This window comes from Streptomyces sp. NPDC051133 (assembly GCF_040682635.1).
Lineage (GTDB): Bacteria > Actinomycetota > Actinomycetes > Streptomycetales > Streptomycetaceae > Streptomyces.
In genome coordinates this window covers 111720-168393 of the sequence record NZ_JBFBBK010000018.1, presented here as the reverse complement: position 1 = coordinate 168393, position 56674 = coordinate 111720, and the positions used below count along the sequence as shown (strand labels likewise).

General features: G+C 72.6%; 54 protein-coding genes, 1 tRNA gene and 1 pseudogene (2 of these 56 only partly in view). 40 read left to right on the top strand and 16 right to left on the bottom strand.

Going from position 1 to position 56674, the window contains the following annotated elements:
* Together AB0N17_RS20495 and AB0N17_RS20490 are read left to right on the top strand one after the other, a co-directional pair.
* Nucleotides 1–879, top strand: the 3' portion of a protein-coding gene (locus AB0N17_RS20495; RefSeq protein WP_366012803.1) for a hypothetical protein. Its footprint begins 444 nt before the window's first position; 879 of the gene's 1323 nt are visible here — the last part of the coding sequence; its start codon lies beyond the left edge, outside the window; its stop codon occupies nucleotides 877–879.
* A complete protein-coding gene (locus AB0N17_RS20490; RefSeq protein WP_366012802.1) occupies nucleotides 876–1478 on the top strand; it encodes a hypothetical protein in 603 nt (200 codons plus the stop codon). The genes AB0N17_RS20495 and AB0N17_RS20490 overlap by 4 nt, the downstream gene beginning before the upstream one ends.
* A 121-nt stretch (nucleotides 1479–1599) precedes the next feature.
* Here the strand turns inward: AB0N17_RS20490 and AB0N17_RS20485 are convergent, their stop codons facing one another.
* Complete coding sequence (locus tag AB0N17_RS20485) at nucleotides 1600–2136, bottom strand: HNH endonuclease (RefSeq protein ID WP_366012801.1); 537 nt, start codon at nucleotides 2134–2136, stop codon at nucleotides 1600–1602.
* 326 nt (nucleotides 2137–2462) lie between these two features.
* On the opposite strand from AB0N17_RS20485, the gene AB0N17_RS20480 reads away from it, so the two are divergent.
* From AB0N17_RS20480 to AB0N17_RS20415, 14 genes are all read left to right on the top strand, one after another.
* On the top strand, nucleotides 2463–3575 hold the full coding sequence (locus tag AB0N17_RS20480) for a mechanosensitive ion channel family protein (RefSeq protein ID WP_366012800.1): 1113 nt from the start codon (nucleotides 2463–2465) through the stop codon (nucleotides 3573–3575).
* A 236-nt stretch (nucleotides 3576–3811) separates the two neighbouring features.
* Nucleotides 3812–5023 carry an ROK family transcriptional regulator gene (locus tag AB0N17_RS20475; RefSeq protein WP_366012799.1) on the top strand — a complete coding sequence of 404 codons (1212 nt, stop codon included), beginning with the start codon at nucleotides 3812–3814 and terminating at the stop codon, nucleotides 5021–5023.
* Nucleotides 5024–5069: 46 nt separating this feature from the next.
* Nucleotides 5070–6413: an ABC transporter substrate-binding protein gene (locus tag AB0N17_RS20470; protein ID WP_366012798.1), complete on the top strand. Its 1344-nt coding sequence runs from the start codon at nucleotides 5070–5072 to the stop codon at nucleotides 6411–6413.
* On the top strand, nucleotides 6413–7354 hold the full coding sequence (locus AB0N17_RS20465) for a sugar ABC transporter permease (RefSeq protein ID WP_366012797.1): 942 nt from the start codon (nucleotides 6413–6415) through the stop codon (nucleotides 7352–7354). Before AB0N17_RS20470 ends, AB0N17_RS20465 begins: the two co-directional genes overlap by 1 nt.
* Nucleotides 7355–7356: 2 nt before the next feature.
* A complete protein-coding gene (locus tag AB0N17_RS20460; RefSeq protein ID WP_366012796.1) occupies nucleotides 7357–8253 on the top strand; it encodes a carbohydrate ABC transporter permease in 897 nt (298 codons plus the stop codon).
* 7 nt (nucleotides 8254–8260) lie between these two features.
* Nucleotides 8261–9526: a 6-phospho-beta-glucosidase gene (locus tag AB0N17_RS20455; protein ID WP_366012795.1), complete on the top strand. Its 1266-nt coding sequence runs from the start codon at nucleotides 8261–8263 to the stop codon at nucleotides 9524–9526.
* Entirely contained in the window at nucleotides 9517–10494 is a 978-nt protein-coding gene (locus AB0N17_RS20450) for a BadF/BadG/BcrA/BcrD ATPase family protein (RefSeq protein WP_366012794.1), read from the top strand. Before AB0N17_RS20455 ends, AB0N17_RS20450 begins: the two co-directional genes overlap by 10 nt.
* Nucleotides 10495–10752: 258 nt before the next feature.
* Complete coding sequence (locus AB0N17_RS20445; RefSeq protein WP_366012793.1) at nucleotides 10753–12186, top strand: hypothetical protein; 1434 nt, start codon at nucleotides 10753–10755, stop codon at nucleotides 12184–12186.
* Nucleotides 12187–12200: 14 nt separating this feature from the next.
* Nucleotides 12201–13232 (top strand): glutamate ABC transporter substrate-binding protein, encoded by a 1032-nt coding sequence (locus AB0N17_RS20440; protein WP_366012791.1) that lies wholly within the window; start codon nucleotides 12201–12203, stop codon nucleotides 13230–13232.
* Between the two features lie 41 nt (nucleotides 13233–13273).
* The gene (locus AB0N17_RS20435) at nucleotides 13274–14548 is read left to right on the top strand and encodes a hypothetical protein (protein ID WP_366012790.1); all 1275 of its coding nucleotides are present in this window, start codon (nucleotides 13274–13276) and stop codon (nucleotides 14546–14548) included.
* The gene (locus AB0N17_RS20430; RefSeq protein ID WP_366012789.1) at nucleotides 14545–17094 is read left to right on the top strand and encodes a tetratricopeptide repeat protein; all 2550 of its coding nucleotides are present in this window, start codon (nucleotides 14545–14547) and stop codon (nucleotides 17092–17094) included. Before AB0N17_RS20435 ends, AB0N17_RS20430 begins: the two co-directional genes overlap by 4 nt.
* 3 nt (nucleotides 17095–17097) lie before the next feature.
* On the top strand, nucleotides 17098–18420 hold the full coding sequence (locus tag AB0N17_RS20425) for a PP2C family serine/threonine-protein phosphatase (protein WP_366012788.1): 1323 nt from the start codon (nucleotides 17098–17100) through the stop codon (nucleotides 18418–18420).
* A gap of 100 nt (nucleotides 18421–18520) precedes the next feature.
* A complete protein-coding gene (locus AB0N17_RS20420) occupies nucleotides 18521–19861 on the top strand; it encodes a VWA domain-containing protein (RefSeq protein WP_366012787.1) in 1341 nt (446 codons plus the stop codon).
* A 36-nt stretch (nucleotides 19862–19897) separates the two neighbouring features.
* Nucleotides 19898–21577 carry an FHA domain-containing protein gene (locus AB0N17_RS20415; protein ID WP_366012786.1) on the top strand — a complete coding sequence of 560 codons (1680 nt, stop codon included), beginning with the start codon at nucleotides 19898–19900 and terminating at the stop codon, nucleotides 21575–21577.
* A 52-nt stretch (nucleotides 21578–21629) separates the two neighbouring features.
* Here AB0N17_RS20415 and AB0N17_RS20410 read toward each other — a convergent pair whose 3' ends face one another.
* On the bottom strand, nucleotides 21630–22607 hold the full coding sequence (locus AB0N17_RS20410) for a methyltransferase domain-containing protein (protein ID WP_366012785.1): 978 nt from the start codon (nucleotides 22605–22607) through the stop codon (nucleotides 21630–21632).
* Nucleotides 22608–22706: 99 nt separating this feature from the next.
* Here AB0N17_RS20410 and AB0N17_RS20405 point away from each other — a divergent pair, with 99 nt between their 5' ends.
* From AB0N17_RS20405 to AB0N17_RS20390, 4 genes are all read left to right on the top strand, one after another.
* The gene (locus tag AB0N17_RS20405; protein ID WP_366012784.1) at nucleotides 22707–23111 is read left to right on the top strand and encodes a globin; all 405 of its coding nucleotides are present in this window, start codon (nucleotides 22707–22709) and stop codon (nucleotides 23109–23111) included.
* A gap of 242 nt (nucleotides 23112–23353) precedes the next feature.
* Nucleotides 23354–26710 carry an FtsX-like permease family protein gene (locus tag AB0N17_RS20400; RefSeq protein WP_366012783.1) on the top strand — a complete coding sequence of 1119 codons (3357 nt, stop codon included), beginning with the start codon at nucleotides 23354–23356 and terminating at the stop codon, nucleotides 26708–26710.
* A gap of 1 nt (nucleotide 26711) precedes the next feature.
* The gene (locus tag AB0N17_RS20395; protein WP_366012782.1) at nucleotides 26712–29435 is read left to right on the top strand and encodes an FtsX-like permease family protein; all 2724 of its coding nucleotides are present in this window, start codon (nucleotides 26712–26714) and stop codon (nucleotides 29433–29435) included.
* A 73-nt stretch (nucleotides 29436–29508) separates the two neighbouring features.
* On the top strand, nucleotides 29509–30474 hold the full coding sequence (locus tag AB0N17_RS20390; protein ID WP_366012781.1) for an ABC transporter ATP-binding protein: 966 nt from the start codon (nucleotides 29509–29511) through the stop codon (nucleotides 30472–30474).
* A gap of 130 nt (nucleotides 30475–30604) precedes the next feature.
* Here the strand turns inward: AB0N17_RS20390 and AB0N17_RS20385 are convergent, their stop codons facing one another.
* The 5 genes and pseudogenes from AB0N17_RS20385 to AB0N17_RS20365 all read right to left on the bottom strand — a co-directional run.
* A complete protein-coding gene (locus AB0N17_RS20385) occupies nucleotides 30605–31282 on the bottom strand; it encodes a hypothetical protein (protein ID WP_366012780.1) in 678 nt (225 codons plus the stop codon).
* The gene (locus AB0N17_RS20380) at nucleotides 31279–31692 is read right to left on the bottom strand and encodes a thioesterase family protein (RefSeq protein WP_366012779.1); all 414 of its coding nucleotides are present in this window, start codon (nucleotides 31690–31692) and stop codon (nucleotides 31279–31281) included. The genes AB0N17_RS20385 and AB0N17_RS20380 overlap by 4 nt, the downstream gene beginning before the upstream one ends.
* 6 nt (nucleotides 31693–31698) lie before the next feature.
* On the bottom strand, nucleotides 31699–33363 hold the full coding sequence (gene ettA, locus AB0N17_RS20375) for an energy-dependent translational throttle protein EttA (protein WP_366012778.1): 1665 nt from the start codon (nucleotides 33361–33363) through the stop codon (nucleotides 31699–31701).
* Between the two features lie 350 nt (nucleotides 33364–33713).
* Nucleotides 33714–34169, bottom strand: coding sequence for an SRPBCC family protein (locus AB0N17_RS20370; RefSeq protein WP_366012777.1), 456 nt, complete (start codon nucleotides 34167–34169; stop codon nucleotides 33714–33716).
* Nucleotides 34170–34244: 75 nt separating this feature from the next.
* Nucleotides 34245–34532 (bottom strand): annotated as a pseudogene (locus AB0N17_RS20365) (UTRA domain-containing protein); the annotation flags it as partial.
* A 317-nt stretch (nucleotides 34533–34849) separates the two neighbouring features.
* Between AB0N17_RS20365 and AB0N17_RS20360 the strand changes: the two are divergent.
* Both AB0N17_RS20360 and AB0N17_RS20355 read left to right on the top strand, forming a co-directional pair.
* The gene (locus AB0N17_RS20360; RefSeq protein ID WP_366012776.1) at nucleotides 34850–35050 is read left to right on the top strand and encodes a hypothetical protein; all 201 of its coding nucleotides are present in this window, start codon (nucleotides 34850–34852) and stop codon (nucleotides 35048–35050) included.
* Between the two features lie 266 nt (nucleotides 35051–35316).
* Nucleotides 35317–36072, top strand: a complete 756-nt coding sequence (locus AB0N17_RS20355) for a hypothetical protein (RefSeq protein WP_366012775.1) — start codon at nucleotides 35317–35319, stop codon at nucleotides 36070–36072.
* A 202-nt stretch (nucleotides 36073–36274) separates the two neighbouring features.
* Here AB0N17_RS20355 and AB0N17_RS20350 read toward each other — a convergent pair whose 3' ends face one another.
* Nucleotides 36275–36565, bottom strand: a complete 291-nt coding sequence (locus tag AB0N17_RS20350) for a hypothetical protein (protein WP_366012774.1) — start codon at nucleotides 36563–36565, stop codon at nucleotides 36275–36277.
* A gap of 170 nt (nucleotides 36566–36735) precedes the next feature.
* Here AB0N17_RS20350 and AB0N17_RS20345 point away from each other — a divergent pair, with 170 nt between their 5' ends.
* On the top strand, nucleotides 36736–37002 hold the full coding sequence (locus tag AB0N17_RS20345; protein ID WP_366012773.1) for a hypothetical protein: 267 nt from the start codon (nucleotides 36736–36738) through the stop codon (nucleotides 37000–37002).
* Nucleotides 37003–37084: 82 nt separating this feature from the next.
* Here the strand turns inward: AB0N17_RS20345 and arr are convergent, their stop codons facing one another.
* Complete coding sequence (gene arr, locus AB0N17_RS20340; protein ID WP_366012772.1) at nucleotides 37085–37495, bottom strand: NAD(+)--rifampin ADP-ribosyltransferase; 411 nt, start codon at nucleotides 37493–37495, stop codon at nucleotides 37085–37087.
* A gap of 198 nt (nucleotides 37496–37693) precedes the next feature.
* A complete protein-coding gene (locus AB0N17_RS20335; protein ID WP_366012771.1) occupies nucleotides 37694–38596 on the bottom strand; it encodes a DUF2867 domain-containing protein in 903 nt (300 codons plus the stop codon).
* Nucleotides 38597–38647: 51 nt separating this feature from the next.
* Here AB0N17_RS20335 and AB0N17_RS20330 point away from each other — a divergent pair, with 51 nt between their 5' ends.
* Complete coding sequence (locus AB0N17_RS20330) at nucleotides 38648–39301, top strand: TetR/AcrR family transcriptional regulator (RefSeq protein WP_366012770.1); 654 nt, start codon at nucleotides 38648–38650, stop codon at nucleotides 39299–39301.
* A 63-nt stretch (nucleotides 39302–39364) separates the two neighbouring features.
* Here AB0N17_RS20330 and AB0N17_RS20325 read toward each other — a convergent pair whose 3' ends face one another.
* The 5 genes from AB0N17_RS20325 to AB0N17_RS20305 form a co-directional block, all read right to left on the bottom strand.
* The gene (locus AB0N17_RS20325; protein WP_366012769.1) at nucleotides 39365–39592 is read right to left on the bottom strand and encodes a hypothetical protein; all 228 of its coding nucleotides are present in this window, start codon (nucleotides 39590–39592) and stop codon (nucleotides 39365–39367) included.
* A 75-nt stretch (nucleotides 39593–39667) separates the two neighbouring features.
* Nucleotides 39668–41023 carry a Cys-Gln thioester bond-forming surface protein gene (locus AB0N17_RS20320; RefSeq protein ID WP_366012816.1) on the bottom strand — a complete coding sequence of 452 codons (1356 nt, stop codon included), beginning with the start codon at nucleotides 41021–41023 and terminating at the stop codon, nucleotides 39668–39670.
* A 284-nt stretch (nucleotides 41024–41307) separates the two neighbouring features.
* On the bottom strand, nucleotides 41308–41796 hold the full coding sequence (locus AB0N17_RS20315) for a single-stranded DNA-binding protein (protein WP_366012768.1): 489 nt from the start codon (nucleotides 41794–41796) through the stop codon (nucleotides 41308–41310).
* A gap of 437 nt (nucleotides 41797–42233) precedes the next feature.
* Complete coding sequence (locus AB0N17_RS20310; RefSeq protein WP_366012767.1) at nucleotides 42234–44558, bottom strand: YfjP family GTPase; 2325 nt, start codon at nucleotides 44556–44558, stop codon at nucleotides 42234–42236.
* Between the two features lie 3 nt (nucleotides 44559–44561).
* A complete protein-coding gene (locus AB0N17_RS20305; protein ID WP_366012766.1) occupies nucleotides 44562–46172 on the bottom strand; it encodes a dynamin family protein in 1611 nt (536 codons plus the stop codon).
* Between the two features lie 273 nt (nucleotides 46173–46445).
* Here AB0N17_RS20305 and AB0N17_RS20300 point away from each other — a divergent pair.
* A tRNA-Arg gene (locus tag AB0N17_RS20300) sits at nucleotides 46446–46518 on the top strand.
* 102 nt (nucleotides 46519–46620) lie between these two features.
* Entirely contained in the window at nucleotides 46621–47610 is a 990-nt protein-coding gene (locus tag AB0N17_RS20295) for a tyrosine-type recombinase/integrase (RefSeq protein WP_366012763.1), read from the top strand.
* Nucleotides 47611–48063: 453 nt separating this feature from the next.
* Here the strand turns inward: AB0N17_RS20295 and AB0N17_RS20290 are convergent, their stop codons facing one another.
* On the bottom strand, nucleotides 48064–48375 hold the full coding sequence (locus tag AB0N17_RS20290; RefSeq protein WP_366012762.1) for a hypothetical protein: 312 nt from the start codon (nucleotides 48373–48375) through the stop codon (nucleotides 48064–48066).
* A gap of 315 nt (nucleotides 48376–48690) precedes the next feature.
* Between AB0N17_RS20290 and AB0N17_RS20285 the strand changes: the two genes are divergently transcribed.
* The 14 genes from AB0N17_RS20285 to AB0N17_RS20220 all read left to right on the top strand — a co-directional run.
* Entirely contained in the window at nucleotides 48691–49065 is a 375-nt protein-coding gene (locus AB0N17_RS20285; protein ID WP_366012761.1) for a helix-turn-helix transcriptional regulator, read from the top strand.
* A gap of 28 nt (nucleotides 49066–49093) precedes the next feature.
* Complete coding sequence (locus AB0N17_RS20280; RefSeq protein WP_366012760.1) at nucleotides 49094–49285, top strand: hypothetical protein; 192 nt, start codon at nucleotides 49094–49096, stop codon at nucleotides 49283–49285.
* Nucleotides 49286–49380: 95 nt separating this feature from the next.
* A complete protein-coding gene (locus AB0N17_RS20275) occupies nucleotides 49381–49740 on the top strand; it encodes a hypothetical protein (RefSeq protein WP_366012759.1) in 360 nt (119 codons plus the stop codon).
* A complete protein-coding gene (locus AB0N17_RS20270) occupies nucleotides 49737–50129 on the top strand; it encodes a hypothetical protein (RefSeq protein ID WP_366012757.1) in 393 nt (130 codons plus the stop codon). The genes AB0N17_RS20275 and AB0N17_RS20270 overlap by 4 nt, the downstream gene beginning before the upstream one ends.
* An 82-nt stretch (nucleotides 50130–50211) precedes the next feature.
* The gene (locus tag AB0N17_RS20265) at nucleotides 50212–50607 is read left to right on the top strand and encodes a hypothetical protein (protein ID WP_366012755.1); all 396 of its coding nucleotides are present in this window, start codon (nucleotides 50212–50214) and stop codon (nucleotides 50605–50607) included.
* Complete coding sequence (locus tag AB0N17_RS20260; RefSeq protein WP_366012753.1) at nucleotides 50604–50873, top strand: hypothetical protein; 270 nt, start codon at nucleotides 50604–50606, stop codon at nucleotides 50871–50873. The genes AB0N17_RS20265 and AB0N17_RS20260 overlap by 4 nt, the downstream gene beginning before the upstream one ends.
* Nucleotides 50870–51118, top strand: coding sequence for a hypothetical protein (locus tag AB0N17_RS20255; RefSeq protein ID WP_366012752.1), 249 nt, complete (start codon nucleotides 50870–50872; stop codon nucleotides 51116–51118). The genes AB0N17_RS20260 and AB0N17_RS20255 overlap by 4 nt, the downstream gene beginning before the upstream one ends.
* The gene (locus AB0N17_RS20250; protein WP_366012751.1) at nucleotides 51115–51945 is read left to right on the top strand and encodes a hypothetical protein; all 831 of its coding nucleotides are present in this window, start codon (nucleotides 51115–51117) and stop codon (nucleotides 51943–51945) included. The genes AB0N17_RS20255 and AB0N17_RS20250 overlap by 4 nt, the downstream gene beginning before the upstream one ends.
* Nucleotides 51946–51963: 18 nt before the next feature.
* The gene (locus AB0N17_RS20245; RefSeq protein ID WP_366012750.1) at nucleotides 51964–53043 is read left to right on the top strand and encodes a hypothetical protein; all 1080 of its coding nucleotides are present in this window, start codon (nucleotides 51964–51966) and stop codon (nucleotides 53041–53043) included.
* Nucleotides 53043–53855 carry an exonuclease domain-containing protein gene (locus AB0N17_RS20240; RefSeq protein WP_366012749.1) on the top strand — a complete coding sequence of 271 codons (813 nt, stop codon included), beginning with the start codon at nucleotides 53043–53045 and terminating at the stop codon, nucleotides 53853–53855. The genes AB0N17_RS20245 and AB0N17_RS20240 overlap by 1 nt, the downstream gene beginning before the upstream one ends.
* Nucleotides 53852–54316, top strand: a complete 465-nt coding sequence (locus AB0N17_RS20235; protein WP_366012748.1) for a phiSA1p31-related protein — start codon at nucleotides 53852–53854, stop codon at nucleotides 54314–54316. The genes AB0N17_RS20240 and AB0N17_RS20235 overlap by 4 nt, the downstream gene beginning before the upstream one ends.
* Nucleotides 54313–54942: a hypothetical protein gene (locus tag AB0N17_RS20230; RefSeq protein WP_366012747.1), complete on the top strand. Its 630-nt coding sequence runs from the start codon at nucleotides 54313–54315 to the stop codon at nucleotides 54940–54942. The genes AB0N17_RS20235 and AB0N17_RS20230 overlap by 4 nt, the downstream gene beginning before the upstream one ends.
* Nucleotides 54939–56507: a DNA cytosine methyltransferase gene (locus tag AB0N17_RS20225; protein ID WP_366012746.1), complete on the top strand. Its 1569-nt coding sequence runs from the start codon at nucleotides 54939–54941 to the stop codon at nucleotides 56505–56507. The genes AB0N17_RS20230 and AB0N17_RS20225 overlap by 4 nt, the downstream gene beginning before the upstream one ends.
* Nucleotides 56504–56674, top strand: partial view of a hypothetical protein gene (locus AB0N17_RS20220; RefSeq protein WP_366012745.1) — the 5' portion only. It continues 108 nt past the right edge of the window; only the first 171 of its 279 coding nucleotides appear in the window; its start codon is at nucleotides 56504–56506; its stop codon lies beyond the right edge, outside the window. Before AB0N17_RS20225 ends, AB0N17_RS20220 begins: the two co-directional genes overlap by 4 nt.

The window sequence follows — 56674 nt, the reverse complement described above, 5'->3', positions numbered from 1 at the left end:
CTGGCGTCGGCCGCGCTGCTCGGCCATGTCGTCGGCCGGGTGCTGCCGACGCGGCTCGCGGCGCCGCTGCTGGCCCTGGCCGGGTACGTGGGGCTCGGGGTGGCGAGGGCCGCCCGCTCGGGCTCCGGCAGCCCGCTCGGCCCCGCGTTCCCGGTCGGTGACGGCCGGCTGCCCGTGTGGTGGCTGATCCCGGCGACGGCCGCGTGGACCGGGGGCCTGGCGCTCGCCGCCGTGCTGGCGTACGCCGCCCGGCGCCGGGCTACGGCCCTGCTGCCGCTGGCCGCCGCGGTGGCCGCGGGTGCGCTGCTGGTGCACACCGGCGACGGGCTGTGGCGCCCCGACCCGCTCGCCGCTCGCCAGGTGTGTGACACCTCGACCACTCCGGCGATCTGCGTGAACGCCCGGTACGCGAACCTGTTGCCGCAGATCGAGACGGCTCTGTCGGGGATCACCGGCAAGCTGGACGGGGTGCGCGACCTGCCGGTGCGCTGGGCGGACCGGCCGGGCGTGCCGCACCGCGACGAGGTCCAGCTGCCGATGCTGACGCCGATCGGCTGGTATGTCGTACGGGGGCGGCTGACGAACCCCAGGCAGTACGCCTGGGAGGCCGCCGTCGCGCTGGGCCACGGCGAGTGCACGAACCCGCGCGTGCGGGAGCTGGACGAGCTGGTCGAGCACTACCTGGCTCCCAGCCCCGCCGAGTCCCGCTTCGACGACCTGGCCGCGCACGGCTCCCGGGCCGACCGGGCCGCTCTGCGCAGGCAGGTGGCCGCCCGGGCGCACCTGGCGTCGATGGGCGAGAAGGAACGCCGGGCATGGCTGTCGGTGTACTTCGCGACGACGGGCGGCTGTGACGTCCGGGGGGTGCCGGCGCTGTGAACGGCCTCCTCCTGCACGCCCGCTCCCGCGCCCTGCCGCTCACGCTGGCCGCGCTCGCCGGTACCACCGCGTTCGCGGTATGGGCCGCCGGCCGGCTGGACGGCTACCTGGACCCCGACCGCCGGGTGCCGATCGTGGCGCTGGCCCCGCTACTGGCCTCGGCCGCGATCGGGACGAGCCTGTACACGGCCTCGGCGGAGCTGGAGGGTACGGCCGTCAGGCCGTGGTGGCCGCGGCGGCTGGCCCAGCTCGCGCTGCTCACCGCGCTGGCGGCGGCCCTGCTGCCGCTGGCGGTCCTCGGTCACGCCCAGACCTTCGGGCCGCCCGCCATGATCCGCAACACCCTGGGCTGTACGGGCGTCACCGCGGCGGCCGCCGTCCTCCTGGGCGCCCGCCTGAGCTGGCTGCCGGCCTTCGCCTACGTCTCCGCCGTGTACATGGGCGGCCACGGCGCCCGGGGCCGCGCGGCGACGGTGTGGGCGTGGCCGGTGCGGCCGGGGGCGGAGACGGGCGCGTGGGCGGCGGCCGTCACCTTGTTCGCGCTGGGGGCGGCTCTGTACTCGGTCAGAGGTGAGCGCCGGGAAGAACCGGCACCCTAGGGGCGCGGGGCCGTGCCGGCGTGCGGCTCCGCCGCGTGGGCGCGACCGGCCACGGACGGCCGGCGGTCACCGGACCACGACCACCACGCCCCCTGGGGCGCAAAAAAGACCGGCCCGGAACTCAGGCGGATATGCCGTCGATCCGGGCCATGGCATCGTCCGCGCCGTACGGCTGCAGATAGGGCAGCCACTGCGGATCGCGATGCCCGGTACCGATGATCCTCCAGGCCAGCCCGCTCGGCGGAGCCGGTTTGTGCCGCAGCCGCCAGCCCAGCTCGACGAGGTGACGGTCGGCCTTGACGTGGTTGCAGCGGCGGCAGGAGGCCACCACGTTGTCCCAGACGTGCTTGCCCCCGCGGCTGCGCGGGATGACGTGGTCGACGCTGGTTGCGACGCCACCGCAGTACATGCACCGGCCCCCGTCCCGGGCGAACAGCGCCCGGCGGGTCAGAGGAACGGGCCCCCGATAGGGAACCCGGACGAATCGCTTGAGCCGGACCACGCTGGGTGCGGGGACTGTGACGGTCGCGCTGTGCATATAGGCGCCGGATTCCTCGAGGGAGACGGCCTTGTTCTCCAGGACGAGGACGAGCGCGCGGCGGAGCGGTACGACGCCGAGCGGCTCGTACGACGCGTTGAGGACCAGGACGTGCGGCACGGGTGCCTCCTTGGGCGTCGGCGGCGCGTGGCTCGCGCCGGGACGATCTGCAGTCAGTCTCCCCTCATGCCTGGTGGAAGCGCCACCATGTCCCGGTAACGGGCTGGGAGTGTTTTCGACCACACCTGATTCATCCCCCGGATCACGGCCTGTTCAAGCGGGGGTGAGCCGCGTCTCTCCTGCGCCCCTCCTTCGCGGATCCGGGCGAGCCACACACAATGCCCCGTTAGTGTGGTGGTCCTGTCCGTCCGGTGACCTTTTCGTGACCTTGAAGACATTGACCGCTCCGCCGTTACGGACCATGCAGCACCTTGGAGGTACCTGCCGTGTCGTCCTTGCCCGCCGTCCTCCTGGCCGCCGGTGCCTCGCCGACCCCGTCCCCCTCCCCCTCGGGCTCCACGGCGCCGGCCGTGCCGTCGCTCCAGGACGCCCAGGAGAGCGCGACGAACGCGGCGAGCTGGGTCGAGCAGAACTGGTCGACGTGGCTCGCGATGGGCCTGCAGATCCTGCTGATCGTGGTCGTGGCGGTGGCGCTGCGGGCGGTGGTGCGGCGGGCGATCAGCAAGCTGATCGACCGGATGGGCCGCACCCCGCAGGCCACGGACGGCGGCTCGCTGGGCGGGCTCCTGGTCAACGCCGAGCGGCGGCGGCAGCGGTCGGCGGCGATCGGTTCGGTGCTCCGCTCGGTGGCGAGTTTCCTGATCCTCGGTACGGCCGCGCTGATGGTGCTGGGCACCTTCAAGATCAATCTGGCGCCGCTGCTGGCGTCGGCCGGTGTGGCCGGTGTGGCGATCGGCTTCGGCGCGCGGAACCTGGTCACGGACTTCCTCTCCGGCGTGTTCATGATCCTGGAGGACCAGTACGGCGTCGGTGACGTCATCGACGCGGGTGTGGCCTCCGGCGAGGTGATCGAGGTCGGGCTGCGGGTGACCAAGCTGCGCGGCGCGGAGGGCGAGATCTGGTACGTGCGCAACGGCGAGGTCAAGCGGATCGGCAACCTCTCGCAGGGCTGGGCGACGGCGGGGATCGACGTGACCGTGAAGGCGAGCGAGGACCTGGACCGGGTCAAGGCCACGCTCGACGACGTCGCCGAGCACATGAGCAAGGAAGAGCCCTGGAACGAGCTGCTCTGGGGCCCCGTCGAGGTGCTCGGCCTGGACTCGGTCCTGATCGACTCCATGGTGGTGCGGATCTCGGCCAGGACGATGCCGGGCAAGGCGCTGACGATCGAGCGGGAGCTGCGCTGGCGCGTCAAGCGGGCCTTCGACGCGGCGAGCATCCGCATCGTGGGCGGGGCGACGGCGGCGGAGGACGCCGAGGACGTCCCGGACCCGACGGCGACGGTGGCGGCCCCCTCGGTGTACGCCAACGCGGACTCCCCGCAGACGGCGGCGACGGCCCCGATCACCGCCCAGCGGTCGACGCCACCGGCGAAGTAGGACGACGGTCCGGGACGCCGGTCCGAGAGCCCCTCACCGCCCCGCCCCCGAGGTAACGAGTCCATCGCCTCGGGGGCGTCGTCTATTGACGCCCCCTTCGTCCTGGGCTTACGTTCCTCCCACCCGAATAGGAAACTTTCCTAACAGTGATCTTCCGTGCGGCCGGTGATCAAGACTGGACGCCTTCCCCGGGTCACTGAGAAGCTGGGCGGCTGGAAAGGCAGGTGTCGACCCCCATGGCAGGAACCGCCGGCACGCCGGGCACCCCTCGCGTCCTGCGCGCCATGAACGACCGCGCCGCCCTGGACCTGCTGCTGGAGCACGGCCCGCTCTCGCGCACCCGCATCGGCAAGCTCACCGGCCTGTCCAAGCCGACCGCCTCGCAGCTGCTGGCCCGCCTGGAGGCGGCCGGGCTGGTCCGGGTCACCGGCACCAGCGAGGGCCGGCCGGGCCCCAACGCCCAGCTGTACGCGGTCGACCCGGGCGCCGCGTACGCCGCGGGCCTCGACGTCACCCCCGACCGCATCCGCGCCGCCGTCGCCGACATCACCGGCCGCACGGTCGGCGAGTTCGCCCTGCCCACCCCCGGCCGGCGACCGGCCCAGCCCGTCGTCCAGCAGGTCACCGACGCCCTCGACGGCGCCGTCAAGGCCGCGGGGCTGGCCCGCGGCGACGTCCACCGCCTGGTCATCGGCACCCCCGGCGCCTTCGATCCCACCACCGGGCGCCTGCGCTACGCCTCCCACCTGCCCGGCTGGCACTCCCCCACGCTGCTCGACGAACTGGCCGCCGCGCTGCCGATGCCGGTCGAGTACGAGAACGACGTCAACCTCGTCGCCCTCGCCGAACAGCGGCTCGGCGCGGCGCGCGGTCACACGGACTTCGTGCTGCTGTGGAACCAGGAGGGCCTCGGTGCCGCCCTGGTCCTCGGCGGCCGGCTGCACCGCGGCTTCACCGGCGGTGCCGGCGAGGTCGGCTTCCTGCCGGTGCCGGGCACGCCCCTGGTGCGCCAGGTGACCAAGGCCAACAGCGGCGGCTACCAGGAGCTGGCCGGCTCCCAGGCGCTGCCGAAGCTGGCCCGCGAACTCGGTGTCGGGGACCTGCCGTCGGGGCCGTACAGCGAGGTCGCCGCCGAGCTCGTCGCCCGGGCCGCCGACCATGCCGGCGGCCCCCACCGGGAGCTGCTGCGGACCTACGCGACCCGGCTGGCCACCGGTCTCGCCTCGCTCGTCTCCGTCCTCGATCCCGAACTCGTCGTCCTCAGCGGCTCCGCCCTGACGTCCGGCGGCGAGGTGCTGCGCGCCCTCGTCCAGGCCGAGCTGGAGGAGCTGGCGGCGGCCCGCCCCCGGCTGGTCGTCGGCGACGTCCGTGAACACCCCGTGCTGCGCGGCGCGTTGGAGTCCGCGCTCGCGACCACCCGCGACGAGGTCTTCGACACCTCGCGCTGAGCGTCTCGCCCCTCCTCACCGACCCCCGTCCCTGGGAGACCTCGCCATGCCCACAGCCATACCCGAAGTCGCCCGAAAAGCGGCTTTCGTCCTGACCGTGTCCGCCGTGCTCCTCACCACCGCCTGTACCGGGCAGTCGAACTCGGGCGCCACGGACGACGCCTCCAAGGACACGACGATCAACTTCTGGCACGCCTGGAGCGCGCCGAACGAGGTCGCGGCGGTCAAGTCCCTGGTCACCGGCTTCGAGAAGGCGCACCCCAACATCCATGTGAACGTCGTCGGCAACATGACCGACGACAAGATCAACCAGGCGCTGCGCTCCGGCGGCGACATGGCGCCGGACGTGATCTCCTCGTTCACCACCAACAACGTGGGCAAGTTCTGCTCCTCGGGCGCGCTGGTCGACCTGAACCCCTTCTTCGAGAAGTCCGGGATCGACGCCGGGAAGACGTTCCCGAAGGCGATGAACGAGTACACCCAGTTCGACGGCGACCGCTGCACGGTCCCGCTGCTCGGTGACGCGTACGGGCTCTACTACAACAAGACGGCGTTCGCGAAGGCCGGTATCGAGAACCCGCCGAAGACCTGGTCCGAGTTCGAGGCGGACGCGAAGAAGCTGACGGTCCCGCAGGGCGACGGCTACCGGCAGCTCGGCTTCATGCCGGACTACCACGGCTGGGAATCGACCACCGAGCACTACTTCGGGCAGTTCTCGCCGACGTACTTCGACAAGAACGGCAAGTCGAACGTGGCCGCGGACCCGGCGTTCGAAAAGGGCTTCACCCTGCAGAGGAAGCTCGTGGACGAGCTCGGCGGATTCCAGAAGCTGGAGAAGTTCCGGGCCACGCTCGGCGACGAGTGGGGCGCCAAGCACCCCTTCCACACCGGTCAGGTCGCCATGCAGCTCGACGGCGAGTGGCGGCTCGGCATGGCCGAGGCCGCGAAACCGAAGTTCGCGATCGGAGTGGCCCCGCTGCCCGTCCCGGACGACCAGGCCGACCAGTACGGCAAGGGCTACATCACCGGCACCATCACGGGCATCGCCGCGAGCAGCCACAAGCAGAACGCGGCCTGGGAGTTCGTCAAGTACATCAGCACGGACACCGATGCCGTGGTCGGTTTCGCCAACGGCATCCACAACGTGCCCTCCACCCTGGCCGCGCTGAAGTCCCCGAAACTGACGTACGACCCCCGCTTCAAGACCTTCCTCGACATCGCCGCCGATCCCCGCTCCACCACCTCCCCCGCCTCCGTCAACGGCGGCCAGTACCTGGTGACGATCCAGCAGCTGGGCTACGACTACGAGAGCGGCAAGGTCACCGATCTGAAGGCCGGCCTGAAGAAGGCGGCCGCCCAGATCGACACGGACATCGCGCAGGCGCGGTGATGAGCGCCGTCACACTCGCGTCGAAACGCCGGCGCTCGGCCCTGCGCACGCTCGCCTTCATGTCGCCGTGGCTCGTCGGCTTCGCGGTCTTCTTCGCCTACCCGCTGACCTCGACGGTCTATTTCTCCTTCATGCACTACGACGGTTTCCGGCCGCCGACGTGGAGCGGCGGGAAGAACTGGGAGTACGTCTTCGAGCACTACCCCCTGTTCTGGCCCGCCCTGCGCAACACGCTGTGGCTGGTGCTGGTGACGGTGACCCTCCGGGTGCTCTTCGGGCTCGGCATCGGCCTGCTCATCACGAAGATCAAGACCGGCACGGGGGTCTTCCGCACCCTGTTCTACCTGCCGTACCTGGCCCCGCCGGTCGCGGCGACCATGGCCTTCGCCTTCCTGCTCAACCCCGGTACGGGGCCGGTCAACTCGATCCTGGACAAGGCCGGCATCCCTGCGCCGGGCTGGTTCAACGACCCCTCCTGGTCCAAGCCGGCCCTGACCCTGCTGGCGCTGTGGGGCATCGGCGACCTGATGGTCATCTTCATGGCCGCGCTGCTCGACGTGCCGACGGAGCAGTACGAGGCCGCCGAACTGGACGGGGCGTCGGCCTGGCAGCGGTTCCGGTTCGTCACGCTGCCGAACATCTCCCCGATCGTGATGTTCGCCGTCGTCACCGGAGTGATCCAGACGATGCAGTACTACACGCAGCCGCTGATCGCCGGGAAGGTCGCCTCGGGTGTGATCCAGGGCGCGGGCACCCAGTTCGAGCCCGGCTATCCGGAGAAGTCCACGCTGACCCTCCCCCAGCTCGTCTACAACCTCGGCTTCCAGCGCTTCGACTACGGATCCGCGTGTGTCGTGGCCCTGGTGCTCTTCGCCCTGTCGATGGCGTTCACCGCTCTGCTGATGCGGCGCCGGGGCGGTCTCATCCAGGCAGGTGACTGACCATGACCCAGGTACTGGACCAGCCGGTCAAACCGGCGCCCCCGCTCGTCTCCGGGGCCGAACGCACGGCCCGGCGCCGGGCCCTGCTGGAGTGGATCGCGGTCCACTCGCTCGGCGTCGCCGCCGCGCTGTTCTTCACCCTGCCCTTCGTGTTCGTCCTCCTGACCTCGCTGATGAGCGACAGCCAGGCGCTCAGCCGGGACCTGATCCCGCACACCTGGGAGTGGGGCAACTACAAGAGCGTGCTCCACACCCCGGGCTTCCTGACCTGGTGGAAGAACACCCTGATCTACGCGGGCCTCGGCACGGCCTTGACCGTGGTGTCGTCCGTGCCCGTGGCGTACGCCCTCGCCAAGTTCCGCTTCCGGGGCCGCAACCTGTCGCTCATGCTGGTGATCTCGATGATGATGCTGCCCCCGCAGGTGATCATCATCCCGATGTACCTGTTCTGGGCGAAGCAGCTGGACCTGTCGGGAACGCTGTGGCCGCTGATGATCCCGATGGCGTTCGGCGACGCGTTCTCCATCTTCCTGCTGCGCCAGTTCCTGATGACGATCCCGAACGAGTACCTGGACGCGGCGAAGGTCGACGGCTGCGGGGACCTCAGGACCCTGCTGCGGGTCGTCCTGCCGATGGCGAAGCCGGGCATCGCCGCCGTGGCGCTCTTCCAGTTCTTCTACGCCTGGAACGACTACTTCGGCCCCCAGATCTACGCGTCCGAGAACCCCGGCGCCTGGACCCTGTCCTACGGCCTGGAGTCCTTCAAGGGCGCCCACCACACCGACTGGAACCTCACGATGGCCGCCACCGTGCTGGTCATGGCGCCCGTGATCGCCGTGTTCTTCTTCGCCCAGAAGGCGTTCGTGGAAGGCGTCACTCTCACCGGAGTAAAGGGTTGATCCTCGTATGAAACTCACCGTGGTCGGCGGAGGCTCGACCTACACCCCCGAACTCATCGACGGCTTCGCCCGCCTGCGCGACACCCTGCCCGTCGAGGAACTCGTCCTCGTGGACCCGGCCGCCGACCGCCTGGACCTGGTCGGCGGCCTGGCCCGCCGCATCTTCGCCCGGCAGGGACACGGCGGCCGGATCGTCACCACCTCCGACCTGGACGCGGGCGTCGACGGCGCCGACGCCGTCCTGCTCCAGCTGCGGGTCGGCGGGCAGGCGGCCCGCGAGCAGGACGAGACCTGGCCGCTGGAGTGCGGCTGCATCGGCCAGGAGACCACGGGCGCGGGCGGCCTGGCCAAGGCGCTGCGCACCGTGCCGGTGGTATTGGACATCGCCGAGCGGGTCCGCCGCGCCAACCCCCGTGCCTGGATCATCGACTTCACCAACCCCGTCGGCATCGTCACCCGCGCCCTGCTCCGGGCCGGGCACCGGGCGGTCGGGCTGTGCAACGTGGCCATCGGCTTCCAGCGGAAGTTCGCGGGCATGCTGGGCGTGAGCCCGGCCGACGTCCACCTCGCCCACGTGGGCCTCAACCACCTCACCTGGGAGACCGGCGTACGCCTGGGCGGCCCGGAGGGCGAGAACGTCCTGCCCAAGCTGCTGGGCGAGCACGGCGAGACGATCGCCGCCGACCTGCGCCTGCCCCGGCACCTGCTGGACCGGCTGGGCGTGGTCCCCTCCTACTACCTGCGCTACTTCTACGCGCACGACGAGGTCGTACGGGAGCTGCGCACCAAGCCCTCCCGGGCGGCCGAAGTGGCCTCGATGGAGCGGGAACTGCTGCGGATGTACGGCGACCCGTCCCTGGACGAGAAGCCGGCACTGCTCGCCAAGCGGGGCGGGGCGTACTACTCGGAGGCCGCGGTGGACCTGGCGGCGGCCCTGCTGGGCGGGGGCGGCAGCCCCTATCAGGTGGTGAACACGCTCAACAGGGGCACGCTCCCCTTCCTGCCCGACGACGCGGTGATCGAGGTCCAGGCGGCGGTCGGCCCGACGGGCCCGGTGCCGCTGCCGGTACCGGAGCTGGACCCGCTCTTCTCCGGGCTGGTCGCCAACGTGACGGCGTACGAGGACCTGGCTCTGGAGGCGGCGCTGCGGGGCGGCAGGGACCGCGTCTTCCGCGCCCTGCTGGCCCACCCGCTCATCGCCCAGTACGACCGTGCCGGCACCCTCACCGACAGCCTGATCGCACACAACCGGGAGCACCTGGCGTGGGCCTGACCTCGACCGTGCTCGCCATCGACGCGGGCAACAGCAAGACCGACGTGGCCGTGGTCACGGTGGCCGGGGAGGTCCTGGCCACGGCCCGCGGCGGCGGGTTCCGCCCGCCGGCCGTGGGCGTGCGGGCGGCGGTGGACGCGCTGGCCGATCCGGTCGCGCGGGCGTTCGCCGACGCGGGCGTCGACAGGGTCTCCCACGTCTCCGCGTGCCTGGCCAACGCCGATCTGCCGGTGGAGGAACAGCAGTTGGCGGCGGCGCTGCACGCGCGCGCGTGGGGCGCCTCGGCCGAGGTCCGCAACGACACCTTCGCGATCCTCCGCGCGGGGGTGGCCGAGCCGCGCGGGGTCGCGGTCGTGTGCGGCGCGGGCATCAACTGCGTCGGCATGCGCCCCGACGGCCGGACCGCCCGCTTCCCCGCGATCGGCCGGATCTCCGGTGACTGGGGGGGCGGTTGGGGCCTGGCGGAGGAGGCGCTGTGGCACGCGGCCCGCGCGGAGGACGGCCGGGGCTCCCCCACCGCCCTGGCCCGCACCCTCCCCGCCCACTTCGATCTGCCGACCATGTACGCGTTGATCGAGGCCCTGCACCTGGAGCGCATCGCCCACGACCGCCGCCACGAACTGACCCCGGTCCTGTTCGCGACGGCCGCCGAGGGCGACCCGGTGGCCCGCTCGATCGTCGTCCGGCTCGCGGAGGAGGTGGCGGTGATGGCCACGGTGGCCCTGACCCGCCTGGACCTCCTCACCGAGGAGACCCCGGTCCTCCTCGGCGGCAGCGTCCTGGCCGCCGGCCACGCCCAACTCGACGACGCCGTCCGCGAGCTGCTCACCACCCGCGCCCCGAAGGCCGACGTCCACGTGGTGACGGCGAGCCCGGTCCTGGGCGCGGCCCTGCTGGGCCTGGACCACCTCGGGGCGACCCCGGCGGCCCGGGACAGGGCACGGACGCACTGGCAGCCGGAGGGCTGACCGCCCGGCGCCCCGCACCGCGCCCGCGCCCCGCACGGCCCGCCGCGGGCGGTGGCCGTCGCCGGACCGGGCGCGGGCCCGCGTGCGGCGTGGAACCGATCCGCCGAAACCGGCGTGTTCATCAGCAGGGGGTGGTGTGTCAGTCGTCGCGCGCCCCTGGGCACACTGCGATCCGATCAAGATCCAGTGAAGCCCGGTGCGGATGTCAGTCCGGGCGGTGATACTTGGCGGCGAACGGATGACCATGGGGGAGGTCGAGTGACACACCCGCCGAAGAGCAGCGCGGCGCCGCCACAAGCGGGCCCCGGCCTGCCCAGCGTCCCCCCGCAGCCGGGCCGCCCGGCGACGCCCGTGCCGCCCGCTCCGGCCGCGCCCACCCGGCGCACCGCCTTCGCCGAGGGGGTCGAGCGGGTGCGGGGCGCCGCGACCACCGAGCCGGGGCGGCTGCGGATCATCGGGGCCGTACTCGCCCTCGTCGTCGTCGCGTTCGGGGCCGTGACCGCCTGGCAGACCAGTGAGCGGTCGGCCGCCGCCGACGACGTGCTGCACCGCAGCCAGCCGCTCAGTTCGGGCGCCGCCGACATCTACCGGTCGCTGGCCGACGCCAACACGGCCGCCTCCAGCGGGTTCCTGGCCGGCGGTCAGGAGAACGCCGCCTCCCGCGACCGGTACGAGAAGGACATCCGCACCGCCGCCGGCGGACTCGTGACCGCCGCCGCCAACGCCGAGCCCGGCTCGGCCTCCGAGACGACCATCGCCCGGCTCAACCGGCTGCTGCCCGAGTACAAGGGCCTCATCGAGCGCGCCCGGACCTACAACCGCCAGGGATACCCCGTCGGCGGCGCGTACCTGCGGTACGCCAACGAGAAGATGCAGAAGGAGATGCTCCCGGCGGCGGAGGACCTCTACACCAAGGAGAACCAGCGGCTGGACGCCGACTACGGCGACGCCACGCCGTATCCGTGGGCCGCCATCGGCCTCGGCGTGCTCGCGCTCGGCGCGCTCGGCTGGACCCAGCACCGGATGTACCGGCGGACGAACCGGGTCCTCAACCACGGCCTGGTCGCCGCCTCCGCCGCCACCACCGTCGCCCTGCTGTGGCTCGTCGTCGGGCACGCGGTGGCCCGGTCGGAGCTGGACGGCTCCTACGACCACGGGATCCGCTCGCTGACCGTGCTGCACGACGCCCGGATCGCCTCCTTGAAGGCCCGGGGCAACGAGAACCTGAGCCTGGTGGCGCGCGGCGCCGAGACCATCACGGTCGACGGCAAGGCGTACGACGCCTACTACTACGACTTCGACAAGGACATGGGCGTGCTCGGCAAGGGCCTGTCTCGGGCCGGGAAACTCGCCGACGACCGGGCGGGCACCACCCCGGTCAAGGCGGCGGCGGGCAACATGGCGGTGTGGAAGCAGCGCCACGCCTCCGCGCGCACCGAGGACGAGAACGGCAACTACCAGCAGGCGCTGGACAAGGTGATCGGCGCGAAGGGCGCCACCGGCGAGTGCTTCGACAGCGTCGACCGCAATCTGGCCCGCGCCATCGGGCACGAGCAGGACGAGTTCCAGCAGGCCGCCGGTGACGGGCTCGACGCGATGACCGGGCTGCCGGTGGGCGTGGCCGTCCTGGCGGTGCTGGCCGCCGCCGGTGGCGTGGCCGGCATCGGGCGCAGGCTTTCGGAGTACCGGTGACAGGGGGCGGGACGATGTACGCGAGCCGTGTACGGGCCTCCCTGCGGGGCTGGGGCGGGGTCGGCGCGATGGCGGTGCTGTGCGCGCTGGCCCTGGCGTTCGCCCTGCTGCTGCCGTGCACCCAGGCGCCGCACCCCCGGACCGCCGTCGGCGGCCAGCGCGTCGCCGGCGCCAGCCAGGTCCGCGCGGACGCCTGCGAGGACTCCGAGGCGCAGAAGCAGACCCTGTCCCCGTCCGGGGCCGACGGGCCGACCATCGACGCCATCAAGGCGCGTACGGGCGCCCGGCGCAAGCTGATCGTCGGCGTCGACCAGAACAGCTACCACTGGGGCTACCGCAACCCCAACACCGAGGGCGCGGAGCTGGAGGGCTTCGACATCGACCTGGCGCACCGGATAGCGCAGGACATACTCGGCGACCCGGACGCGGTGCAGTTCAAGGCGATCCCGACCAGCCAGCGGATCTCCGCGATCCAGGACGGCCGGGTGGACATGGTCGTCCGCACCATGACCATCACCTGCGACCGCCTGTCACAGGTCGCGTTCTCCGCCCCCTACTTCAAGACGGGGCAGCAGGTGCTCGCCCCCAAGTCGTCGCCCGTCACCGGCTACAACGGCACCCTGGCGCACAAGAGGGTGTGCACGGCGGCCGGTTCCACCGCGTACACCAAGCTGGACGCCGACAAGAAGGCCGGCACCCTGCCCGCCTCGACGGACATCTCCACCACCGTCCCGAACCAGCTCGACTGCCTGGTACGGCTCCAACTCGGCGAGGTGGACGCGGTGGTGACGGACGGCGCGCTCGCCGCGAGCCAGGCCGCCCAGGACCCCACCGTCGAGCTGAAGGGCGAGGCGTTCACCACCGAGTACTACGGCGTGGCGATGAAGAAGGACGCCACCGATCTGGTACGCCGGGTCAATCGCATTCTGGTGGGCTACCGCTCGGACGGCTGGCAGGCGTCGTACGACAAGTGGCTGTCGGCGACACTGGGGAAGGACGCGTCGGCGTCCAAGCCGCCCGCGCCGCAGTATCTGCGCACCAGCTGACCCCCACCCGACGGAACACACACAGCAGCGAGAGGTGATCGATGGGCGTCACGGACCCCGCCGGGCCGGTGATGGACCGGGACGAGGTGGACCGTGCGCTGGCGCGGCTCGGCGCCGAGCACGAGGCGATCGAGACCTCGCTGCTGGCCCTGCAGGACCACGCGGGCCGCAGACTCCTCGAAGGTGCCGAGCTGACCGGCGTCACCCGGGAGCGCTGGCAGGCCACGGAGGCGCGGATCACCCTGCTGTGGTCGTACTTCGACGCCTACGCGGCCGCGCTGCACCACGCCCGAGAGATCCGCGCCCGCCGCCGCTGGTCCAGCCGCGAGGACCTGGTGGAGCTGAGCGAACTGCTGCGCGGCGCGTCCGTCACCGTCCCCGGCACCGGGAAGCTCAGCGAGAGCTTCTCGCTGGCCGCGCTGGTGGACCGGATGAACGAGCTGTACGCGACGAGCCTGGACCTGGTCGTCACCGCCGACGCGGTGTGGTCGGCGCTGCCCGCGCGGATCGATTTACTCGCCGCGGAGCTCCAGCGCACCCGGCAGCTCGCGCACTCCGTCGGCGTACGCCCCGGCGAGCACCCGGCCGGGGACGACCTGGAGCGGATCACGCGCACGCTGACCCGGCTCCGGCAGGACGTCGTCTCCGATCCGCTGGCCTTCTGGCTGCCGGCGCAGGGCAGTTCGGCGCCGGGCGGCGGTCGTCCGGACACGACGGTGTACGACCGTGAGGCGCGCGCGCTGGAGGACGTACGGCGCGAGATCGACGCCGTGCTCACCGTCCGCCAGGACGCGGAGGCGCGGCTGATCCGGCTGCGGGACGTGCTCTCCCGCGCCGACCGCACCCTCGCCGAGGCCCGTACGGCGCGCGGGGAGGTGCTGGCGAAGATCGCCGCGACCGAGGTGCCGGTGGTCGGCGGACCGCCGACCGCGCTGCAGGAGCAGCTGGCGACGGCCGCCGAGTACCGCAGGCAGGCGCAGTGGCACCGGCTCTCCCCGCTCCTGGAGTCCCTGGAACAGAAGGCGGAGGAGGAACTGCTGCGGGCCCGCGAGCAGCTGACCGCGGTCACCGCACCGCTCGCGGTCCGCGCGGAGCTGCGCGGCCGGCTCGACGCCTACAAGGCGAAGACCGCGCGGCACGGGCTGGCCGAGGACCCGCTGCTGGTCGAGCGGTACGACGCGGCCCGCCGCATGCTGTGGAGCGCGCCGTGCGACCTGCGCGTGGCCGAACAGGCCGTGCTGCGCTACCAGCAGGCGGCCGCGGAACTGCTCGGCGGCGCGAGCGTGCCCGAGGATCGTAAGGGGGGCCAGTCATGAGTCAGGCGGGGCAGACCTGTCAGCGGCCGGGCTGCGAGGGGACGTACGAGGACGTCGGCGGCGGCGAGCTGTACTGCGACACCTGCGGCCTGGCACCGGTGGTGTCGGCGGGAGGGATGGTCGGCTCGGCGCCCACCGGGGTCACCAGGAGCTCGGCGCAGAGCAGCAGTTCCCGCAGCTCGTCGCGCACGTCGTCGCAGTCGTCGAAGTCGCGCCGGTCGGTGTCCGGGCGGCTCTCCCGGTCCCTGTCGGGCGCGGCCACCGGCCGCTCGGTGTCGGTGCGCAGCTCCGGCTCGTCCTCCGGGTCGTCGGCGCGCGGACGGCTGGGCGCCGGACTGGTGAGCGTCCCGCAGGTCCCGCGGCCCGACCCGCGCGCGATGGTGCTGGACAACCCGGAGGTGCCCGAGCGGAAGCGGTTCTGCTCGCGGTCCGACTGCGGGGCGCCGGTGGGCCGGGCGCGGGGCGAGCGGCCGGGCCGTACGGAGGGCTTCTGCACCAAGTGCGGGCACCCGTACTCCTTCGTGCCGAAGCTGAAGGCCGGGGACGTCGTGCACGGGCAGTACGAGGTCGCCGGGTGCCTCGCGCACGGCGGGCTGGGCTGGATCTACCTCGCCGTGGACCGGGCCGTCTCCGACCGGTGGGTGGTCCTCAAGGGCCTGCTGGACACCGGCGACCAGGACGCGATGGCCGCCGCGATCTCCGAGCGGCGCTTCCTCGCGGAGATCGAGCACGCCAACATCGTGCGGATCTACAACTTCGTGGAGCACCTCGACCAGCGCACCGGCTCCCTCGACGGCTACATCGTCATGGAGTACGTCGGCGGCAAGTCCCTGAAGGAGATCGCCAACGCCCGCCGCACGCCCGACGGCCGCCGCGACCCGCTGCCGGTGGAACAGGCCTGCGCGTACGGCATCGAGGCCCTGGAGGCGCTCGGCCACCTGCACAGCCGGAACCTGCTGTACTGCGACTTCAAGGTCGACAACGCCATCCAGACCGAGGACCAGCTCAAGCTGATCGACATGGGCGCCGTGCGCCGCATGGACGACGACGAGTCGGCGATCTACGGCACGGTCGGCTACCAGGCGCCGGAGGTGGCCGAGGTCGGCCCGTCGGTGGCGAGCGACCTGTACACGGTGGGCCGCACGCTCGCGGTGCTGACCTTCGACTTCCAGGGCTACACGAACGTCTACGCGGACTCCCTCCCGGACCCCGACACCATCGACGTCTTCCGCCGCTACGAGTCCTTCTACCGGCTGCTGGTCCGCGCCACCGACCCCGACCCGGCCCGCCGGTTCGCCTCCGCGCAGGAGATGGCCGAGCAGCTGACGGGCGTGCTGCGCGAGGTCGTCGCGCTGCAGAGCGGCAGGCCGCGGCCCGCGCTGTCGACGCTGTTCGGGCCCGAGGTGAAGGTCACGGACACGGAGCTGTTCCCGCGCCTGGACGGTGACGTGTCCCGGCTGGGCGCCCGCCCGGTCCGCGGCCGGAAGGGCACGGCGGCCGGCGCACCGGGGGCGCCCGGAGCCGGTGTGCCCGCGCCGGGCGTGCCCGCGGCCGCCGTACTCGCCCCGGTCCCCGCTCCGTCCCTCTCCGTCCCGCCCGCCCTCGTCCGGCCCGTCGCCACCCCGGCCGCCGCGCTCGCCCTGCCGGTGCCGCTGGTCGATCCCGGGGACCCCGACGCCGGTTTCCTGGCCGGTCTCATCGCCTCCGCGCCGGCCGAGCTGATCGCCGCGCTGGACGCGGCGCCCACGCGGACCGTCGAGACCCGGCTGCGGCGGATCCGGGCCCTGCTGGAGAGCGGCGACCACCAGTCCGCCCTGATGAGCCTGGCCAAGCTGGACGAGGAACGGCCCGACGACTGGCGGGTGGTCTGGTACCGGGGCGTGGCCGCCCTGGTCACCGGCGACTTCGAAGGCGCCGCGCTCGCCTTCGACGCGATCTACGACGCCTTCCCCGGCGAGGCCGCGCCGAAGCTGGCGCTCGGCCTGTGCGCGGAGGTGCTCGGCCAGTTGGACAACGCGGCCGAGTACTACCGCCTGGTGTGGGCGACCGACCCGAGTTTCGTCAGCGCCGCCTTCGGCCTGGCCCGGGTGCAGCTCGCGGCCGGTGACCGGCCCGGCGCCGTGACGACGCTGGAGTCGGTGCCGGAGTCCTCCATCCACTACACGGCCGCCCGGGTCGCCGCCGTCCGGGCCCGGCTCAGACAGCGCACGGCGAGCGCCGGTGACGTACCGTTCCTGGACGACCTGACGGCCGCCGCCGGGCAGGTCGAGGCGCTGCGGGCGTACGGTCTCGACCCCGCCCGGCGCGAGCAGTTGTCCGTCGAAGTGCTGGGCAGCGCGCTGGACTGGATACTCTCCGGAGGCCAGGGCCCCGCTCAGTCCGCCGTCGGCGGGCGGGTGCTGCTGGGCAGCGGTCTGGACGAGCGGGGCCTCCGCTTCGGCCTGGAGCGCGCCTACCGCACGCTGGCCCGGCTGGCGGCCGGCGGCGAGGAGAGGATCGAACTGGTGGAACGGGCCAACCGTTACCGCCCCCGGACGTGGGTGTAGTTGATGTCGCAGATGCCCCAGCAGGCCGCACCGGCGAAGTGCCCGAGCTGTGCGGAGCCCGTCGAACCGGGTGACCTCTTCTGCGGCGCGTGCGGACACGACCTCTCCGTCGTGCCCGCCCCGCCGCAGGACCATCCGACGCTGACCATGACCGGCTCCGCGGCGCCGGGGGACGGCGTGGAGTGGCCCGCCGCCGATCCGGACGGCTCCGGCGCCCCGCCCGAGGTGCATCTGCCGACCGACCTGCCCGGCACCGACTCGGCCGACACGCCCCTGCCCGGGCATGCCGCCGTCCCCGCGCAGCCGCCCGGCTCCGGGGTGCGCTTCGACCGGCCCGCGGAGCCCGAGGAGTACCCGCTGCAGGCACCCGACCCGCGCGTGGCCGAGGCCCCCGCCGCGGAGGAGGAGCCGGCGCAGGTGTGCGTGGCCTGCCGGTCGGGCCGGGTGGACAGCGACGGCTACTGCGAGAACTGCGGGCACGCCCAGCCCCGCGAACGCGACCACATGGAGCGCGAGTCGGGGCCGGTGGCCGCCGTCAGCGACCGCGGGCTGCGCCACCACCGCAACGAGGACGCCTTCTCCGTCGGCCACACCGCGCTGCCCGACGGCACGCCCGTCACCCTCGCGATCGTCTGCGACGGGGTCTCCTCGGCGACCCGCCCCGACGACGCCTCGCTGGCCGCCTCCCAGGCGGCCGGTGACACCTTGCTCGCCGCCCTGCCGCGCGGCACCCACCCGCAGGCGGCCATGCACGAGGCGATCGTCGCCGCGTCGCAGGCCGTCAACGCGCTCGCCGAGGAACCCGCCACGGCCCGCGAGCACGCCCCGCACCAGAACGCCCCGGCCTGCACGATCGTCGGCGCGGTCGTCGCCTCCGGCCTGCTGATCGTCGGCTGGGTCGGTGACAGCCGCGCCTACTGGGTGCCGGACGACCGCTCGGCGCCGCCGGCCCGGCTGACCGAGGACGACTCCTGGGCCGCGCAGATGGTCGCCGCCGGCCTGATGAGCGAGGCCGAGGCGTACGCCGACGAGCGCGCCCACGCGATCACCGGCTGGCTCGGCGCGGACGCCTACGAACTGGAGCCGCACACCGCGGCGTTCAAGCCGGACCGGCCCGGTGTCGTGGTCGTGTGCACCGACGGCCTGTGGAACTACGCCGAGACGGCCGGCGAGATGGCCGAGGTCGTCCCCGAGGACGCGGCCGCACGTCCGCTGCACAGCGCCCGGGTGCTGGTCGGTCACGCCCTGGACGGCGGGGGCCACGACAACGTAACAGTGGCCGTCGTGCCGTTCCCGGCGCCGCCGCAGGGGGCAGTATCGGCCTGAGGCCGCGGATACGGGGAAGCCTCAAGGGACCGGAGGGGACCGGTCCGACCATACGTACCGCCTCGTCCGGCGGGGTGTTTCGAGGGGGAGTCGAGCAAGCATGGCCAATTTCGCGAAGTCGCACGTGCCGCAGTTCTCGATGGACGTCTACCAGAACGAGTACCTGCCGGAGGGCGGTCGCGAGGTCAACGCGATCGTCACGGTGACGGCGACCGGCGGCGGCACCGTCGGCGGCGCCGTGGCTCCGGTGTACGCGCAGGGGCGGGGCCCCTCGGCCGCCGTGGCCCTCATGGTGGACTGCTCCGGGTCCATGGACTACCCGCCGACGAAGATGCGCAACGCCCGCGACGCCACGGCCGCCGCGATCGACACGCTGCGCGACGGCACGCACTTCGCGGTGATCGGCGGCACGCACGTGGCCAAGGAGGTCTACCCGGGCGGCGGGCGGCTCGCGGTCGCCGACGCCACCACCCGCGAGCAGGCCAAGCAGGCGCTGCGCCGGCTGACCGCGGGCGGCGGTACGGCCATCGGCACCTGGCTGCGGCTCGCGGACCGGCTGCTGAACTCGGTGGACGTCACCATCCGGCACGGCATCCTGCTGACCGACGGCCGCAACGAGCACGAGTCGCCCGAGGACCTCAGGGCCGCCCTGGAGGCCTGTGCCGGACGGTTCACCTGTGACGCGCGGGGCGTGGGCACCGACTGGGAAGTGAAAGAAGTCACAGGGATCGCCTCGGCGCTGCTCGGCACCGCCGACATCGTGGCCGATCCGGGGGGCTTGGCCGCCGACTTCACGCGGATGATGGAGACGGCGATGGGCAAGGAGGTCGCCGACGTCTCCCTCCGGGTGTGGACCCCGGTCGGCACGACCATCCGTTTCGTGAAGCAAGTGGCGCCCACCGTCGAGGACTTGACCGTCCGGCGCACCGAGGCCGGGCCCCGCGCCGGGGACTATCCGACCGGCTCCTGGGGCGACGAGTCCCGTGACTACCACCTGTGCGTCGAGGTGCCCGCGGCCGGTCTCGGCCGGGAGATGCTCGCCGCGCGGGTCTCCCTGGTCGTGCCGCAACCGGACAGATCGGTACAGAACCTCGGCGCGCAGGGGCTCGTACGGGCCGTGTGGACGGACGACATGACGGCCTCCACCTCGATCAATCCTCAAGTAGCCCACTACACCGGACAGGCCGAACTGGCACAAGCCATCCAGCAGGGGCTCGACCTTCGCAAAGTGGGCGATTTCGATGGAGCAACGGCCAAACTTGGTCGCGCCGTTCAGCTCGCGAGCGCCTCGGGGAACGCGGATACTGCGAAACTGCTTGCGAAGGTGGTGGACGTCGTCGACGCCGCGACAGGTACTGTGCGGTTGAAGGCGAAGGTCGCGGAGGCGGATGAAATGACTCTGGAGACCCGGTCCACAAAGACTGTTCGTGTAAAGAAGTGACTCAGCAGGAAGATCCGGAGAAGGGGAAGCACCGACATGCCGACCTGCCCGAACGGACACCAGTCGGGTTCCGACGACTGGTGCGAGGTCTGCGGTCACCGCATGGCCGGTGCCGTACCTCCGCCCCCTCCCCCGCCGCCTCCGGCCGGGGGCGGCTACGGCTTCCCGCCGCCCGCGGGCGGCCCCGGCCTGCCGGGGCGCCCGCCGCTGTCCGAGCCCGAGCCGGAACTGTGCCCGCAGTGCCGCACGCCCCGCGAGGGCGGCGCGCCCTTCTGCGAGGAGTGCCGGTGGAACTTCCTGACCAACACGGCCACCTCCTACACCCCGGCCGCCCCGCGCTCGCCGCAGCCGCGGTTCCAGCCGCCGAGCGCCACGTACGGCGGCGGTGACGGGTACGAGTACCAGGGCTCGCGGCCCTCGCAGGTGAACCGGCCCGCCGAGCCGATCCCGTCCTTCGGCAGCGAGCCGTCGGGCCCGACGCCGTTCGGCGGCGATCGCGGCCCGTCCGGTGGCGACCGCGGCCCGTCCGGCGGCCCGCAGACCTCCCCGGGCCCCTCGGGTCCGGGCGGCTTCGGCGGCAACCAGGGACCCGGTCCGGGCGGCCCGGGCGGTCCCGGCGGCTTCGGCGGTCCGCAGGGTCCGGGTTCCGGCGGCCCCGGCGGCTTCGGCGGCACTCAGGGGCCGGGCCAGGGCCCGGGTTCAGGCGGTCCCGGCGGTCCCGGCGGCTTCGGTGGTCCTCAGGGGCCCGGTGCCGGTGGACCGTCCGGCTTCGGCGGTCCCCAGGGACAGGGCGCCGGACAGGGCCCGGGGCAGGGTCCGGGTGCCGGTGGGCCCTCGGGTCCGCCGCCCTTCGGGGGCGGTGCGCCCTCCGGTCCGCCGCCCTTCGGCCGTGAGCCGTCCGGTCCCGGTGGCCCGACTCCGCCCGGCCCGCCTCAGGTCCCCGGCGCGCCCGGCCCCGCGGGCTTCGGCGGCGACCCCTCGCGTCCGGTCCCGCCGCCGCCCGGTCCGACCCCGCCCGCCGGTCCCGGCGGCGGCCCCCAGTCCTTCCAGGCGGGGCCGGCCGCCCCGCCCGCCTTCCCGCACGAGACCGGCCGGCCCCCGGTCGGCGGTCCGCCCACCGGTGGCCCGTCCGCCGGCGGTCCGTCCTTCGGCGGCGGTGACGACGACTGGGTGCTCTCCCCGCCGTCGTCCGGCGGCCCCTCCGGTGGTCCCGGCGGCGGCCAGGGCGGCGGGTACGGCTACCCGCAGCCCGGCGGTGCGCAGGCCCCGGGCGGCGGCTTCCCGCAGGCGCCCCGGCCGCCGCAGCAGCCGGCCACCTGGACCGCGACCGTCGGCCCGGACCGCGACTACTTCATGGCGATGATGCAGCGCTCGGGGCCGGAGGCCGCCGGGCTCAACCTGCCCGCGTACTCGCCCGAGCAGCAGCGCACGCTCACCGGCAACCAGGTCACCATCGGCCGCCGCCGGCACTCCACCGGCGACACCCCCGACATCGACCTGTCGGTGCCGCCGGAGGACCCGGGCGTCTCGCACCAGCACGCGGTGCTGGTGCAGCAGCCGGACGGCAGCTGGGCGGTAGTCGACCAGAACTCGACCAACGGCACCACGGTCAACGGCGGCGAGGAACCGATCCAGCCGTTCGTGCCGATCCCGCTCCAGGACGGCGACCGGGTGCACGTGGGCGCCTGGACGACGATCACCGTCCGCCGGGGCTAGGAGTCGCCGGGGCCAGGAGTCCCGCCGGGTCCGGGTGTACCACCGGGCGGTGTCACGGGAGGGGCCAGCTGTACGGCCCCTCCGGGGCGTCCAGCCAGGCCCAGGCGTGCTCGCCGGCGACCGTGACGCCGTACCGCTCGCGGGCGGGCCGGTCCTCGCGCTCCCACAGCGCGTACGCCGCCCGCGGGTCGAGGGTGCCCCGGGTCAGCCCGAGCAGGAAGCGGAACAGTTCCTGCTCGCGGGCCCGCTCCGGCAGCCCGGCGAGCGACACGCCCTCCGCCTGCGCCCTGCGCTCGCCGCGCAGCGGCACGAAGTAGGCGGGCGTGGGCAGGAAGCGGCCCTCGGCGTGCCCCGCGTCCCGCACGGTGAGGGCGAGCAGGCCGGTGGCCAGCGGGGTCAGGATGCGGGCGCCGGTGCGGCACTGGGCGACCCAGGCGCGCGGCACCGTCGGCAGCTCGCAGGTGGCGATGATCCGGTCGAAGGGGGCGCGTTCGGGCACCCCGCGCGCTCCGTCGCCCGTGACCACCACCGGATGACGGCCGGCCGCGGCCAGGTGCTGCCGGGCCGACTCGGTGATCTCCGGTTCCAGGTCGATCGTGGTGACCAGGTCGTCGTCGCCGAGCCGGTGGGCGAGCAGGGCCGCGTTGTAGCCGGTGCCCGCGCCCACCTCCAGCACCCGGTCGCCGTCCTCGACGCGCAGCGCGACCAGCATCCGGGCCATGAGGGAGGGCTGGCTGCTGGAGGAGAGCAGCTCGCCGTCGCGCAGCCGGGTGGCCAGCGGCACGTCCTCGTAGGCGCCGCGCACCCAGCGCTCCCGGGCCGCCGGGTCCGTGGCTTCGCCCCAGCGGCGCTCGTAACCGCTCGGCCCGGCGACGTAGTAGTACGGCACGAACAGGTGCCGGGGCACCTCCGCGAAGGCCTCCCGCCAGACGGGATCCCCGGCCCAGGCCCCGTCGGCGTCGATCTCCCGCACCAGCCCGGCCCGCGCGGCGGCGGCCGGACCGCCGGCCCCGGTGTCGTAGGCACCCATGGGCTCCACACTAGGGCCGGGCCCCCGCGGGAAGGCCGAGCCGTTCCGCCGGGTCCTAAGCCTCGAGTCCTGGGTCACCCGGTCTGAGACCATGGACGGGTGAATGAGATTCGGCGCGGCACGCTTCAGGAGCAGACCTTCTACGAGCAGGTCGGCGGGGAGGAGACCTTCCGTCGGCTCGTCCACCGTTTCTACCAGGGAGTCGCCGAGGACCCGTTCCTCAGGGCGATGTACCCGGAGGAGGACCTGGGCCCGGCCGAGGAGCGGCTGACCCTGTTCCTGATGCAGTACTGGGGCGGCCCCACGACGTACGGCGAGAACCGCGGCCACCCCCGGCTGCGCATGCGGCACGCCCCGTTCACGGTGGACCGGGCGGCGCACGACGCCTGGCTGAAGCACATGCGGGTGGCCGTCGACGAGCTCGGGCTGTCCGAGGAGCACGAGCGGACGCTGTGGAACTACCTGTCGTACGCCGCCGCGTCGATGGTGAACACCCCGGAGTGAACGGACCGCGCGGCCGGAACGGACCGCGCGGCCGGTACGGGCCGCGCGCGAAGTGAACGGGCCGCGGGGACCGCACGGCCCCCGCGGGCCGGACGGTCACCCCAGAACGCCGGATTCCGGTCGTGCACGGCCGTATTCCGGTCACGATCCGGTGTAGACCGGTTGCCGACCGCTTACCCGTCACCGGCCACCTCTGCCAGCATCGCCCGCAGGTCTGGAAGTGGCGGACACACGGGGGCCGGGTGACGGGGTTCGTCTTCTCACGCGCGCGTGCGCACCGCCTGCTGCTCGGTGCCGCGCTGCTCACCGTGGTGCTCACCACCGCGGTACTGGCGACGCTGACGGCCTACTCCGGTGCGATCGGCGACGCGGCGCTGCGCCATGTGCTGGCCGACCCGCGCAACGCGGCCGACACCGCCCTGATCGTCAAGGCGGACGTGCCGCCCGATCAGCGGGCCGCCGCCGGCACCGCCGTACGCGAGGGCGCCCGGCGGACCTTCGACGGCCTGCCGGTGACGGTCCGGACCCTGCGCCGCTCCGGGCCGTACGCCCTGCCGCGCTCCCTGCAGCCGCCGGCGGCCCGGTCCGGCGACCCGGACCTCACCTACCTCGCGGCCCTGGACCGCAGCCTGCTGCGGCTGACCGCGGGCCGCTTCCCGCGCCCCGCCGACGGCGCGGTCGAGGTCGCGCTCCCGCAGACCGCCGCCCGTGCGCTGCGGCTGAAGCCCGGCGACCGGCTCACCCTGACCGACCGGCTGGACGGCCCGGCGGTACGGGTGCGGATCACCGGGCTGTACCGTCCGGTCTCCGTGACGGCGCCGTACTGGCAGCTGGACGAGCTGCTCGGCCGCGGGGCGAAGCGGGCCGGCTTCCTGACGTACGGCCCGCTGCTCACCGACCCCGCCGTCCTCACCGGCGGCCGGATCAGCGCCGGGCCGACGGCGTGGCTGGCGTCGGCGGACTTCGCGCGCCTGACGACGGGCCGGATCGGTGAGCTGCGCACGGCGGCCCGGGCGGGGAGCACGGGCCTGCGGGACCGTCCGGCGCTGCACGGCACGACGATGGCGCAGACCTCGCTGCCGGACGTCCTGGACCGGGTGGACCGCTCGCTGCTCGTCGCCCGCTCCACGCTGCTGATCGTCGCTCTGCAGCTCGTGCTGCTCGCCGGGTACGCGCTGCTGCTGGTGGCCCGGCTGCTCAGCACCGAACGGGCGGACGAGACACGGCTGTTGCGGGCCCGCGGCGCCTCCCGCGCCCGGATCGCCGCCCTCGCCGCCGCCGAGGCACTGCTTCTCGCGCTGCCCGCGGCCGTCTGCGCGCCCCTGCTCTCCGGCCCGCTCACCGCCCTGCTCGCCGGGCACGGTCCGCTGGCCCGCCTCGGCCTGCGCCTGGACCTGCCACCGGCCGGCCGCCTCGACGTCTGGCTGGTCGCCGCGGTGGTGGCCGCGGGCTGCGCCCTCGCGGTCGTGGTCCCGGAGGTGACCGGAGCGGGCACCGGCCCCCGGAGCGGCGCGAGCGGGCCACGCCCACGCCCCCTCCCCCTCCTGCCCCGCCCACGTTCCCGACGCCGCGTCCCCGGCGACCGGCACGTGCCCCCCGCCGTGCGCCGTCGGCCCGTCTCCTTTGGGCTTCTCCCCTCCCCGCTCCGCGCCGGCGCCGACCTCGCTCTGCTCGCCGTCGCGGGTGTGGCCTACTGGCAGCTGGAGCGGCAGGGGTCCGGGGGCGTGAGCGCCGACCGGTCGGGGGCGCTCGGCGTCGATCCGCTCCTGGTGACCGCGCCCGCGCTGGCGCTGCTCGCCGGGACCGTGCTCGCGCTGCGGCTGCTGCCGCCCGTGGCGCGGGTCGCGGAGCGGTGGGCGGCGGCCGGGCGTGGGCTGCCGGTGGCGCTGGCCGGCTGGCAGTTCGGCCGGCGGACCGCGCGCGGCGCGGGCCCGGTGCTGCTGCTCGTCCTCGCCGTCGCGCTCGGCATGCTCGCGATCGGGCAGGCCGCCTCCTGGGACCGCTCGCAGGACGACCAGGCCGACTTCCGCGCCGGGGTGCCGGTACGGGTGACGGCCGCCGGGGAGGGCGGGCTCGGCCGTACGGAGCTGTACGCGGGCCTGCCGCACGTACGCGAGGCCGCCCCGGCCCTGCGCTCCGCCCAGCCGCTGTCGGACGACCGTACGGCGACCGTGCTCGCCCTGGACACCCGGCGGGCGGCGGACGCGGTGCTGATGCGCCCCGACCTGGCGGACGTGCCGGTGCGGCCGTTGCTCGGCGGGCTCGCGCCGCACGGTTCCCCGGCCGGGACCCGGCTGCCGGCGGGCACCGCGCGGCTGCGGCTGGCGGCGACCCTGCGCAGCTCGGCCGGGGCGGGGCTGGTCACCGACGTGACGGTGACGCTGGCGGACCGGTACGGGGTGCCGTACCAGATGCCGTTCGGGGAGCTCCCCGCCGACGGGCACCGGCACCTGCTGACCCTCGACGTGAGCGCCTCGCCCGGCCCGCTGGTCCTCACCGGACTCCGCCTGGACATGAACCAGCCCGGCGAGCGAACCGAACACCGCCTCACCCTCGACGCGTTGACCGCGGCCGGCGGCGACGGCACCGAGCACCGGCTCGCGCTGCCCGACCGGTGGACGGCCACCACGGAGACCGCGGGCGACGCCGTCGCGAGCCCCGCCACCAGCCCCACCCGCCCCCGGCTCACCGGCCCCGGCACCTTCACGTACGGCACCGGGTACCTCCCGGGCGCCGACGCCTGGCGGGTCGCCTCCGTCACGGTCCGGCTCCAGGTGCCGCAGTCCGCGCCCGCCGCCGTGCCGGCCGTGGCCACCGACCGCTATCTGGCCTCGACCGGCGCCCGCCCCGGACAGCGCCTCGACCTGACGATCGGCGACCGCACGGTGCCCGTGCGGATCGTCCGGGCGGTACGCGCACTGCCCGCCACCGCCGACCCGTCGGTCACCGGCCCCCGCGACGGCGGCGCCGTCCTGCTCGACCTGCGGGCCGTGAACCAGGTGCTGCAGGCGCGCTACGGCGACGGCGTGACCCCGAGCGAGTGGTGGCTGGCGACCGGGCGGGGCGACGCGGCGGAGGTGGCCGCGGCCGTGCGGGCGCTGCCGGACGTGGACCCGGGACAGGTGGTGGTGCGCGACGAGATCGCCGCCGAGCTGCGCGACGACCCCTTCGGCGCGGGCCCGGAAGCCGCGTTCACGGCGGCGGCCGTGGTGGCGGCGGCGCTCGCCGCGGTGGGCTTCGCGGTCGGCGCGGCGGCCGCGCGGCGGGCCCGCGGGACGGAGTTCGCCGTGCTGCGGGCGCTCGGTGTGCCACGCCGGCAGCTGACCCGCACGGTCGCCGCCGAACAGGCCGTCCTGGTGGGGCTGGCGCTCGCGGCCGGCCTGGGCCTGGGCACCGTACTGGCGCGCGCCGTCCTGCCGTTGATCGTCCTGACCGGCGACGCCGCCCGGCCGGTGCCGGACCTGCTGGTCGAACTGCCGCCCGGCCGGGTGGCGCTGCTGCTCGCCGCCGTCGCCGTGGTCCCGCTGACGGTCGCGGCCCTGCCGGCCGCGCACCGCACGAACCCGGCGGGAGCACTGCGTGACCAGGGAGGCGACTGACATGAGCCGTGCCCGGCCTCCCGTTCTCGCGCCCTGGGTGCGGACCCGGCTGCGGACCGCGCCCGACGCCGCCGCCGCGTTCGCGGTGCTGGTCGTCCTGGCCGCGAGCCTGGCGGGTGCCTTCCCGCGCGCCGTCGACCGGTACGAGGACGCGGGCCTGCGGCACGCGGTCGCGCAGGCCCGCCCCGACCGCACCACCGTGCTGGTGCAGGCGCCCCCGCCCGACCCCGGTCTGCCGGCCGGGCAGCAGGCCGCCGCGGTACGCCCCGCCGCGCTGAAACGGCAGTACGAGAAGGTCCTCACCACGGTCGGCGACCCGCTGGCCCTCGACCCGTCCCAGTCGGTGTACGGCGTCGCCGGCGGCGTGAACCCGGCGGTGCCGGACCCGTTCCTGCCCCGCCCGACCGGACTGCCCGCCCACATCTCGCTGTTCGCGCCGAGCGGCCTCGCCGACCACGCGCGCGTGCGCACCGGCCGGCTGCCCCGCGCCGACGGCCCGGTGGACGCGGACACCCCCGGGGTGGAGGCGGCCGTGACCGCCGCTACCGCCAAGTCCCTGCACATCGTGGTCGGTTCGGTCATCCATGTGCCGGCGGTCGGCCGGCCCCCGCTCGCCGTCCGCGTCACCGGCATCCTCGTCCCGCGCGACCCTTCCGGCGCCTACTGGTCGACCGTGCCACGGCTGCGCACCCCGAACCTGGTGATCATGCCCAGCCCGGGCGGGGACCCGCCGAAGTACTGGCTCGGCACGCTGCTGCTCCCCCCGCAGGCGGCGCCCGCCATGCTCGGCACGGTCACGAACCCGTTCCGCTACTGGTTCCTCGCGCCCGACGCCCGCGGCCTGCACGCGCACGACGTGGACCGGCTGAAGTCGGCCGTCGCCGCGCTGGAGTCCGGCCCCGGACTGCGCCGCGCCCGCGTCCTCACCGACGACCGCACCGACATCGGCACCGGCCTGGACGACACCCTCACCTCCTTCTCCCGGCTGCGCTCCGGCATCGCCCCGCTGGTCTCCGTCGCCGCCGCAGGCACCGGCACGGTCGTCGCCGTCGTCCTGCTCATGACCGCCGGCCTGGCCGCCGACCGGCGCCGCACCGAACTCGCCCTGCTGCGCGCCCGCGGTGCCTCACTGCCCGCGCTCGCCGGGCGGCTGCTGGCCGAGACCGCCGTCGTCGCCGTACCGGCCGGCGCGCTCGGCCTGACCGCCGCCCTTCTCGCGGTCCCCGTCGGCCGCACCGGACCCGCCGTCGCCGCCGCGGCGGCCGTCACCCTCACCGCGTGCTGCGCCCTGCCGCTGCGCGCCGCCCTGGCCCACCGCACTGTGCGCGCGACGGCCGAGCGCGCGGACCTGGCGGCCGTACGCCCCTCCCGGCGCCGTACGGTCGCCGAGCTGACCCTGCTGGTCCTGGCGGCCGGAGCGGTCGCGGCACTGCGCCGGCGCGGCACGACGGGCGACCAGCTGGTGGCTCTGGCCCCGGTCCTGACCGGCGTGATCGCCGCCCTGCTGCTGCTCCGCCTCCACCCGCTGCTGCTGCGCCGGCTGACCGGCCCCGCGGCACGGCTGCGCGGGGCGACCGGGCATCTCTCGCTGGCCCGCGCCGGCCGGACCCGGACCTCGGCGGTGCTGCCGCTGCTGGCCGTGCTGACCGCGCTGACCACGGCGGCGTTCGGCGGCTCGGTACTGGCGGGCGTGACCCAGGCCCGGGACCGGGCGGCGCTGCTCACCGTCGGCGCCGACGCCCGCGTGGACTCCGACGCCCCCCTTCCGGCGGCCGTCCCCGCGCGGGTGCGCGCCGTCCCCGGGGTGCGCGGTGTCGCCCCGGTGAGCATCGACTACCAGGCCAAGCCGGTGGACGGCCAGGACTCGGTGCCGCTGGTGGGCGTGGAGCCGCGGTCCTACGGCGCGCTGACGGCCCGCACCGGAGTCGGCGCCTTCTCCGCCGCCGCGTTGGCGTCGCACCGTGGCCCCGTGCCCGCCGTGGCCTCGCCCTCCGTCGCCGCCGAGTACGGCACCCGGCGGCCCTTCCCGCTCCGGCTGTCGGACGGCAGCGCGATCACCGTGCGGATCGTGCTGGTCCGCGACGGCACCCCGGCGGTGTCCGGCGGCAACTTCCTGGTGGTGAACCGCGCCGGGCTCGCCTCTCCCGCGAACCGCCCGACGGCCCTGCTGCTGACCGGCGGCCGGCCGTCCGCCCGCGCCCTGGCCCACGCGGCCGGCGACTCGGCCGTCGTCCGGCTCCGCGCCGACGAGCGCGCCCGGTACGCCGACTCCCCGCTCCAGTCCGCCGCCGAACACGTCTACACGGCGGCGGTGGTGGCGGGCGCCGGCTTCGCCGTGCTCGCCCTCCTGCTGGCCCTGCTGCGCGCGGCGCCGGAACGCGCCGCGCTCCTGGCCCGCCTGCGCACGATGGGCCTGACCCGCGCGCAGGGCCGCCGCCTGCTGATCCTGGAGTCCCTTCCGCAGGCCCTCCTCGCCGCCCTCGGGGGAGCCCTGACCGGCTGGTCCGCGATCCGTCTGCTCTCCCCCGGCATCGACCTGACGGCCATCGCCCTGCCCGCGGCCGACTCCCCCCTCGCCGAGGCCCCCCTTCGCCCCGACACCTGGTCCCTGACCCTGCCCGCGGCCTCGGTCGTCCTGCTGACGGTCTCGGTCGCCACCGCCCAGGCCTGGTGGACGGGCCGCCGGGGCTCGGTGACGGAACTGAGAGCGGGGGACGGCCGATGAGCGAGTCGCGGCACCGGCAAGTGATCCGACCCGCCGCCCGGCGACAGCACAGGGCACTCACCCAGGAGACCCGATGGCCACTCCCCCGAACCTGACCGACCTGACCGACCTGGCCAACCGCGTCGCGGCGAGCCGGCACGAACCCGCGTACGGCCACGACGCCCTCATCACCTGCGACCGCCTGGTCCGCATCTTCTCCACGGACGGCGTGGAGGTCCAAGCCCTCCAGGGCCTCGACCTCTTGGTCCGCGAGGGCGAACTGATGGCCCTGGTCGGCGCGTCCGGCAGCGGCAAGTCCACCCTGATGAACATCCTCGCCGGCCTCGACACCCCCACCGCGGGAGCCGCCCGCGTCGCCGGCCACGACCTGCTCACCATGACGGCGGCCGACCGCCTCGCCTACCGTCGCGAGACCGTCGGCTTCGTCTGGCAGCAGACCTCCCGCAACCTGCTCCCCTACCTCACCGCCGCCCAGAACATCGCCCTCCCCCTCCAGCTGTCCGGCACCCGCCGGCCCCGCCGCGCCCGCACCGAACGCGTCCTGGAACTGATGGAGTTGCTGCGGGTGGCCGACTGCCGCGACCGCTACCCGCACCAGATGTCCGGCGGCCAGCAGCAGCGCGTGGCGATCGCCGTGGCCCTGGCAGGCGGCCCCGCGGTCCTGCTGGCCGACGAGCCCACCGGCGAACTGGACTCCGGGACGGCCGCCCAGATCTTCGACGCCTTCCGGACCGCGAACGAGACCCTCGGCACCACGATCGTCATCGTCACCCACGACCAGGCTGTGGCGGGCGAGGTCCGCCGTACGGTCGCCATCCGGGACGGCCGCACCTCCACCGAGGTGCTGCGGCGCAGCGAGATCGACGCCGCGACCGGCGATGAGACGGTGGTCGCCCGTGAGTACGCGATGCTCGACCGCGCGGGCCGTCTGCAGCTCCCCGCGGACCATCTCCGTGCCCTCGGCATGCGCGACCGCGTGGCCCTGGAACTGGAGCCGGACCACATCGGGGTCTGGCCGGACGACACCCGGCGCTCGTGAGCGCGGCGGCTCGGCCCGTGCTGAGCGATGGTGCGCGCGGCGGCTCGGCCCGTGCTGAGCGATGGTGCGCGCGATGGCGGCCCGCGCTGAGCCTCGTGAGCGCGGGTGGCTCAATGGTGCGCGCGGTGGCTCAGCGCACGATGACGCCGAGCGACCCGAGCCCGGCCCGCCGTACGGCGACGGAGCCGTAGGGGGTGCGCAGCCTGAGCCACGCCCCCGAGGAGAACAGCCCGGTGTCGGCCGGGTCGGTGCCCGGCCGCAGGAAGCCCAGAGAGTGCGCCGCGTGCACGGCGCGCAGGGGAAGCCGGGTGCGCCCTATCTCCCGGGACCAGATGTCCCGCCCGATCCGGTCCAGCTCCGCGCGGGTGCGGCCGTCCGGCGCCAGCTCCTCCGTACGCGACCGGAACTCGCCGACCGCCGCGGCGACGGTCGACCGCAACTGCTCCGGGTCGGGCAGCCCCGGCTCGGCGTGCCAGCCGCCGCGTGGCGGCAGCACACCGGCCCAGGGTGGCCCGGTGACCGCGGCCGGTACGGCCGCGGTGGCCGCCCGCTCGTCCACCGACTCCAGGAACTCACCGGCGGAGACGGTCACGTCGAGGGCGACGTCGAGCCCGTTCTCGTACGGCTTGGCCAGCCGCACGGCCCGTACCGCGAGCACCTCGAAGGACGGCGGCCGGCCGAAGACGGCGAGCGCCGTGCCGGCCGCCTGCAGGCGCACCGCTGCTCCACGGTCGTAGTGGAGCAGCCGGGAGAGGAAGGCGGCGAGGTCCGCCGCCTCCGTCTCGTCGGCGAGGTGCAGCACCGTCATGCGGCGACGGCCTTCTCGTCGGCCGCGTCCCGGTACCCCTCCAGGAACTCCCGCTCCGCGGCGGTGATCCGGCGGGGCCGCTGGGCCTCGAAGTCGAACGGGACGATCACGGTCGAGGCCTGCACGTAGATCGTGTCCTCGTCCTTCACCTCGTAGGAGACGGTGAAGGACGCGGCCTTGATCTCCGTGACCCACAGCTCGACGTCCACGGGCGTGGGCCGGTGGACGAGCTGCCGCTTGTAGTCGATCTCATGGCGCGCCACCACGGACCCCTGCTTGGACTCCTTGCCCCGCAGGGACAGGAAGTCGATGCGGGCCTCCTCCAGATAGCGCAGGAAGATCGCGTTGTTGACATGTCCGTACGCGTCCATGTCCGACCAGCGCAACGGGCAGCGGTAGATGTGCCGCAAGATCGATCAGCCCCGGGTCAGCTTCTTGTAGGTGGCACGGTGCGGACGCGCGGCGTCCGGCCCGAGCCGCTCGACCTTGTTCTTCTCGTACGACTCGAAGTTGCCCTCGAACCAGAACCACTTCGACTCACCCTCGTAGGCGAGGATGTGCGTGGCGACCCGGTCCAGGAACCACCGGTCGTGGGAGACGACCACGGCGCAGCCGGGGAACTCCAGCAGCGCGTTCTCCAGGCTGGAGAGGGTCTCGACGTCGAGGTCGTTGGTGGGCTCGTCGAGGAGCAGCAGGTTGCCGCCCTGCTTGAGGGTCAGCGCCAGGTTGAGGCGGTTGCGCTCACCGCCGGAGAGGACACCGGCCGGCTTCTGCTGGTCCGGCCCCTTGAACCCGAAGGCGGAGACGTACGCGCGGGACGGCATCTCGACCTGTCCGACGTTGATGTAGTCGAGCCCGTCGGACACGACCTCCCACAGCGTCTTCTTGGGGTCGAGGTTGGCGCGGCTCTGGTCGACGTAGGAGATCTTGACGGTCTCGCCGACCTTGATGTCGCCGGAGTCCGGGGTCTCCAGACCCTGGATCATCTTGAACAGCGTGGTCTTGCCGGCGCCGTTCGGGCCGATGACGCCCACGATGCCGTTGCGCGGCAGCGTGAAGGAGAGCCCGTCGACGAGGACCTTCTCACCGAAGGCCTTGTTCAGCTTGTCGACCTCGACGACGACGTTGCCCAGGCGCGGGCCCGGCGGGATCTGGATCTCCTCGAAGTCCAGCTTCCGCATCTTGTCGGCCTCGGCGGCCATCTCCTCGTACCGCGCCAGACGGGCCTTGGACTTGGCCTGGCGCCCCTTGGCGTTCGACCGCACCCACTCCAGCTCTTCCTTGAGCCGCTTCTGCCGCTTGGCGTCCTTCTGGCCCTCGACCTTCAGACGGGTGGCCTTCGTCTCCAGGTACTTGGAGTAGTTGCCCTCGTAGCCGTGCAGGCGGCCGCGGTCGACCTCGCAGATCCAGCCGGCCACGTTGTCCAGGAAGTACCGGTCGTGGGTGACGGCGACGACGGTGCCCGGGTACTTGGCCAGGTGCTGCTCCAGCCAGTTCACCGACTCGGCGTCGAGGTGGTTGGTGGGCTCGTCGAGGAGCAGCAGGTCGGGCGCCTCGAGCAGCAGCTTGCACAGCGCGACGCGGCGCTTCTCGCCACCGGAGAGGTTGGTGACGGGCCAGTCGCCGGGGGGGCACCCGAGGGCGTCCATGGCCTGCTCCAGCTGGGCGTCCAGATCCCACGCGTTGGCGTGGTCCAGCTCCTCCTGCAGCTTGCCCATCTCGTCGAGCAGCGCGTCGGAGTAGTCGGTCGCCATCAGCTCGGCGATCTCGTTGAACCGGTCGAGCTTGCCCTTGATCTCGGCGACGCCGTCCTGGACGTTCTCCAGGACGGTCTTCTCCTCGTTCAGCGGGGGCTCCTGCAGCAGGATGCCGACGCTGTAGCCGGGAGACAGGAAGGCGTCACCGTTGGACGGCTGCTCCAGCCCCGCCATGATCTTCAGCACGGTCGACTTACCGGCACCGTTCGGGCCGACGACACCGATTTTCGCTCCCGGCAGGAAGCTCAGGGTGACGTCGTCGAGGATCACCTTGTCGCCGTGCGCTTTGCGCGCCTTGCGCATGGTGTAAATGAACTCAGCCAAGAGAAACCGTCCGGCAGCTTGAAATCTGGCAGTGGGCAGATACACCCCATCTTGCCGTACGGCCACCCCTGGGCGGAAACCCGTTAGGTCGAGGGACTCTGACCTGGGCTTTCGCCGGTAGCGGCTGCGGCTCGTCCGTCACTGTCGGTCGCCGTCGAGTGGCCTCGGGCACCCTCGCACGGCCCAGGGACGGCCCGGGAGCGATCACTCGTCAGCTGCCGGCCACTCATCGAGCCGGACTCTCACCTGGTGGTTGTTGGGCGTGCCGGCAGACCTCCCCCTCGACGGAGACCCCCAGGGGCAGGCAGCTCCATCCCGTGCTGCATGGCCGTGATCTCGCCCGGTGAGCGTCAGCTGGAGTCGGTGGCGACGGCGCCTTCCAGCAGCGCTTTCAATGCGGCCAGGTCCCTGACGTTCGCCCGCCGCACAGCCGCAGCCATCATCGGAGCGCTCAATTTGGCAAAGCCGGATGGCTCACCGCGGTTGCGCAGCGTCATCCGGGTATGGTCGGCGTCCACTGGCTGCCAGGTGTAGGTCGTCTCCATGGGAAACGGCCCCTGCGCGGTGCGCATCACGAGTCGTTCGGAGGAGTACTCGACAATCTCGTACGTGTAGGTCAGGGTGCGCCCCAGGAACCGGGCGACGAAGTCGAGCTTCGAGCCCGCTGCGAGCGGCGGCGAGGTCCGCCAACGAACCGAGACGATGTTGGCGTACCAGTGCGGCGCATTGGTCGGATCCCCGGCATAGGCGGCGACCTCCGCACAGGGGCGGGCGATCACGGTCTCGGTGAGGACGTCGACAGCCATAACGTCAACGCTATCCCTGCGCTCATGCTCCGGAGCTCGACGCACGTGCCGCACGGTCAGCCCTACCCCACGCTTCTAGCGGTTGATCGGGATCTCGTACACGATCTCGCAGTGCGCGGCGGGCACGACGATGTCCGCCATCTCCACAGGCCGCCCCTGGTCGCTGTAGTACGTCCGCCGGATGTGCGTGACGAGAGCGGCCTTCTGGATGCCGAGTATCGACGCCTCCTCGACGGTCGCCTGCCTCGGCTCGGGCTGCTCCACGGCATGGCTGACCGTGACGCCGATCGCGGCCATGCGATTCACGACGCCCGCCCCGGCGTGCGGCCCGCCCTCGGGGAGAACGACGAGAGTGCCGGCGGTGAAGGGGCCGGCGCGTTTGAAGGCACAGCCTGCTCAGTGCGGCCCAACTCGCCGGTCTACTGATCACCGGTCTCGCTGACCAGCGAGGCTGAGGAAGCCCACGGCTCTGACCAGCTCAGATGCCGTGGGCTTCTGTCGTTGTCGGTCGGCGTCGACTGACCTCGGACGGCCCAGAGACGGCCCAGCGCCGGTCCTGATTGAAACCAGCGGACCGTGGGTGACCTCTTGGCCGAGGCAAACCGGTGGTGATCGTGAAGCAGAGTGTGTGCACGGGAGCGGGGAAGGAGTCAGAGCGGGAGGGAGGACAGGAGACAACCGTGACCGTCCTCGCGATCTTTCTCCTCATCATCGGGGCGCTCCTGGTCCCGATTGGGGCATTTTTGATCCTTATTGGGACGTTTCTGATCGTCATCGGGGCGACCTTGATCCTTATGGGGATGGCTCTGATCGCTGTGGCCGCGTTCTTGCTGATCCGGAGATTTCTCGGCCGTAGCCGAACGCAATCTCACTCCTGGTGAAACTGAGGGTGGCCCTTCAGCACAGCCACAACTGATCATTGGCGTCCGTGACCTGCGGCCACCTCATTGATCAAGGACCTGACCTGCTGCTGAGCTGCCGGCAGTTGTCGACGTTGGTCATCATCGAGCGCCCTTCTACGGCCCAGGAGGGCGCTCATGCGTGAGCACCGCATTAGGAGTTCGATCAGGGCCCCATGTGATGGCGGCCCCCCACTTCCACAGCAATCGACAGGTCGGCGAAAGTGCGGTTGCAGCAGTCTGCTTGGATGCCGGAGATGACGACGAGTTCTCCTGTCCCCCGCGCAGACGACGCCGATTCCGACCGGCTGAGGGCTCTGCTGGACAATGCCGCCAAGGGTGGGGACGGTCAGGCTTGGAGCGACCTCTGGACGGAGCTCTACCACAACGGTTCTCTGGACGTCGCCCATCCGCTGGTGCTGCCCACGCTGGCCGACATGGCGGAGGCCGACAAAGCCGACATAGCAGCTTCGGCCCTCCACCTGGCCGGCGCCCTTCTCGTCCAGGCCGACCAGCGGTACGAGACCCGGAATCTGCGGCACCAGTACGCGCCGGAAGTCACACGCCTACTGGGCGCCGCGAGCAGGTGGCGGCAGGTCACCGCCGACCGGAACGACTACTGCTATCTGGTTGAGGCGGCCCTGAACCTGGAGGGCGACATCCACTGGGCGGAGGACTTGATCTGGGGCGTCGTCAGCGAGGAATACGAGCTTGAGTGCCCGGATCCCGACGGGTGCGCGTCGCTGTGGGTGATCATCGGAGAGCGGGGCTTCTTCAGTGCGGCGGAGGACTACGCCCTCTCCGATGACATCGAAACCTTTCCGCTCCATCCGGCCGACCCCCGCGCCCTGGAAGGTCTCGGCCGCCGCCTCTACGACCTAGTCTTGGCTGATGGCCACGAGGAAGTCGCGCGCGCCTTGACTTATGCCTTCGGTGAGGCGACCTGCCCGGAGTGTGAGCAACGCTTCTCCGTCGTCGGACAGATTGTCGCCTGTTCCAGCTGAGAACCGCGCGGGATGGCGGGGTTTGAACCCACGACCTCTTCGTCCCGAAGCAACTTGGGAGAGTGTTCGGTCTTGGGTTGGTTTGCCGCCTACCTGCGCCGACGGTCCACTGGAGTTCGCGTCCGTCCCGTCGCTGTCTGCTGGCGTTGTCACGCAGTTAGACACTCATCCAAGCTGGCGTGCGCTCTGGAGGGGCCTGCCCTCAGGGACCGAGCACATGCAGCGCGCCGAGTACGAGGCACGCGGTACCGAAGAGGAAGAACCCACCCATGGCTATCGCGGCTGCCCCGAGCTTCATAGCGCCAGCACTCTTGCCCTCTTGCGGCACAAGCGAGCCCGACGCCTGCTGTCTGAAGTCGAGATACGCAGGCAGCCGTCCGGTTCGCCGTAGCGTCCGCCCGACACTGATGAGGGCTATGCCAAAGATCAGCGTGAGCAAGCTCGTCTGGAGCTGGTAGGCCGGGTCATGCCCGTCCGAGACAGCGATGATCACGAAAGTCCCCCCCAGGACGTGCCGGACAGCGCCGCTGCCCGGTGGAAAGAAGCGCCCCATCTTGCCTGACCGCCACCCCCAGATGGAAACCCGTCCGGTTCGGGGACTCTGACCTGTACTTCGCGAACTGCTACCACCACCGGGACCGGGATCACGACGCGTGGATAGACGTGATCTTCGGAACGTGGGGCGCCGGGTCCGGCCAGTGGGACGATCACGTCTCGTTCGCATGTCGAGTGGGCCCGGTCGCCGGCCGGCCCGAGCCCGCTTCCACCCTGGTCACGGCAGGTCTCGCGCATCCCGACGGGCCCCTGTTCGGCCGCAAGCTCGACCGAGAAGCCGCCCTGCGGCATCCACGGCTGCCGGAGTTCTGGCAGGTCTCCGACTTCATCCTGGAACACGACCCGCTGGTACGCGGACACCTCTACGGACGCTGAACGACCGCCGGAACCACCTTCCCCAAGAGGCCCGCCCCCGCCGTCCTCACCCGTCGCAGTCGTCGCGGTTACCGGGCAACCTTCAGTTGATGATTTCGGCGCGGTGGTCCAGACGGATCGCGGCCAGCCGGTCTCGCCACGTCTGGAGAGCTTCGGGTGTCTGCCGCGTCCAGTCGGTGACCTCGCCGACGATCCGGAGCGGTTCCCTGCTGCGATAGGAGCGGGTGGGATTGCCGGGGAACTTCTTGTCGGTGACGTTGGGATCGTTCTCGAACTCCCCCGTCGGTTCGACGACATACACGCGCGGGGCCCCGTCACCGGCGGCGAGTTCGGCGGCGAGTCCCGCCCCGTCGCGCAACGCGGTGAAGTAAACGTGGTTCATCACGATGTCGGGCCGGTAGTTGGAACGGAAACCGGCGGTGAGGTGATCACCGACCCGCAGCTCGGCCTTTGTGCCGTGAAAGAACGGCCCCTCGTCCAACGCCTCGTCCATCGCCACAGGTTACCAAGCCGAGCCGTCGCGACGGCGAAGTCCAGGACCACTCGGACCCCGCGACCACAGCAGCCGAACCGAGATCTGGTCGTCTGCTGTGAACCAGTTGATGCGATGACGGACGGAGGTCGACTCCGCTCGTCAGTCACTGTCGGTAACCGGTGGTCGGCTTCCTGGGGCGGTCGGCTTCCGTCGATGTCAGGCACCCCGCACGGTCGAGCCGCGGTCTCCCGCGCTGGGCGCGGCGAGGGCCAGCCTGCGGTGGGTGCGCCGGAGCATGGTGCGGGCCATGAAGGGGTGGACGCGTTCGACCACACCCCAGTAGAGCCGTGCGGGCCGGCCATCGGTCTTCACCGCCGTGCAGAGGGTGACGTATCGCTCGTCGATCAGGATCGAGGCACGGGCCGTCAGACCCGCCGTCCGCACGTCCATGAGGAGCTCTCCGTCCGCCCGGGCGAGCACCGGGAAGCTGTCGCGCAGGACGCCTGTCCAGGCCGCCGGGTCACGCGGCAGGCCCGGCAGGAGTCGCATCCGGTAGGCGTCCTCGTAGTCGGTGCGGACGAGGGAGGCTCGGATCAGCCGGGCCGCCGCCGGTGTGGCGACGGCTTCGGGCCGGGCCCAGCCGAGGCGGTGGAGCAGCCGCACCCACGGTGACCAGCGCACCGGACGTTCCACACCGCCCGCCGCCGCCCGCTCGATGTTGTCGAAGATCTCCTCGACAACCGTGTCGTGCAGGTGCCGTACGACAAAGGCCCACCGGAGCCGGGCGAGGCCGCGCGTTTCGCACGCGAGGACATGGCGCACTCGGCAGCGCTCGGCGCCGAGGGCTGAGACCGTCAGTTCGTGGAAACCGTCGAGGCCGGCGCCCGGCGGGGTGTCGAAGCGGACCCGGCACCCGGGTTCGTAGGCCGTGACGCGGTAGCGGATCGAGCCGTGTCCGCCGTCCGCGCCAACGGAGAGCGGGCGGTCCAGGCGCATCGGCGGCCAGGCCGGGGTCGGGAAGAGGGGGTCGTCCGCGGTGGAGAGGCGGTCGAGCAAGGCACCGACGGCTGCCGCGGGGGCAGCGATCACACGTTCGTGGACATTGAGCACCGCGGCCATCGCGCACCTCCATACGCCAGCGTATGGTCGACCATACGGTAGCGTACGGTCATGGTGCAACGGCAGCAGCGACAGCAACGGCCGGAAAGGAAAGCCCGGTTGACGGCCCAGGACTGGGCGGACGCCGCGCTCACCGCGATCACCGAGGGCGGTGTCGCGGCCGTCGCCGTGGAGCCCCTGGCGGCCCGGCTCGGTGCGACCAAGGGCAGCTTCTACTGGCACTTCGCCAACCGCGACGCACTCATCGAGGCTGCTCTCGACCGCTGGGCGGAGCTCCACACCGAGGGCACCATCAGCGAGGTCGAGGCGGAACCGGACCCCAAGGAGCGGATCCGTCTGCTCTTCACCGAAGCCATCAGGTCGGCCACGACCGATCCGCTCGAAGTCGCACTGCTCGTCACCTCGACGCATCCCCAAGTGGCCGCGGCCTTGCGGCGGGTGACCGAGCGCAGGGTGGCGTACCTCAGGCAGCTCTTCACCGACCTCGGTTTTCCCGAACCGGAGGCCCACCGCCGCGGACTGCTCGCGTACACCGCCTATCTGGGCCACGCCCAGCTCGGTCACGTGACGCCCTCGGTCCTGCCCCCGGAGGAGAGCGCGGAGTTCCGCGCGTATCTCGGCGAGGCCTTGGAGGTGTTGCTGACGCGCCACGCGAACACGCCGGATCCGGGCCCTGGCCCGGACCTGGCTCGGAGGGAGACGTGACACGGGCCATCGGGCCAGGCCGCCGCTCCCCCGGCCCCCTGGGGACCTAGGACGCCCGTGGGCTCAGTCCAGGCGGGTGCCGCGCTCGGTGAGGGTCCGAAGAGCGCGGGCACGCTCGTCGGTGGACATCAGGGCCCCGTCGTCCCCATGCGTCACGTCCGTGCGGTACACCGCGAACCGCCAGTGGCCCTCGCGGTCCACGATCGGTTCACCGGCGATGGTCGCGGTCCTGCCCGCGTCGGTCAGCCTGACTTCGTACGGAGTCGTCTGCTCGACCTCGAACACGTCCACGTCCGCCTCCCTGGCAGGCTCGTCCGGTCGCCGACGGTTTTCCAGGGACGCCATCGGCGCTGAAGGGACGGGCGGTCAGTCGCCCGGCTGCTCGCGCCTGCGCAGGATCACCAGCACCGCGCCCCCGATCACCACGAGGCCGATGGCCACCCCGGCGATCAGGGGGGTGATCGCGGAGCCTCCCGTCGCGGCGAGGTCGGTGTCGGGGACCGAGGTGCCGCCCACCGTGGCCGGGCCGGGCGCGTTGTGACTGCGGGCCGACCGAGTCGTGATCGCACCCTGCGTCTTGCAGTCCAGGACGCCGCTGAAGCGGTGGCTGAAGCCGTTGGGGCCGGTGATCGTGAAGTCGTAGGCCTGGTCCTCCAGGAGCGGCACGGTCACCGTGCGGGAAGCGCCCGCGGGGATCGTGTGCTCGACGCCCATCAGCGCGAACGTGAAGGGCCTGTCACCCTTGTTGGCCGCGAAGATGTCCACCCCGCCCTTGGCGCAGTTCTTCCGCGCCGACACCGCCGGTATCGCGCCCTTGGCTGCCCAGCCGGCCGTCACCGTGGCGGAGACCGTGGACTCGCTGGAGCCCGCCAGTATCTGGGTCTGGCTGCGGCTGTCGGAGGCGAAGGCCCGGCCCACCGGCACGGTGGTCGACGCCTGCACCGTCAGCTGGGCAGTGCCGTCGGCCGCGTCCTCGGGAATGTCGAAGTAGAGCCGGCTGCCGTCCTTCGCGGAGGTGATCACCTTGCCGGTCCTGTCGATGATCCGCACCCCGCTGGTGGCCGCGTCGGCCGGCGGGATCACCGTGACCCCGGCCGCGTTGGTGTGCACGGTCACCGGCCCGAGCACGTCGCCCGGCCGGCCCGAGACGGCGGGCGGGTCCAGGGCGAGCGAGGCCTGCGGCTCGGCGGTGTTCCGGGCGCTCTTCTCCAGGTAGTCGGCGAGCTTCTCGGCCTGCGGGTCGACGGCGTCGACCTTGGCCCCGTCGGAGTACCGCCAGATGGCCACCTGGGTGCCGGCCGCCGCGTCCTGCTCGGTCAGGGCCCGCGCCCCCGCCCGCCGGGCGAGCGCCGCGAGGTCGTTGACCTGGGGGTAGGAGTTCTGCAGGATCCAGCGGATCCTGCCGGCGTCCTTGTCGGTGCCCAGCGAGGTGCCACTCCAGGGGGTCTCCTGGTAGCGGGCGTCGCGCTGGGTGGGGTTGTGCAGGTCGACGCAGTACGTCTGCAGGGTGCCGCCGCCGTCCACGGACATCTCGAACAGCCCCGCGGCCACCCGCTGGTCGCCGCCGTCCTCGTGGATCACGGCCTCGCCGTAGGTCTTCAGGCCGTTGATCGTGGCCGTCGCCCCGCCCTGGGTCTGCGGGGCCACGTCGGCCACGGCCGTACCGGCCCCGGACAGCACGCCGGCCGCCACGAGACCGGACACCGTGACGGTGGCGGCCAGGCGGCCCGTTCCGGTGGACCGGCAGAACCCAGTGAGCGCAGCAAGCACAGAATTCCCCTTCGAGCAGGACCCGTTGGACGTGGGGGACGGTCCCACCAGCAGAATCGGCAGCCCCTAGGGGCACGCCCGGCATCCTATGGATCACGCGGCACCTCGCCTGCCGGTCGGATGATCCGATGGCCGATCCGATCCGTAATCGTTATCGCCGGGACCGTCCATGAGCTGGGCATATCGACAAATCCACCGGTTCGTACGGCGTGTTCGCACGGACCGTGAGACTGACGTCACGTCACCGCCGCTGGCTCCGGGCTCGGTTGGGCCGCCTCGTCGGCCGGGCCCTCCGTGGGCCTCGGTGTCTCCCAGTTCGGCTCCGGGCGGGCCGTCGCCGACGGTGTCTCCGGTTTGCCCGCGCGTGCCGGGTCTCGGCGGAACACCGCGGTGCCGCGTGCCAGGTCGTGGCCGATCGACACGGCGTCGATGTCGGCCGACGCCCACTGCTGCTGGCCCTCACGCACCTCCGTGCGCACCTTCAGCCGGCCCTGCACGACGACCGGCTGGCCCACCTCGACCGATGCGGCCACGTTGGCGGCGAGCTGGCGGTTGGCCCACACCGTGAAGAAGTTGGTGTGCCCGTCCGCCCACAGGCTCTTCTCCCGGTCCCAGTAGCGCGCGGTCACCGCCAGCCGGAACCGGGCCGACGGGCCCGCCGCCGACTCGCGGTAGACCGGCTGGGTCGCCACGTTGCCCACCACACAGACGATGGTCTCGTTCATGTCCTCGCTCCCCTCCCCCGCCCGGCGCCTCGTGCGGCCGGGCGGACACACGCACGGGTCCGCCCCGTACGGCTGCGTCTGCTGCGTCCGCTGCGTCTGCTGCGTCCGCCGTGCCTGCGCGTACCGACCGCCGTACGGCGGCCCACGACCGCCGCGACTGCCGAACGACGGCCGTACCTCGCCCTACCGCTGCCGTACGCGCCCGCACACCCGCCGACCGCACGCACGCCCGCCGTCCTTTCGGCCGGACCCGCCGTGCGATCGCCGTGACCTCAGACTGCCTCCGCCGGGCCGGGCCCGCCGAGCGCTGTGGACACCCCCCTCGCCTGTGGAAAACCCCGTCACCCGTACGGGTGGCACGCCTTCCCGATCCCCCTCACCCACCCCCTCGCCCGCCCCCTCGCCCCCTCACCCACCCCGAAGGGCACCGGAGGCCGTCACACCATCCCCGTCCCGGACCGCACCACCCGCCCGTACTGCTCCCGCACCTCCCGGTACCGCAACAGCTCCGCCGCCACCGGCTCGAGCACCCGGGCCCGGCCACAGCTCGCGGCGGCCTCCCGCAGGCGCCGTTCCGCGTCCTGGCCGTAGCGCCGGGCCGGCCCCCTGGCCGCCATCCGGCACCCCCACTCCACCAGGGGACCGCCGACGATCCCGAGCACCATCAGCAGCACCGGAACCCCGAGGTTGGGCGCCATCACCCCGAAGATCTGCCCCGCGAGCCACACGCCGCCCGCGACCTGCAGCAGCGTCATCGCGGCCTGGACCAGCACCGCCGCCGGCCACCAGCCCGGCCGGGGCGGCCGCCCGGGCGGCAGCCCGGCATGCGCCGCCAGCTCGTCCAGCGTCTCGGACAGTCCCTGGGAGCCCCGTACGGCGGCCTCGCGCATCGCCTGCGCCCAGGGCGCGGGCAGTCCGGCCGAGGCGTGGTCGGACACCGTACGGACGGCCTGCTCCACGCGCTGGCGGGCCGTGGCCTCCTCCTCGGCGACCGGGGCGCGCACCGGGAGGCGACCCGTGTTGGGTTCGCCGCGGCCCTGGTACCAGCGCCACAGCCGCAGCCAGGGCGTACCGCAGGCGCGGTTGGCGTTGCGCAGCCAGGCGCGCTCCGCGGCCTCGCCCGCCGCGGTGGCGCCCACCGCGTCCGCGAGCCGTGCGGCGAACTCCTCGCGGGCCTGCTCGCTCAGGCCGACCCGCTTCCCGGCGGCGTAGACGGGCCGCAGCTCGGCCGCGGCGGCGTCCACGTCGGCCGCGACCCGGCGGGCCGCCGCACCGCGCTCCCCGACGAACTGCCCGAGCGCCTCGCGCAGTTCGCCGACGCCTTCGCCGGTGAGCGCGGACAGCGCGAGCACGTTGGCGCCGGGTTCGCCGTACTCGCCCAGCGCGACGCCGTCCTCGTCCAGCAGCCGCCGCAGGTCGTCCAGAACCTGGTCGGCGGCGTCCCCGGGCAGCCGGTCGACCTGGTTGAGGACGACGAACATGATCTCGGCGTGGCCGGCCATGGGCCGCAGATAGCGCTCGTGCAGGACGGCGTCGGCGTACTTCTCCGGGTCGACGACCCAGATCACCGCGTCGACCAGCTTCAGGATCCGGTCGACCTGTTCGCGGTGCTGTACGGCGGCGGAGTCGTGGTCGGGCAGGTCGACCAGGACCAGCCCGCGCAGCTGCGCCTCGGCGTCCGCGCTCTGCAGCGGGCGGCGGCGCAGCCGGCCCGGGATGCCGAGCCGGTCGATGAGGCTCGCGGCACCGTCGCTCCAGCTGCACGCGATGGGCGCGGCCGTGGTCGGCCGCCGTACGCCGGTCTCCGAGATCGGCACTCCGGCGAGCGCGTTGAACAGCTGCGACTTGCCGCTGCCGGTGGCACCCGCGATGGCGACGACGGTGTGCCGGCCGGAGAGTTTGCGGCGGGCCGCCGCCTCGTCCAGGACGCGGCCCGCCTCGGCGAGGGTGGGGCTGTCCAGGCGGGTGCGGGAGAGCCCGACGAGCTCGCGCAGGGCGTCCAGGCGGGAGCGCAGCGGGCCGTCGTACGCCAGGGGGGCGGGGGTGTGGCTGCCCGAGCCGCCGCGGCTCGTGCTCGCGAGGGCGGCGCTGCTCTCGGCGGCGAGGGCGGCGGCGTTGGCCTCCGTGACGCGCCGGGCGATGAGGCCGTCGTCCCAGGACTCGGAGGAGTCGGAGTCGGAGTCCGCGTCGGCGGCGGGAGCGGGGGCGGGCACGCGAGCGGGGGCGGTGGGGGTGGGGGTGGGGGTGCCCTGCGTGTCGCCTGTGGCCTGACGCGGAGAGGGAGGGTGGGGGAGGTGGAAGGCGGGGCCGCCACCCGAGTCGGCGTTCTTCGTCGGGCCCCTGCCCCGGTTTTCGTCCCGGCTCTCGTCCCGGCTCTCATCCCGGTTCTCGCCCCGCGCGGGCCCGTCCGAGTCGGCTTGCTCGCCGCGCACGCGCGCGGGACCGCCGTTTTCGCCGCCGTCGGCGTCCATGCCGCCACCGATCACGGCCGCGGAGTTCCCGCCGGCCTGATCACCCTTCTCGGTGACGTTCCCCCGACTGCTCTCGGAGGTCCTCCCGACGGCGGAGCCGGAGAGGCCCCCGGAGTCGCTCCCGGCGCCGCCCACCGGGAGGCCGGCGGTGGCTCCGTCCGAGGCTCTCGGACCCGCGCCGGGGCCGTCTACGCGGCCGCTGTGTTCCACGTGTCCTCTGTGCTCGGTGTGATGCGAGTGCTCCGAGTGCTCCGAGTGCTCCGTGTGATCCTGGTCAGTGACGGCGGCCACCGGTCACCTCTCCTTCTGCAGTACGGACAGCGCGGCGATGAGTTCGGCCTGGGGCTCGGGATTGACCTCCAGGGCGTAGAGCGGGGCGAGGCGCCGGTCGCGTTCGCGATACACCACGCGGTCCACGCGCTCACTGAGCAGCCGCCCCGCTCGGTCGCGCAGCCGCAGCGCGCCGTGGGCGCCCAGCCGCTCGGCGAGCCCCTCGCCCGCGCTGCGCGCCCGGCGTCCGCCGAGCAGCACGGTGGCGACCAGGGCGGCGACGACCTCGGCGTCCGGAGCGGTGGTCCGCTCCAGCTCCCGCACCTCGTCCTCGGCGTACTCCTCCAGCTCGCGCCGCCAGCGCCGTACGGCGAGCCCGATACGGTGCTCGGCGCTCTCCGCGGAGGGGTCACGCCCGGCGAGCCCGGGGGCGTCCGCGGCGGGCTCGCGCCGCCAGGCGTCGTCGACGCGCTCGTCGGCGGCGGTGACCGCGCACAGCAGCAGGGCGGCCAGGCTCTCCACGAGGGCGTCCAGGAGTTCCGCGGCGGTGCAGTCCAGCGGGAAGGCCCGCCAGCGTTTCAGGGCGTCCCCGGCCAGTACGGCGCCGGACTGGAGCCGGCCACGCACGCGCGCGTGCTCGTTGTCGTAGGCGCCGTCCACGGCGGCGGTGAGCCGGAGGGCGGCCGCGTACTGGGCGGCGGCGGCACCGGCCAGCTCGGGCACGCGGGACTTGAGGGAGTCGAGGACGCCGTACACCGTACGGGCCATGACCTGCCGCCGGGCGGCGGGATCCTGGGCGTGGTGGGCGAGCCAGCTCTTCAGGGGCGCCACGGCGGTGGCGGGCAGCAGCCCCGCTCCCCAGGCGGACTCGGGCAGCTCGGGCACGGTGAAGCGGGGTACGTCGCCGAGGCCGGCCTTGGTGAGCAGGGCGCCGTACTGGCGGGAGACCTCGGAGACGACCTGGTGGGGCACCCGGTCCAGGACGGTGACGAGGGTGACGTCGTACTCCTTCGCGGTGCGCAGCAGGTGCCAGGGGACCGCGTCGGCGTAACGGGCGGCCGTCGTGACCATGATCCAGATGTCGGCTGCGCAGATCAGCTCGGCGGCGAGGGCACGGTTGTCGGCGATCAGGGAGTCGACGTCGGGGGCGTCGAGGAGGGCGAGGCCGCGCGGGAGGGTGTCGGCGGTCTCGACGTGCAGCACGCGCACGGGCTCCTCGCTGCCGGAGAGCAGGAAGTCGTCGGCAGGGTCCTGGCGGGGCGCCCACACGCGCGTGAGGTCGGGCAGCACACGCATGCTGCTGAACCAGTGATGATCTTCCGGATGGCAGACCAGCACCGGTGTCCGGGTGGTCGGCCGGAGCACACCGGCCTCGCTCACCCGGCACCCGACCAGGGAATTGACGAGTGTCGACTTGCCCGCGCCGGTGGACCCGCCGACGACGGCCAGCAACGGCGCGTCCGGCTCCCTGAGGCGGGGTACGAGGTAGTCGTCGAGCTGCGCGAGGAGTTCGTCGCGGTTGGCACGCGCGCGTGGGGCTCCGGGCAGGGGCAGCGGAAAGCGTGCGGCGGCGACACGGTCGCGCAGCGCGGAGAGTGTGTCGATCAGCTGAGGCCGTACGTCCAAGGTCACCACATGCGAAGAATGCCCAATTTTAGGGGAATTCTGAAGCATATAGACATGTCTGCGTGCCGACAGAACAGAACGGACAGAAGGGACTACCGGGACACGGGCACAGGCCAGGCATAACGAGTGCACAACACCCGGTGCGTCAGACGCCAAAAGCGATGCACGATTCGTACCTGCCTGCGATTATCAGGACCGCTTCACCGAACCTCCACATCGAGCCACGGAGGCGAAGCGTCAGGGTCAAGGAACGGGGAGCTTTATCCTTGGTCCCGCCACCAGGCCCCCGTAGCTCAGTGGATAGAGCAGGCGCCTTCTAAGCGCTTGGCCGCAGGTTCGAGTCCTGCCGGGGGCGCAAACTGCCCATGACCAGCGGAAACGCTGGTCATTTCCTTTGCCCCGACCGATGCACATCGCTATCAGGCCAAGCGCCTTGACTGTCCACGATCGTGGGCACATGGTTGGGGGCATGGCAGATGAGCGCTACAACATCGGGCCCATGGCTGCCTCATGGCTGCGCGCCCTCAAAGCACAGAACAAGTCAGAGAACACGATCCGGATCTACGGGAACGCGACGAAGCAGTTCGCCGAGTTCCTGCTCGACGAAGAGAACGGCTATCGGCCGACCATCGACAAGGATCGCAAGAGCACCGGCAGGGCAGCGCCGGGCGACCTCGACGAGCTGCACCGCGAGCACGTCGAGGCGTACATCGCCGCCACCATCAAGCGGACATCACCGGCGAACGCTCACCAGCACTACCGGGCGCTGCGAACCTTCTTCAACTGGCTGGAGGACGAGGAGGAGATCGACCGCACCCCCATGCGGACGATGAAGCCGCCGGCCGTGCCCGAGAAGGAAGTGCCCGTTATCGCCGACGACGCCCTCGGCAAGCTGCTCAAGACGTGCAAAGGCAAGACGTACGCCGACCGGCGCGACACGGCGATCATGATGCTGTTCCTCGACACCGGCGTGCGGCTCAGCGAACTGAGCGAGCGTCGGGTCGGCGACCTCGACCTCGACATGATGGTGCTGCGGGTGCTCGGCAAGGGCGAGAAGTGGCGCAGCGTGCCGTTCGGCCGGACGTGCGCGACCGCGCTCGACCGGTACATGCGGGCCGCTGCGAAGCACAAGGGGAAGCCGCTCACCGAGGACATGTGGCTTTGGTGGGGCGACCGGGGCCAGAAGGGGAACCGGCTCACGCACTGGGGTGTCGGGACGATGATCGAGCGCCGTTGCCAGGAAGCCGGGATAGACCATATCCACCCGCATCAGTTCCGGCACACCTTCGCGCACCTGTGGAAGCTGCACGGCGGCAACGACGACGACCTGATGCGCATCACGGGATGGAGATCGCGGCAGATGCTGTCCCACTACGCGGCGTCGGCCGGCGCCGAGCGAGCCCGCGTCGCGCACGCGCGCCTGAGCCCGGCTGACAGGCTCGCCTAGACAGACCTGCGCCCCGGTGCCCGACTCGTCGGCGAGAGTCGGATGCCGGGGCGTACGCGTGCGGTCCGGTGGGGGGTTAGTGGACTCGCCGCACCTCAAGGTTCCCGACGAGCTGCGGCAGCCTGGTGCACAGAAGTGCGAGCGCCGCAGCCTCGTCAATCTGCTGGGGATCGTGGGCAAGTCGTACGTATGTCCCGAAGTCGCGGTACATGAGCGGCGTACCGGCGTCGAGTTCTGCTCGCTCGACTCGCACCTCTGTCAACCTGACCCCCTTACCCGCCGGATTCGAGCAGCACTAATCGAACCGGCGTTCGACACGCGCGAGGCTCGATCACTGTACGACGTGGGGGGTCGTTCGCACAGTGCGTATCACTCGCAACAGTGGGTTACTTGGCCACCGCAATGGAAAGCGCTAAACCTGCCTTCACAGAAATCGTGCGAGGCGTTCGAGCGCTACGCTTCGGCGTCCCATCGATCTGCGACTGCCTGCGCCTTTTCGTCCGATTCGGCGTTCGAGCCGATCACTCGGATCAGCTTCGCCGGTGCGCCGGTCGACAGCTCGTCGTCGGTGTACCCGATCACCTGCAGGTGCGCGGCAGCGGCGACGATCGCGCGGTCGAGTTCGAGGCCGGCCGCGATGGCGGACACGAGCTGCGGGGTGATGTTGTACCCCTGCGCGGCGACGATCTTGCCGATAAGGCTCTTACTCGGCATCCAGCCGGTTTCCGGGTCCACGGCGACAGCGGCGAACTCTCTCGTCGACATGCGCCGGTCCACGCCGACGTGCTGCCTCACGAGTTCCGTGAGTGCGTCCCGCTGCTGTGGCATCCCTCCGCCTCTCTAGGCTCATTTGTCCACGCCCAAACTCGGACGTATGCGCGAAATCGCAGGTCAGGGCGTACAACCTTTTTCAACTGCCTGACATTGTCCACGATCAGGGGCAGCCGTGGGGCGGCAGGGGGAAGGAAGGGCTGATTCTTAATGCCTCGTTAAGGCTGCCCACGATCGTGGACAGCGTTCTAGCGGTGTGCTCTACTGGAGCTGTCCACGAACGTGGGCAGCTAAGCGGAGGCTCGATTCATGACCCTTGCCCGGCTGTATCTGACCGACAGCGACGTGCTGCGCGGGCTGATGAACTGGGCGCCCGGCGGTGGCTCACTGGAGATCCGGAAGCTCGCCGACGCCGTCGGCGTCTCGAAAAGCAAGATCGGCGCGCTGCTGACCGGCGAGCGACCTTCGGTCACGGAGGACGTTGCCGACCGCATATGCGAAGCGCTCGACGTACGCCGAGACGCTCTTTTTTTCGACCCACTGTCCACGCCCACGGGCGTGGACACCGACCGCAAAGGGGCACGACGTGAACACGAACGAGCGCCGGATGCAGCTACAGCTCGCGGCGCATCTCAGTTGGGCGAACACGGCGGACCGGTCGGCCCGTACCGCCGCCGCCCGTAAGGCATCGCATCACACGCGGTTCCTCGACATGGCGCGCGAGAAGCACCCGAACGCAAGCGAGCAGCAGATCGAGCAGGTCGCCGAGTCGCTGCGCAGCGCGCATTACAAGGCGCTCGCCCTCAAGTCGGCCGCTGCTCGCCGCGCGAAGCGCGAGGCCGCGCAGGCGCAGAAGAGGGCCGCGACCGAGCGGCAGCTCGCGCAGTACCGCCCCGCCGCCTGATCCACCCCGGACGCGAGTCGGGGCCGACCCGGACCGGCATCCGGAACGACCCCTGTCGGCTCGCTCCCCACCAACCAGAAAGTGAGGCACGTGCCTTGAGCGCACAGCCTATCCCCCTCCCCCTTCGCAGGGTCCTCGCGCCGAGGATCGACCCGCAGCTCGCGGCCGTCGAGGTCGCGATCGACTTCCTGAACTTGCCCACCGTGCGGCCGCCGTTGGTCCGCGAGGACGGCGTACACGTCGTCGTCGCCGACGGCGAGCAGTTCGCCCGCTGGGTGTTCGCGCTCGGCGGCGACGTGAACCGCGCGCCGCAGCTCGACGGCGCGTCGCTGTGGACGCTGCGCACCGAGACGCCGAAGCGCGACGACGGCTCGACCGTCCGGATCCTCGTGCACGTCGCCCTCGTGCACGACGAGTTCGTGCCCGCCGAGTTCCGCGGCGAGGTGTCGGCATGAGCGTGACCCCCGACCCGTTCGCGGCGCCTGGCCGTAACCGACCCGACCCGAGCCCGGCCGCGATCGCCGCGCTCGTCGAGTGCCGCAGGGCGAAGGAACTCGCCGACGGCGCCCGCACGGTGGTCGCCGACATGCCCGGGCAGCCGGACGTGTCCGCAGCCGGCGGCGAGGTGCTGTTCGTCGTGCAGCCGAAGACGCTCGCCGACTGGCAGCGGTGGCTCGACCGGCTCGGCGTCGACGACGCGCGCGGCGACTCGAACGGCGTCGCGATGGCCGTCCGCTGCACGCTCGGCGGCATCCGCGCCCGCCTCGTCGGCTACGGCGTGCCCGCCCTGTACGGCGCCGCGCTGCCCGTCCGCCCCGCCCGCAGGACGGCGGCCCGCTCATGAGCGCCGAGAACGTCGCCGACGTCGTCGCGCTGCTACTCGTCGCCGCCCTGCTCATCCTCGCTTCGTCCTGTGGGGGCTCCCGATGACCGACCAGAACACACCCGTCGACGGGCCGTACCGCATCACGGCCGAGCCGTTCCCGACCGGCGTGACGCTCGACGTCGAGCCGTTCGTGCAGCGCGTCGTGACCGACGTCGTCGAGGCGCTGCTCACCGACCGGTTCCTCGACCGGTTCGACGGGCTCGTCGACATGCAGGCGCGTGACCCGCACCTGATCGAGCGGCCGGGCGACCTGCCGTTCGAGGGGCTCGTCGACGACCTCGTCGCGGTGGTGCGCACCAGGCTGCCCGTCTACGGCAGGCAGTGCGCGAACCTCGCCGAGCGGCTGCTCGTGCTGCGGCTCGCCGGACAGGTGCGGTCGCTCGCCGAACGCCGTGCGATCCCCGCGCAGCATGCCGAAGGGAGTGCTGCCGCGTGAGCGCGCTCGACGACGCCCGCCGCGCGGCGGCCGAGCTGCTGCGCCAGACGACCGGCAGCGAACTGCCCGAGTGGCGGCCGACGTTCCTCGGCACCGCGAACGAGCCGAACGCAATCGGACCCGTGTGCACCGACCCCGATCACGTCGAGTCCGAGGACCCGTCGGCGTTCGGGTGCTGCCCCGAGCCGATCATCGCGGTCGACCCGCCGCTCGTCGACTACCTCGTCGCGCTGCTCAACGGCGACCGCGAGCGGGGCGAGCAGTGAACGCCCGGCAGGAAGTGCTCGCCGCGATGCTGCGGGCCGGGTACGGGCAGCCGGTCGCCGAGCTGCTGCTCGACCAGGTCGAGCGCGACGCGGTCGCCAGTGAGAAGGACACCCGCGGCGGATCGCCGCGACAGGGCGAGTCCACTCACCGGCACGGGCTGCCCTGCGAGTACCCCGAGGCGCTGCCGTGCCGCTGCTCGGACCGTCCGGCCGACGTGCAGAGCAGTTGGGCGGTCGCCCGGTGACCGAGCCGAAGTGGGCCCATGACACCGAGCGGGGCCGGTACTACACCGACCCCGCCGGGGGGCCAGACCTAATCAGCGTCACGAACGTGTTGTCGACGTCCGTGCACAAGCCTGCGCTTGTGCCGTGGGGCGCGGGGCTCGTCGCCGACGCCGTCATCGCCGACCCGGTCGTCGTCGCCCGCCGGGCGCGCACCGAGCCGAGCGCGCTGCGCAAAGAACTCGTCGCCGTGCCTCGCCAGTACACCGAGCGGGCGCAGAACCTCGGTACCCGGATCCACAACCGGGCGCAGGCCGACGTGTTGGGCGTGCCGTACGCGGCCGACCCTGAGGTCGAGCCGTACGCGCGGCAGCTCGCCCGCTGGTTCCGTCTGTGGCGAGTCGACCTCGCGAACGACGTCGAGGCGGTCGAGACGACCGTGATGCACCGCGCCCGCGGCTACGCCGGAACCGGCGATCTGTGGGTGTGGCTGCCGACCGGCCGGTTCCGACGGCGGCAGTTGTGGCTCGTCGACTACAAGACGTCGGCGAACAAGCCCGCCGACACGGTGTACGACGAGCAGCCGCTGCAGCTCGCCGCGCTGCGGCACGCGCCCGAGTGGCTGCTGCCCGACGACACGACCGAGCCCGCGCCGCGCGTGCACCGAACCGCGCTGCTCAACCTGCGCCGCGGCTCGCACCGGTTCATCGAAGTGCCGTCCGGTCGCCGCGTGTTCCGCGCGTTCCTCGGCGCCCTCGCGACCGCCCGCTATCTCCACACCGCGCCCGGCTCGTACCCGACGGTCGTACCGCCGTGGGCGCCTGGTGCATCCGAACGAAAGGCAGCGTGACCCATGGGATCGCGCATCATGACCATGAAAAGGCAGGCGGCTGAACTCGGCCGCATCCGCACCGGTTACAGCCGGCCGAACCCGAAGCCGGACGGCAAGCCGATCCCCGTCCGCTCGAAAACCTTCGTCCTCACCTCGCACAGCCGCGAGTACGTCGAGCGCGCCGCCGAGCTGTACGGCGGAACGGTCGAGCAGTGGACCCCGCAGGGGCAGAACGTCGCGCAGTGGCGTGTCATCACGACGGCGAGCGAGCTGCGGGCGATCCTGCCCGCCGGCGACCCGCTGTCGCAGTCTTACGAGTTCTGGACCGGCGGCGGCTGCTCGCGGCGCTGCGACGGCGTGACCGAGCGGATCAGCGGTAAGCCCTGCATCTGCCTCGCGCAGTACGGCGAGGACTGGCACGAGCGGTCGCCGAAGCAGGTATGCCGCCCGACCTCGCGGGTCGGTGTGTTCCTGCCGGACCTGCCCGACCTCGGCGTGTGGCGGCTTGAAACGAAGTCGTACTACGCGGCCGACGCTATGGCGGGCGGGCTCGACATCGTGCTGCAGGAAACCGAGGGCCGCGGGCTCATGCCCGTGCGCATGTGGATCGAGCAGCGCAAGGTCGTCCGCAACGGCGAGACGAAGAATTTCCCCGTCGTCATGCTCGTGCCGGCGATCCCGAAGCTGCGACACGCACTGAGTGGGCCGATCAGCACCGCAGCGGCGCTCGACCCGAGCAGCCTCGACCGGCGCGCGATCGAGGCCGCGCCCGCCGAGCCCGTCGACTACCGCGCCGAAGCTGTCAAGTGCCGCACCGCCGACGAGGTGCTGCAGGTGTGGCAACGGGCTCGGGCGGCCGGCCACGGCGACGACCTCGAGCTGCGCGACGACCTGAAGCGGATCGCCGACGACATCGCGCGCGGCGTCGACCCGCACACGGGCGAGATCGGCGACCAGGACGACGAGGAGGGGCTCGGCGACGAGGACATCGACGAGGGCGTCGTCGACGCCGAGTTCGTCGACGAGGGCGAGCCGACCGGCACCGAACCGCCGGTCGCCGATCCGTCGGCCGTGACGTGGCCGACGGCGGCACAGCCCGGATCGGCGGCCCGGTGATGTGGCACCTCAGTCGGCTCGCCGCGTTCGACCTCGAGACGACCGGCGTCGACACCGAGACCGACCGGATCGTGACCGCCGCCGTTCACGGACTCGGCGGCAGCGAGTCGCGCGAGTCGCGCGAGTGGCTCGCCGACCCCCGCATCGAGATCCCCGCGGAGGCGACCGCCGTTCACGGCATCACGACCGAGCAGGCACGCAAGGACGGCGACCCGGCCGACCAGGTTGCCGACCAGGTCGCCGAGTTCCTCGCCGTGCAGGTGCGCGACGGCGTTCCGGTCGTCGGGCACAACGTCTCGTACGACCTCACGCTGCTCGACCGCGAGCTGCGCCGGTACACGCTGCCGACGCTCGCCGAGCGGCTCGGCGACCGGCCGCTGCACGTCATCGACACGCGTGTGCTCGATCAGCACGCCGTGCCGTACAGGAAGCGGCCGAGCGAGACGCAAGGCGCGCGGCAGCTCGTCACCCTCGCGCAGTTCTACGGCGTGCCGTGGGACGACGAGTCGGCGCACGGCTGCTCGTACGACGCGTACGTCGCCGCCGTGATCGCGTTCCGGATCGGCGACCTCGCGCACAGGCGGCGCCGCGACTGGCCCGAGCGCGTGCTCGCCGAGCGGCGCCTGCGGTTCAACGCGTTCCGCGACCTCACCCTCGCCGAGCTGCACGAGCGACAGATCGAGTGGGCCGCCGAGCAAGCGGCCGGGCTGCAAAACCACTTCCGCAAGACCGACCCCGCCGCCGTCGTCGACGGCTCGTGGCCGCTGCGCCCCTGGGTCGAGCCGAACGCCACTGAAGGGGCACCCGCATGACCGACCAGAACATCATCGGATTCGACGTCGACCGCAACGGCGACGCGGCGATCGTCGTCGCCGTGCAGCGCGACGGCTCGTACACCGTGCGCGCCGACCGCGTGTGCAAGATCCTCGCCGCCGAGCTGCTGCGCGGCATAGCCGACCGGCTCGTCGCCGAGCACGGCAACGGGCTGTGCACCCCGGAGCCCGCGCAGCAGCGACCGCGCGAGGACGAGGCAGCCGACCCGTACAGCGGCCGTCTCGACCGCGACCGGCGGGTGTGGCGCGACCCGCGCGGCGACTCGTGGGATCTGACGCTCACGTGGGCCGACTGGACCGAGCGGGAGTGGAAGTGGCACGGCACGACCGGCCAGTTCGGCGAGCCGATCCTGCGGTGCGACGACGGCGAGGCGCAGCCGCTCGGCGTGCTGCGCGCCCTGTACGGGCCGATCACGCCCGTGATGGGCGGTGCCGCGTGACGACGATCCCCGGGCTGCTCGCGCCCGCCGAACTCACCCGGCTCACGCTCGGCGCCGATGCCCCGGCCGAGTTCCGCGTGATCGGACTCGACCTGTCGCTGCGGTCGACCGGCGTGTGCCTGCCGGACGGCACGACGTACCGGATCCGCACCCGCGACAAGGACGGCGACCGGCGCCTCGTGCACATCCGCTCGGACATCCGCGACGACCTCGCCGAGTGGCAGCCGCACCTCGTCGTGATCGAAGACCTGCCGATCCACGCGAAAGCGTCGGGCATCACGGGCATGGTCCACGGCGTCGTGCGCTGCGAACTCGCCGACGCCGACGTGCCGTACGCGTACGTCGTGCCCGCGACGCTGAAGAAGTACGCGACGGACAACGGCAACGCAGACAAGCGGGAAATGGCCGCCGCGGCGTACCTCGCAGCCGGCGCCGAGTTCCCCGGCGACCTGAACGCGAAGGGCGAGGGCGGCGACATGTGCGACGCCTGGTGGCTGCGCGCGGCTGGTCACGACTGGTGCGGGCTGCCGCTGTTCACCATGCCGCAGGATCAGCGCGACCGGCTGAGCAAAGCAAAGTGGCCCGAGCGGTTCCTGCAGCGGTACGTGATGGGGGCAGCCGCGTGAGCCTCCGGATCGGTTCTCTGTGCTCGGGATACGGCGGGCTCGACATCGCGGTCGCCGACGTCCTCGGCGCCTCGGTCGCCTGGCACTGCCAGTACGACCCCGACGACAAGAACCAGTACGCCGCGCGCATCCTCGCGCATCACTGGCCGCACGTCCCCAACCACGGCGACATAACGGCCGTCGACTTCGAGCAGGTCGAGCCGGTCGACGTCCTCACGGCGGGGTTCCCCTGCCAAGACCTGTCCCTCGCCGGTAAGCGCGCCGGGATCGCCGAGGGCACCCGCTCGGGCCTGTGGCTGCACGTCGCCCGCGCGATCCGAATCCTGCAACCCCGTTTGGTGGTGATCGAGAATGTGCGCGGCATCCTCTCAGCGAAAGCTGATCGCGGAGTGGAACCCGGAACTGAGGATCTGGACAGTGCCGGAACCGGCGGAGCAGCCCTCATTCTTCGCGCTCTTGGCGCCGTTCTCGGCGACATGGCCGACCTCGGGCTCGATGCGGAATGGGCAGGCATACGCGCTGCGGAGGTCTGGGCTACACACGACCGGTTCCGCGAGTTCATCCTCGGATGGCCCCGCGACGCTGCTGCCGACGCCGACGACGAAGGAACACAACGGTCCGGGCAGGCCGGACGGGAATCGGAACGACACGCTGCGGGCGAGGGTCGCAGCGCTGCCGACGCCGCGGGCGAGGGACTCGAAGGGAGTCGGGTACGAGGACGGGCTACCGGCGGTCGTGAAGCTGCTGAAGACGCCGACGGCTCAGATCGCGGTGAACGGCGGCTCGCAGCATCCGGACAAGCGGAAGAGCGGGGGGCACGGTCCGACGCTGGCCGACGAGGTCGAGTTCTTGCTGCCGGACGGGGCGGGGGCGAGGCGGCTGTCGAGCCAGCCTGCCCGACCTGCGGGTGCGGCGAGTCCTTCCACGACGCCGGGGGATTCTGCGCCGGCTGCCAGCACTGCACCGACCCCGAACTCGGCCGACCCGTCTGCGACGACGACTGTCCCGTCTGCGCGGCCGGGGAAGCTGCTGCCGACACCGCGGGCACTGGACGGGGCGAAGGGCGCCGTATCGCGCACGGCGTCGACCGAGCGCCGGGTACGGGAGGGCACGGCGAACCTGCCCGAGGCGGTGCTGAGCGCGTTCTCGCCGGTGGAGCTGCTCGCGCAGGGGCCGGTGTACCCGCTGCCGATGCTGCCGACGCCGGGCGCGCACGATCACGGCAGCGCGGGGCAGACAGCGGAGTCGAGGGAGGAGACGGGGCATCAGGTCGACTTGTCGCACCGGATCAAGTCGATATCGAGTGGGGTGAGTACGGCCCCGCGATCGCGCGGTGGGAAACGGCGCTCGGCCGGTCCGCCCCCCGACCAACTGACGATCGAGGTCGCCTGAGCGCCGAGTTCGTCGAGTGGATGATGGGGCTCCCCGCCGGTCACGTCACCGGCGTGCCCGGTCTGCCGCGCACGGCGCAGCTCAAGGCGCTCGGCAACGGCGTCGTGCCGCAGCAGGCTGCCGCAGCCTTGCGGTACCTGCTCGACCGCGCGCAGATACGGATCGCGGCGTGAACGGGCTCGCCCCGACGATCGGCGGCTCGCGGTCCGGCTACGGGCTGCGGGTCCGTCTCGACAACCCATGGGGAGCGAAGGCGCTCGCCGCCGGCGACTTCCGATGCCCGTGCGGACACGCCGAGGACGCCGTCGGACACGCCGAGACCGAGGCGCTCGCGGTCCGC

Coding starts and splice junctions, on each gene's coding strand:
- AB0N17_RS20475 (WP_366012799.1), top strand. CDS start 3,812: ATGGCAGGAACCGCCGGCACGCCGGGCACCCCTCGCGTCCTGCGCGCC.
- AB0N17_RS20470 (WP_366012798.1), top strand. CDS start 5,070: ATGCCCACAGCCATACCCGAAGTCGCCCGAAAAGCGGCTTTCGTCCTG.
- AB0N17_RS20465 (WP_366012797.1), top strand. CDS start 6,413: ATGAGCGCCGTCACACTCGCGTCGAAACGCCGGCGCTCGGCCCTGCGC.
- AB0N17_RS20460 (WP_366012796.1), top strand. CDS start 7,357: ATGACCCAGGTACTGGACCAGCCGGTCAAACCGGCGCCCCCGCTCGTC.
- AB0N17_RS20455 (WP_366012795.1), top strand. CDS start 8,261: ATGAAACTCACCGTGGTCGGCGGAGGCTCGACCTACACCCCCGAACTC.
- AB0N17_RS20440 (WP_366012791.1), top strand. CDS start 12,201: ATGTACGCGAGCCGTGTACGGGCCTCCCTGCGGGGCTGGGGCGGGGTC.
- AB0N17_RS20435 (WP_366012790.1), top strand. CDS start 13,274: ATGGGCGTCACGGACCCCGCCGGGCCGGTGATGGACCGGGACGAGGTG.
- AB0N17_RS20430 (WP_366012789.1), top strand. CDS start 14,545: ATGAGTCAGGCGGGGCAGACCTGTCAGCGGCCGGGCTGCGAGGGGACG.
- AB0N17_RS20425 (WP_366012788.1), top strand. CDS start 17,098: ATGTCGCAGATGCCCCAGCAGGCCGCACCGGCGAAGTGCCCGAGCTGT.
- AB0N17_RS20420 (WP_366012787.1), top strand. CDS start 18,521: ATGGCCAATTTCGCGAAGTCGCACGTGCCGCAGTTCTCGATGGACGTC.
- AB0N17_RS20415 (WP_366012786.1), top strand. CDS start 19,898: ATGCCGACCTGCCCGAACGGACACCAGTCGGGTTCCGACGACTGGTGC.
- AB0N17_RS20410 (WP_366012785.1), bottom strand. CDS start 22,607: ATGGGTGCCTACGACACCGGGGCCGGCGGTCCGGCCGCCGCCGCGCGG.
- AB0N17_RS20395 (WP_366012782.1), top strand. CDS start 26,712: ATGAGCCGTGCCCGGCCTCCCGTTCTCGCGCCCTGGGTGCGGACCCGG.
- AB0N17_RS20390 (WP_366012781.1), top strand. CDS start 29,509: ATGGCCACTCCCCCGAACCTGACCGACCTGACCGACCTGGCCAACCGC.
- AB0N17_RS20385 (WP_366012780.1), bottom strand. CDS start 31,282: ATGACGGTGCTGCACCTCGCCGACGAGACGGAGGCGGCGGACCTCGCC.
- AB0N17_RS20370 (WP_366012777.1), bottom strand. CDS start 34,169: ATGGCTGTCGACGTCCTCACCGAGACCGTGATCGCCCGCCCCTGTGCG.
- AB0N17_RS20355 (WP_366012775.1), top strand. CDS start 35,317: ATGCCGGAGATGACGACGAGTTCTCCTGTCCCCCGCGCAGACGACGCC.
- arr (WP_366012772.1), bottom strand. CDS start 37,495: ATGGACGAGGCGTTGGACGAGGGGCCGTTCTTTCACGGCACAAAGGCC.
- AB0N17_RS20335 (WP_366012771.1), bottom strand. CDS start 38,596: ATGGCCGCGGTGCTCAATGTCCACGAACGTGTGATCGCTGCCCCCGCG.
- AB0N17_RS20330 (WP_366012770.1), top strand. CDS start 38,648: ATGGTGCAACGGCAGCAGCGACAGCAACGGCCGGAAAGGAAAGCCCGG.
- AB0N17_RS20315 (WP_366012768.1), bottom strand. CDS start 41,796: ATGAACGAGACCATCGTCTGTGTGGTGGGCAACGTGGCGACCCAGCCG.
- AB0N17_RS20295 (WP_366012763.1), top strand. CDS start 46,621: ATGGTTGGGGGCATGGCAGATGAGCGCTACAACATCGGGCCCATGGCT.
- AB0N17_RS20290 (WP_366012762.1), bottom strand. CDS start 48,375: ATGTCGACGAGAGAGTTCGCCGCTGTCGCCGTGGACCCGGAAACCGGC.
- AB0N17_RS20285 (WP_366012761.1), top strand. CDS start 48,691: ATGACCCTTGCCCGGCTGTATCTGACCGACAGCGACGTGCTGCGCGGG.
- AB0N17_RS20280 (WP_366012760.1), top strand. CDS start 49,094: ATGGCGCGCGAGAAGCACCCGAACGCAAGCGAGCAGCAGATCGAGCAG.
- AB0N17_RS20270 (WP_366012757.1), top strand. CDS start 49,737: ATGAGCGTGACCCCCGACCCGTTCGCGGCGCCTGGCCGTAACCGACCC.
- AB0N17_RS20265 (WP_366012755.1), top strand. CDS start 50,212: ATGACCGACCAGAACACACCCGTCGACGGGCCGTACCGCATCACGGCC.
- AB0N17_RS20245 (WP_366012750.1), top strand. CDS start 51,964: ATGACCATGAAAAGGCAGGCGGCTGAACTCGGCCGCATCCGCACCGGT.
- AB0N17_RS20240 (WP_366012749.1), top strand. CDS start 53,043: ATGTGGCACCTCAGTCGGCTCGCCGCGTTCGACCTCGAGACGACCGGC.
- AB0N17_RS20235 (WP_366012748.1), top strand. CDS start 53,852: ATGACCGACCAGAACATCATCGGATTCGACGTCGACCGCAACGGCGAC.